Source organism: Lysinibacillus sp. FSL K6-0057 (assembly GCF_038630885.1).
GTDB classification, from domain to species: domain Bacteria; phylum Bacillota; class Bacilli; order Bacillales_A; family Planococcaceae; genus Lysinibacillus; species Lysinibacillus fusiformis_F.
The window spans coordinates 2,133,456-2,191,126 of the sequence record NZ_CP152047.1 but is presented as its reverse complement, the minus strand read 5'-3'; the positions used below and the strand labels follow the sequence as shown (position 1 = coordinate 2,191,126).

Below are 57,671 nucleotides of genomic sequence, written 5' to 3'. Positions count from 1 at the left end.
TTCATGCTTATGAAACAATTCAAAAGGAAGTAGAACGAGGTAGAGTGGGCTTTAAACGTAAATATGTAAGATGTTAATCAGCACACTTAAAAGGCATCGATTCCATAAGGATGGATGTCTTTTTTAGATAAAAAATAAATGATTTATAATATATTTTTATTGATAAACGATAAATATTGTTTTAAAATCAATGTACCATAACCAGTGAGGTGCTTTGAATGAAACATAAAAAAGGGTCAACTCTTTTCCTAAAGAGTGTGATTATTCTACTTGGTATACCTGTATTAGCGTTAGGACTGTTTTGGTTACCTGGGGTGGTCAGCAGAGATGCAGCGGCACATCCTGAATCGTCCTATTTGTCCTATCTTTTTTTAATCTATGTATATACACTATGCATTCCCTATTACGCTGCGTTGTATCAAGCTTATCGTCTATTAACGAATATCGACCAGCATCAAGCGTTCTCCGAATCCTCTATACGCGCTTTGAGAACGATCAAAAATTGTGCTTTCACCATTGTTCTCTTCCTTGTGCTAGGCATTGCAGCGATTATGATGATGTTTACTGGCAAGGAAGATATTACAGGAATTATTACGCTGTCACTGATCAGCATCTTCGCCTCCAGTACGATTGCAACCTTTGCAGCCGTTCTGCATCGGCTGCTACAAAAGGCCATGGATCTTCAGTGTGAAAATGAATTAACGGTATAACCAAAAGGCACTAACCAGTCTGGACTGTTAGTGCCTTCACGTTGTTGAAAAAAGATGATGTCAACGGCAGAAAAAGCAACTTTGCAAGGCGAGGGGTTGATTTCCGTTCCGCCAGCGTCCTTTCCAGGGGGCGTCCGAGGAGCCGCTTCACTCACTGCGTTCGCTCCAGGGTCTCCTCTGTGACGCTAAATCCCCTAGGAGTAACGCTGGCTCCACTCCAATCAACCATGCTGCAAAGTGTCTTTACTTTTTTTCATAGCAGCGATCAAACAGCCCATTATCTGTATTCTTAGAGGAGATAAGCTTTTATTTTCAATGTGGAGAAGTGATGCGTGACAACACCTCCACTTTATTTGAAAACCTTTGCTAAAAAGGTAACACTTTTATGGGTTGGAGTGGAAGGCTACTTGACTCCCGCGGGATAGCGAGACAGGCGAGCCCCCTGCACGGAGCGGTAGCGGAGGAAGCGATTCGGCGCTCGCCCACAGGAAAGCAAGTAGCCTGCAACGGAAATCCATTTCTACCTTTCAATTGACTTTTTTGTTTTTCAACACTAAGAAGGCACTAACCAGCCTTGACTGTTAGTGCTTTCTTAGTGTTGAAAGTATCCGCTAAAACTAATTTCCTATAAAAACATATCAAAATTCACTTTTTAACAGTATAATAATTACATATTTTATAAATAGGAGGATTTATATGAAGAAATTGGTTTTGTTGATGGCGATGCTTACGTTATTTTTCACCACAGCCTCTATTGCAAGCGCACATCCAGGGCGTTTAGATGGCAATGGTGGGCACAACTGTTCTGACAAATCAAAGGCTAAAGGGCTTTGTTCAGGCTATCATTATCATAATGGCAATGGTGGCAATAATGCAGGGTCTTCCTCAGGCGGTCAAAGTCATGCTACGCCGACACCTAAGGCAACGGTAGCACCCGTATTAACGAAGGTTGCTGTCTATTTAAATGACGTGAAGCAAAATTATACGCCTGGCGCTTATATGAAAAATGGCACAACCTTAGTGCCGATGAAGGCGATTTTTGAATCTCTTGGGGCAACGGTTAGCTATGATAGTGCGACGAAAAAAGTGACGGCAACAAAGGACAGTAAAAAAATTGTGATCGGTGTGGGGAATAAGACGGCTTATGTTGATGCAAATGGTGCTTCATCAACGATTACACTCAGCCATCCAGCTGAAATTTATCAAGGAACAACAATGGTGCCTTTACGCTTTGTCAGTCAAGCACTCGGCGCAAATGTAACATTTGATGAGGCAGCACTCGTTGTCTATATCTCGACAAATTAATGGACAGGCTATAAGCAGTATGCTCCTATAAGGTGCTGCTTTTTTTATTGTTACTTAAAGTTAAAATCATACTTCTTGTTGATTTTGCTAGCAATTGTTGCTAAAAATAAAGCCACTGTCATATTTTCGACTTCATTTGTATACCATGCGAGCTTAGCACCATAGTTCTTTTTATTATAATTCACTTCCAATGGCCAGAAATTCTTTGTTTTATACGTATAATCAAATTTTACATAGAGTTGCTTACCATCTGGACATTCCATCACCACCTGGTATAATGGATTTTTTCTTTCTTGTTCAAATTTTACTTTTCTTATTTTTGTTAACATCAAAACCCCTCCTCTCTTCTACTACATTCGACAAAAGTTTGAAAAAACCTTTATTCAAAGAAAAAGGATAAAGCTCATGATGATAGTTGAGCCTTATCCTGTACAATTAGTTGGCTATAAATTTGTCGTAATAGCGCTTCAGCATGGTCGCCATTTGCTCCCGCGTCAAGGCGCCTGCTGGATTCATGTTCTTACTTCCATCGCCTCGGATAATGCCTTCGTTAATAGCCCATTCCCAAGCCTCTTTATGGGCTGCGCCTACTTCTCTGATTGTTTGTAAACTAGCTTTTTCAGCTAGTAAGCTTTTTAACGTCGCGATCTCTTGTTTCAGCTCATTGTATTGCGACACTGTTAATCCCTCCTCAAGCCCATTTTTAATATCTTGCTGGAACTGTGCTTCTGTAATCCCCATACTTTTTAAATAGTCAAAAGGATCTTTGTGCGTAGTGCCTCCTAGATTTTCCGCAATCCATCGATGTGACTTAATGCCATTACCGTTGCCATCTAAAACAGTAGGAACCCCTGCCTCTATGGCAAGCTTACGTAACAGCCAAATATAAGCGGCATAATCCTTCTTAAATTGTTCCTTGTCAGCAGTCCGTGCCAATTCCACCTGGGCATAGCTATACGGATTTCCCTTTGGACCACAGCCATATTGCACGCGATTCACAGGGGCTACTTGTACGATTCGTCCACCACCGCCTACCCAGTGAGAGACGAAGGCATTGGCTTTATTTCGATTCATATAGGCAATTTCGTTTTCCAATGCTTTTGGACCTGTATTGTTGCCATTACCTGATTCATGGGCCACAACGTATTTTACTGCCGTTAGCGCCTGATTCGGTAATCCTGACATCAACTGTTTTTCAATAACATAACTCATGCTGCACCGTCCTTTCCTATTATTTTTTTAGCGACTGACGCTATGTGATGCTTTTCTGCTATTTGCGGTAGTTAGGGAAAATCAACCGTTGGTAAGAGAGTGTTTCTTACGGCATTACTACACTAGCTGTTATCGTTTCACCTCTCTTTCCTCGAAGCTATGAAGTGTGAATGTCACAATGACATCCACTTACTATTAGTAAATGCTCACACAAAAGTGATTTCTAGTTAGTTGTGCTCTTTTACTATTTTTTCAATATGATTTTATAACCTCTTTTCTTGATTCCAAGCATTGACAAAGTATTGTTTTCTGTAGTATTTTTTATCTTCTAAAATATTAAAAGTGAGCAAAGAAAATGTGCAGGCAATAGAGATGATTCGTCAATTACCAAGCTTATACGGCTTTACGGAACTAGTAAAAATTAATAAAGGCTATTCACCTGATCGTAAGTATCTCGTAACAGTTGGTGAAATGCGCTATATAGTGCGTATAGCAGACCTAGTGCATCACGACAAACGCGCAAAAGAGTTTTCCTTGCTCCAAGACTTAGCAAAACAGGGTGTAAGAACGCATAAAGCCGTAGACTATGCCTTGTTTCAGGAAGCCAGACGTATCCGCCTTTTTAGAAGGCACGCCAACAGATGAAATCATGCAGGAACTCTCTGACGCAGAGCAATTTTAGGAATTAAGAAAAATACATCAGGTGAGCCCCCCACAAATAATCCATTGGGAGACAACACAGCTCAAAAAATTCTCTGCTTATCTTAGGGCATATCAGACTCCTATCAACTTCCGCAAGAAGCTAAACTATTGTGCTTTATTGAAACGCACTTGCCACTGTTAAAGCAACGTCCCAATGATTTCCACCTTGTCACATTATTTGTAAGGGCCATACTTACAATGGGGTTATTGATTTTAATGGCTATGATGTAAGTGATCCTTATCATGACTTTTATAATCTTGCCTTGTTTAGTATCCCCTTCTATATCAGACAAATCGATGGCTATTTTTCATCTGCACCAGACGATATGTTTTGCCCTCTATACAGCGATGACTGTCTTTTCAACCATTGTTTGGACCCGCCAATAGGATCCACAATCCTTTGATGATGCGTTGGCAAGAATTCACATCATTTTACAGGATCATGCTAACTTTTCTTCGATTAAACCTTTATGGTATGTGGAGAATTTATTCGCTCCGTAAGAGGGCTAATATTTTTTGCCGTTCCGCTTCAAAATTGATTGTTGGCTGTGATTGTGGTTCTTCTTCATTTCGCTGATGAAACCACTTCGGAATGATCTCCTGCCGTCTGCCCTTATAAGGTGTTGACACTCGTTGCTTGCGTGCTTGAAAACGCTGTTGCTCTATCGCAATATCTGCAAGGCTCTTTATGTTCTGATCGCACCAATTTTGTAAAATTTTTTCTACATACCGCCAGCGTAGAACATTGTGCTCCACTGCTAGCTTCATCGCATGTATGACCATTTCCTCCGAAAACATAGTGAGCCAATGACGTATTTTGCTAGTAATATAGGCTGTTAGTGTGCCAAAGCCCTGTTGCTCGAAAAAATGGTAGGCAGTGGTAGTAGACTGCTTATCATCTCTATCTTTTAGTAATTGCTTATTTAGTAATTCATTATTTAGTAGTGTGGACTTTTCCGTTGATGGTGTAGCCGTTGACGGCATGGCCGCACGTTTGGGAGCTTCATACACGAAAAACTCCACCTTACCGAACTTGCCATCCTTTGCTCTCTTCTGCACTTTTTGAAGATAGCCCGCCTCTATGAGTTCAGCTAGAATGCTGGCTGTCGCCTCCCGTCCACATTTACTACGTGTAGCTAAATCGGCAAGACGAAAGTGCCAATCATCTGGTAAGGACAGCATATAGGCAAGCAGGCCCTTAGCTTTCCAGCTCAATTGACCATCATTTAAAAATGCCTTATCCAGCACAACAAAATTCTGCTTTTTGACTACTCGATAAATCATCATGATCCCTCTTTCCATCTGATATCCTTTCTAACTATATAAAGAAAATTTTGAAAAAAAGGGACATAAAAAAAGGACATGCCATGACAGCATGCCCTTACAAGCAGGTGAAAAGTGAATAATGTTCGAGATTTGAATAGTGATGGGTAGTGGAAGCAGAAGCTAACGTTTGCTGCTGCCCCATTTTATTCATAAAGCTCTTTATAGACGATGACTTTTAATGCGGCAATCTCTTCATCGGATAATTTGCCTTCCACCATTTGCAGGGCTTCTTCCTGTGTCATCGAGCCGTCCTGCAATTTCACACGCATGTCGTTCAAATCCGTAATGCCCACTTTTTGAATTAATACTGTCGTTGCCTCTTCTTTCGTCGTAAACGGTAATGTGCTACTATCGACCGTTTTCGCCTCTTCCATATAGGCTTTTAATTGTGGGTCATTTTCAATGGTATTTTTGATTTCTTCCTTTTGTCCGCTATTTTCTAATTCGGTAGACAAGGTATCTACAATTTTTTCAGAGGCAAATTTTGTGCCGAAATGCAGCACACCATACCCCACTACACCAAGGAAAATAACAATCACCACTAGAAATTTAATGAATCTCAACTACGCTCACTCCTTTATACACGTTCATCATACTATATGGAGCGAGTGTTGAGAAACAATTCTCCCTAGAAATTATGTAAAAAAACCCCATCAATGGCGATGAGGCTTATTTGACGTATTTCAAATACTTCCGCACAAATTCCACAATGTACAGCACTTCCTCTTCCGTCATCGAAAGCAGCTTACAAACACGTTGTAGTCTAGCAGGTAATGCTAATTGCTGGCGTACCTGATGCATATACATATATTTGCATTTTCGTGGATTTACTTTATCTCGTATTTGCTTGTATCGCAGGTAAGCATAGCGAGCAAAGGCATTGAGCATCTCCCGCTCCTGCTCATCACACTCCTTCTTTTTGGCCGCCTCATCAATGATGTCCGTTTCAAATGTCCGTGTACCATCTGTTAATTGCATAGTACCACCTCTCTATTGCAAATGTACTCCTCCCTATTAAATGCAACAAAAAAAGCCACACCTAGGGTAGATGTGACACTTTTTATGAATTTTATATGTAATGAATGGTGGATAGCCTGTAGAATGTGGTGGGTGTGATTCTAAATGTGGTGGTTAGAACGTGATTTCTAATGGATAGAATCGCTCATATTGGATTGTTGATTCTAATTGGTGGATACCATTGCTTAGAATGGATTGTTCTTCTAAACTGGTGGATATAATTCAAAATGTAGCGGTTAGAACGCTGATTTTGATGGATATACTGCTGATTTTGATGGATACAATTGCTTAGAATGGATTGCTCCTCTTAATTGTGGATACAATCCTAAATGTAGCGGTTAGGATGCTTATTCTAGCGGATACACTGCTTACTTTGATGGATAGAATTGCTTGGAATGGATTGCTCCTCTTAATTGGCGGATACCATTCTAAATGTAGAGGTTAGAACGCTTATTCTGACGGATATACTGCTGATTTTGATGGATACAATTACTAAATATCGATTGCTCCTCTTAACTGGTGAATACCATTCTAAATGTAGCGGTTAGGATGCTTATTCTGGCGGATAGAATTGCTAAGTATCGATTGCTCCTCTTAATTGGTGGATACAATCCTCAATGTAGCGGTTAGGATGCTTATTCTGACGGATACATTGCTGATTCTGATGGATACAATTGCTCAGAATGGATTGCTCCTCTTAGTTGCTGGATACAGTTCAAAATGTAGCGGTTAGAACGCTTATTCTGACGGATACACTGCTTATTTTGATGGATACAGTTGCTTAGAATCGATTGCTCCTCTTAATTGCTGGATACCATTCTAAATGTAGCGGTTAGGATGCTTATTCTGGCGGATATACTGCTTATTTTGATGGATACAATTGCTAAGAATCGATTGCTCCTCTTAACTGGTGGATACCATTCTAAATGTAGCGGTTAGGATGCTTATTCTGGCGGAGAATTGCTTAGAATGGATTGCTCCTCTTAATTGGCGGATACCATTCTAAATGTAGCGGTTAGGATGCTTATTCTGATGGATAGAATTATTCAAAATGGTTTGTTCTTCTAAACTGGTGGATATAATTCAAAATATAGCGGTTAGAACGCTTATTCTGGCGGATACACTGCTGATTTTGACGGATAGAATTACTCAGAATGGATTGCTCCTCTTAATTGGTGGATACCATTCAAAATGTAGCGGTTAGAACGCTTATTCTGGCGGATACACTGCTTAGTTTGAAGGATACAATTGCTTAGAATCGATTGCTCCTCTTAATTGGTGGATACCATCCTAAATGTAGCGGTTAGGATGCTTATTCTGACGGATACACTGCTGATTTTGATGGATACAATTGCTAAGAATCGATTGCTCCTCTTAACTGGTGGATACCATTCTAAATATAGCGGTTAGGATGCTTATTTTGACGGATACACTCCTGATTTTGATGGATACAATTACTTAGAATGGATTGCTCCTCTTAATTGGTGGATATAATCCTCAATGTAGCGGTTAGGATGCTTATTCTGGCGGATACACTGCTTACTTTGAAGGATACAATTGCATAGAATGGATTGCTCCTCTTAGTTGCGGGATATAATTCTAGATCTGACGGATACAACGCTGATTTTGATAAATGGCTGCTATTAGCTTCAAAGATAATAAGCAAAGATAGCTACAATAATGTTTGGTATTGCTAAGAGTAAAGCGTTATTCATCAGGTGATTGCGTTCGTTTCTGTCTTCTTTTGTTTCTGTTGCTAAATTGGCACGCATTCTATCTCCGCTTGCTATGGCTCCTGACATTAACATGGCAGAGACAATGAAAATTCCGCCTAGTAAACCTGAAAGCAAATGCGCTTCCTCCTTCCCCCATATGAGAATGGAGCATATAACACCTAGAATGGACAAGATGGTTCCAATGCCTATATACTTCATTTTCAGCCCCCCTTATTTTATTATACGGCTAACGTCTCCTATTTGTTTCACGAATTCCAAAAATTACATATACAGGATTATTACAGTTCAGTAAAATAGTGAGCAAAGGAGGCTGAGTAGATGGTGCATCATTATGTAAATTGGGGTGGACATCCTATTAAGTTGACGTGGCTATCACAACAAACAATGCAAGATATTAGTAAAGTGACAAGTGTCCATGGTATTTGCTTTCATCAAGATCGTGTTTTACTGGTTCATGTGAAAGATCGCGAATTTAATTATCCAGGTGGCCACGTGGAAAACGATGAAACCCCTGAAGAAACACTTCATCGCGAGGCTTTGGAAGAAGGCTATGTGAAAGGTACTATTCAATATATCGGTGCGATTGAAGTTAGTCACGAAGAAAATCCCCTATTTATAGAAGGGGGCAAATATCCAATAGTTGGTTATCAACTATTTTATAAAATGGCGATACAGGAGTGTCTACCGTTTTTGCGAGAGCATGAAACAATTACTCGGATTTGGGTGGAGCCTGAGGAAGTACCTTATATCATCCATGATCATGAACTAGCACATGTAATTTTACAGGAGGCATTAACTATGTAAAGCTATACACATTGAAGATTGGTTAATCGTTTTAACAAAAAATACGTTGAATGATTTAATACATAAACGCTACCGCAAACTTCAACAAGAAAAGATATTAACGAAGTTTTTTTGCAGAAGGTTTTCAATCTGCAAGATACTTTAAAACGGACATCGATGTTTATGAAGCTATTTGCCTAGTATAGTATGCTCGCCAAACGTTCATAGTAAGTATGGTGTGGAGCTCACGCCGAATCATACGACGGAGGGATCAAATTATGAATGGAATTCGTGAAGGTTTAATCCCCACTATACTCGGGTCAGCTGTTACGGCGGCAGGCTATGCAATGAAGCAAAAACATGGCTCTAACAAAATGGTGGCCAATACGATTTTTGGCTTTGGCTTAGCGCACATTGTGTTAGGTGCGATTGACCTGGTAGAGCATCGTCGTTAACGAGAGAAGGGCACGCTATGTGCTCTTCTTTTTTTGTATTTTTTTCTATTAAATGCTAACATTGTCATAAAAGCTGAAGGAGTACAAAAATGGCGACAATAGAAGATTTTACAGCACTTGATATACGAATTGGTACGGTATTAGAGGCAGAGGCACTACCAAAGGCTCGGGTTCCTGCGATTAAAATGAAAATTGATTTCGGTGAAGAGCTGGGCATTAAACAGTCTTCTGCACAAATTACGAAGCGTTATACACCCGAAGTCATTATTGGAAAGCAAGTTGTAGCGATTGTTAATTTCCCACCGCGTCGGGTTGCTGGTTTTAAGTCAGAGGTGCTTGTCATTGGTGGCGTGCCTGTGGAGGGTGATGTGATCCTGTTAACGCCCGATCAGCAGCTGCCAAATGGAACGAAAATACAGTAAAAGCCTCTCGCATTACGCAAGAGGCTCTTTTTTCTGAAGAGGAATCCAGATTTCACTAGTAAAGGTTGGTGAGGAAAAATCGGTGCTTGCATGGTGCACGATTTCTGGACCAGCAATCTGTTCATAGCCAGAAGATGGGAACCATTCGGCATAGATGCGACCCCATGTTTCCTGCAGTGTTTGCGGAAATGGCCCGACCGCTTCAAAGACCGCCCACGTACAAGCGGGTACATCCAACTGTGTGAAATGGTGAGACGTTTCTGTTGTGGCCACGCCGATATAATGATCAAGCTCGCCCTTCTCCTCCATTCTGCCCTCGGAAAAGTTGGCGGAGGCTTGGATGATTCCTTTTGGTTCTACATTAGATAGCTTTTTTAGTTGCGCAATATCCTCCATTGTTAATGAACGTGCCATTTCGGTTATCGCTTGATTTTCTCCTTGAAAAACGATGGGTACTCTTTTCATAAGACCCACGATGTGAAACGCTTCTTTTTGTTCGAGTCGGTAATTCATTTCACAACCTCCTTGTATAGTAAGTTGGAAGGTCATCCGTGGGAAAGCTTTTAAGTGTTGACCACTTTGCCTCGCCTCTGATGGGGTGATGCCATGCATTTGCTGAAAGGCTCTTGTAAATGCATCTGCAGAGCGATAGCCATAGCGAATTGCGATATCGAGAATTCTCATAGATGAATCCGACAGTTCCAGTGCAGCAAGTGTCAAGCGCCTACGACGAATATACTCTGATAGCGAGATGCCTGCTAGAAAAGAAAACATTCGTTTAAAATGATATTCCGAGCAATAAGCTAATCTCGCAGCCTCTTGCACATCAATTTCCTCCGTTAGATTGGCCTCGATATACGCAATCGCCTCATTCAACCTTGTTAAAGAATCCACTTCTATCACCTTCCTTATCACTACTTTAGCAGGAATAGTACCTTTACATCCGACAATTGGTGCACCATTTAGTCGCCTTTCAAAAAATAATCTATCGAACAGGCAAATAACTAACTTTCGAAGCTACTTTCTCATACATATAATAGTGTAAAGCTAATTTTAGCCTTACACCTCCTGACTTGATACTTAGGGTCACTGCTCGCACAGTGGCCCTATGAAGATAAAAGATCGTTGTATCGCACCCTAATTTTTGTTACAATATTTGTAAAAATTATCGATAGAGCTGGAGGCAGCAACATGGATCGCCATTTCCAGTGGTACAAGTATATAAAATACATACTCATACCTATATTCATTTCAAAATTCTTTCATTTTGGTATACCGAATATGCAACCTCTATTCATTATTGAATACGCTCTCCTATTCGGGGTAAGCTTTTTACTCATTATTCTGCAGGATTTTTTCACGATTAGTAAAAAAACAAATATCCTACTGCGTTTCATTATGCTGATTATTTTACTGCTTTTATTCATTACCGCTATTGTCTATCAAGCGATGATGACTATTATTTTTTCAATCCTACTACTCGGCGCGTCAGGTTTTGCCCTTTATTTACATAGAAAAGATGAAGGAGAACAATAAATGGTACATGAAAATAATAGTAAGCGATTACTTTTAATCATCGGTTGGGTCAATGTTTTGCTTGCCCTTCTCCTATTCCAAGCTTTTTGTGGGCTCATGGCTATCTGTATGGGGATCGTACTTAAAAAGGATTATCAAGCACCAACCCATGGGCTGGTTTTGATAGTAGTCGGTATCGTGAGTACGGTTATAGGATGGATGCTCAATCATTTCTATATGTAAAAATGACCAAGAACCTAGATTCTTGGTCTTTTTTATTAGCGATAGCTATTATGTGTAGGTTCAAATAATGCTTCGTCGGCGTTTCGCACCAGTGAGAAATGATCCACGTTGTAATGGCCGTGCAGGATGTCATTATGATGGGCAACCGTATCTTCTGGTGATAAGTATTGGGAACCATTTGTTGAATGGCCATCTCCCACCAGTGTGACATCAAAGCCATGAATAGTTGCCGCTCTTACTGCTGTATCCACGCAATGCTCCGTTTTGCAGCCCATCATCACCAAATGCTCTACCGCATTGGCCTGTAAATAATCGAGTAAGCCCGTCTTATAAAAAGCATTTGTAGCCAGTTTATCAAAATAGACAGCTGTCGGTGGTACATGAATCGCTTGATGTACCTGAAAGCCCTCCCCTTCTCCACCAGCTACATCCTGATCACGCACAAAAATAAGATGTGCGTTTGCCTCGGTAGCTTTCTGAATTACGGTATTGATTGTCTCAAGCAATTCATCCTTGCGATAGACGGCTTGTTCATCCTGATTTCCCTCAATTAATTCTTGCTGTGCATCAATGACTACTAGTGCTTGCTTCAAAAGCATCTCTCCCTTATCGTTTGCTAACAATATTTTACCATTAATAGTTAATTCGTGATATGCATTATTTTTTAACTTTTGAAACTGTCATGCCATCCCCAATCGGCAGAAGGACGGATTCAAGCTGTGGATGATTCGCCACTGTGATATTGAACTTTTTCATAATGGCTGTATAGCGCTTTGATGCTGCCTCAGGGTCTGCTACACTGCCCCCTGCAAGGACATTATCTGCCACAATGAATGCACCAGGGTTGGCCAGCTTAATGCAATAGGCTAAATAATTTTCATAGTTATCCTTATCTGCATCAATGAAGAAGAAATCAAAACGCTGTCCTTCTGCTACAAGATTTTCAAGGTTCTCAAGTGCAGGACCAGTCCTATACGTCACTTGCTCGGCAAAGCCTGCCTTGGCAAGATTTTGAGCAGCTAGCTGTGCATAGTTCTCCTGTAATTCTAGGGAGGTCAATGTGCCTTCTCCTTCGATCCCTCTTGCTAAGCAGATGCCACTATAGCCACCCAGCGCACCAATTTCTAAAATAGCCTTCGCTCCTGTAATTGACACAAGCATTGTTAACAGCTTGCCTGAGGATGGGGACACCGAAATGGCAGGCATGCCGTTTTCCACAATAGAGGATATGACATCCTCTAACATGGCATCGTGCTGATAAAATACCTCATCGATATAATTATTCATTTGTTTCATGCACGTTTTCTTCCTCTTGTAGACTGTCGTTTGTTTCATTTTCTTGAATATCAAACAACTGGCTAAATTCTTGGATAACCAGGTCGATGGCTTTTAATTCCCCTACTAAAATTTGCTGAATGGATTGAAACTCTGGCTGCTCTAATTGCTGTTTAATGGTTGCACGCTTCACATGCAGCATTTCTAGAAACGATATCGCTTTACCTCGTCGGAACGTTTTCGCTCCTCGCTGTGGTGCGCCTTCCATGCCTCTGTGACGACCTCCACGGTGATGTCCCTCTCTCATATGCTCTCTAAATCCTGATCCTCTCATTATTCAAACACTCCTTTTTGTATACATTTGTATACGTTGATTTAAATATATTGTATACAAACGTATACACATTGTCAATTAAACATAATACTTTGTTGCTCCATCATATGTTAGACAAGAGGAAAGACATATTGAAATGGAGGTAAGTTGAGTGAAAAGGGTTATAAAATATGTTTTGGGCATCGGTACTTTATTGATACTGTCAGGCATATTTTTGATTGGTGCACAATCTCACTATAATCAGAAGGAAATTAAAATAGCTAGTAAGCTATGTCTTGAAAATGGCGGACAGCCCACCATCATACGAGATTATTTGGCATTGAATTACTCCTTTTCATGTCAAAAAAACTGAGGTTGTACATAATGCATGCTTTCAGGCAAATGGCTAGCTAATAAGACTACTTTTACATATAAATAGTAGTGTGAAGCAAATCTAGCCTTTCCACAGCGCTCCTGTTTTGGGTCACTTTCTCTTGGAAGGTGGCCTTTTTTGCATGAAAAAAAGACGTCATGTCGACGTCTTTAATGTTTGATCGATATCCTCAATCAACCTATCCACTTGTTCCTTTGTTATCTTGATGACATATAGTTCTGTCGTTTCGATTCCATCATGGCTTGTTAGGTGTTTAGGATATTGATAGTTATTTGATATCTCTTTGTCCATATCATCACCTCTTCAATAGATATATTCGACATAAAGTATAGCAAACCTTCTATAAAAAGGAAAATAACAGTATATTTTTTCACTAAAATGACAACCATATGGACAGTTTAGCATAAAAATAGGTCAAATCGATAAGTTCATTTAGACTATCCTTGTGTAAAAGTGATTATTGCTTACCAAATTTCGCAATTTTTTTGAGGTAGAATGACCCGACGAAAACAATGAAACTTCCATAAACTTTCAGCATCACATTTCTAACAGGCGCCTCCTCAATGGTTGTACTGAGAAAGGCACATCCTACGACAATGATGATTATCCCGATGATGGCATGAATACATTTCACTATAGCTCCTCTTTTCTAGTAGGCAATACCGACGCGCGTTCTCAAAAAATCCTCACGAAAGATTTGTTGATAGGCAAAGTCTGCTGTATCTGCTACGGAAATTTGGCTGCCTCCCTCTGGCAAAAAGTTGCGTTCAACGCGATAGTTTCCTGTCCAAGCTCCATCAGGTAAATAGGTAGGACAAACAATCGTCCAATCCATAGCAGATTGCTGTAATTGTTCAAATACACGTTGGTGCTCCTGGGCAGCAACGGTCGATTTTCGTTTCGATTCAGTCGATTGATAACGAAGAATAGTCGGTGTTACACGACTTTGTAAGATCCCTGCTGTTCCGATCGTAATGATTCTTTTCACCAGCTGCTTTGTCATCGCTTCAAGAATCAACGGTAAACTAGCCGATAATGTATCGCCACCATCTGTATTTAATGCACTGACTACCACATCGATATTGACCATTGCCTGCTCGACATCCTGCTTGTTTAAAACATCGCCTTGGATAACACGCAGCTGTTGTTGATGGTGCGGTATTTTATCGGGATTACGGACCAATAGAGTGACCTCATGCTGATCCTTTAATGCTAGCTCCACCATATGGCTGCCGACACGTCCACTGGCACCTAATATTAAGATTTTCATTCCTCTCACCTCTGTTATCATTATAACGCAATTCCCTTTATATGTAAAAAAGACACCAATAACAGTGCCTCTCCCCTCGATTAGTCACGCTCTAGTAGCTGAACGTTGACCATAAATAGATGAATATTATTCTTTTTGGACAGCTCATCGATGATTGATTGAATCTCACTTTCTGTACTTACATCAATTTCTTCCCCATCGTGTAATTGAATCGTGATGACTTGATGCGCTGGAGAATCTATTAAATAACCGACTGTACTATCAGGCGAGTAGCCTGCCGCTCGTATCGCCTGTATCACCTGTTTGGTAAAATTCGTAGCTTGTAATTTTTCGCCAAGCTCCTCTGCATAGGAAGTCGCACTTTCGGGGTTCGTGGCTATAATTGAAGGCTGTTTTTGTGTCATCCACAATGAAATCACGACCAGTAAGCACATGAATAGAAAGAAGATGTGCAGGATTCTCTTCATACATTCACTCCATTTCTCCATGAAATTTACAGGCGGCAGTCTAGCAATCTTTTGCCCTGAAATCTGTTATTATTCTCACAGCTATGTATGGCTATATCTCCATTTGGTTTTCGAAAAATAATTTTCCACTGTTGCAGAGGGCAAATTACCAACAAGTCATGTTTGCGGCTTCATAGATTAGAAATGTAAAGGTTAGCGCTACCATTACTAAAAAACTAACAAAAAGGGAGATTAAAAGATGCAAGATAGTAGATTTAGTCAATATATGAATTGGAATCAGAAAAAAGAAAAGTGCTGTGAACAATATGTAAAATGCTATTGTCATTTAGAAAAAAAATGTGAGCACAAACAAGAGGGATGCAAATGCAAACAGAAGCCTGGGCATTGTAAATGGGAACATAAACACGAGCGATGTAAATGCAAGCATAAGGATGACCATTGTAAATGGGAAAAGGAAGATTCCTGCTCTTGCAAAAAAGAGGCGGAAGATTATTACGAAGTTGATTATTCGAAGGATCACCACTGTAAAGGCTGTATCTGTCATCTATTAAGATGCTTATCACCTGGCGCTTTTGTAGATGTTATTTTAGCAGGCGGCGGTAGCTTTGCAGGTATTTACTTCATCAGCTTAGATCCTAAAACTTGCTGTGCAACATTTTTTGAGGTAGATGCGGCAGCTGCATCACCGCTTATCATTGATTGTCAGCAAATTATTGCCATTAGAAGCGCGTAAATGTTCCACTACCCTACTTGACACCAATTCATATACCATAAATCCTACCACTACAAGCACATTTGATCTTCTGCCAGGTTCGTGAATCCATACCTGGCAGAATTCATATTTTTCAGCTATTCATTGACAATGACTTTGACAATGGGCTCTAGTTTTCCTCTATTTACATCGCCAAGATAATCAACATCCACTACGACAGCTCGTGGCTCAAAACGTTGGATACATTCAATGAGGCGTTTCGTGTTTATTTTCTTCAGACGTTGGAAGGGTTTACGAATATCAGACCTTGTCACATACTCGCGAAGCGGACAAGGAATCGTAAACGTCGATAAAATAAATGCTACATTTTGTAAAATACCTTCCACGCCAGTAGCATTACCATTAACATTACTTAAAGCCGTTACTTGATGTGTCATTCTATCAACCTTTCTTCTACGTTCATACAATTAGTACTTTGGAAAAAGAGCACTTTGTTATTTATGCTTGCTCATTAAAAATTATGAACGATTTGTTTTTATGTACCCCATGTTATTTTTATTCAAACAACATCTTAGTTGATAGGCTGACCTACAAGCTTAGCGTGTGATGGCGTAGTAAATAACATACAGCCAGCTAAAACAGCCATGGATGATTGCCCAGATGATGGAATGATGCACACTCCATGAAATCGTAATCGCTAAAACCGATCCAAAGCCAATGCCATTTTTGACCACCGTTTTATGCTCCACTTTTTTCACCTTCCTTGTTCTTTTTATCTCTCCATCTTGCCATCGCAATATGTTTCCCTCCTATCGTTTTCTATGTTTATGCATGAGCGAACAAGGGCAATCTGAAAGAAAGGATGTGATGTTATGACAATTTTCATGCTGGTTGCCACGATTGGAATCCCAAGCCTTATGGTGTATCTTCAGCAAAAATGGGCAATCTTTCGCCTTCTTTTCAACATACTAGGTGTCATTGCGGCAATCCTGTTTAGCACGATTGCCGCCACAGCTATAACGAACATTATTCTTGAGGATGCGGTCTTTATGACAACGATTCACGCAGTTTTCTTAAACTCTATTTTTTTGATTACCGGAGCGTATCTCGGCTTATATCTGATTTACCGATTAATCATCATGACCATTCAGGAAAGAGACTAGTAGAAATCACAATAGACGTGCCAAGTCTGAGTTGTTGGATTGTAGAAAAAATAAAAATGGCCATGATCCACAATGTTCAAATGTGCTTTCGCATCCGAGGCAATTTGGAGGACAAATGGTGCATCATCACCAAAATCCATGCCACTTTGACAAAAGCTTGGATAGCCACCAATTTTATGAAGCGGATAAAGGTCTTCTACGATATCCTCAAAATATTCGAGCTGCTCCTCATGCTCCAACGTCAAAATCTCTTCCTCCAATTGAGCAGGAATACCGCCCCCATCCCAGGTTGGATAGTCATTCGTGATATGCTGGGGTATGAGGGGAAACGCGCGAATCTGTTCATGCTGCCATTCACGCTTTACTAAGCCTTCCAAAGTGGTGTACGTTCTAATGTCAAAATAAGACCCAAGATCATCCTCCACGAGATGATCCAATAGGCGTTCATCGACAAACAGCGTGATTAATTGAAACGGCTGTAAGGCTACTGGTACATAGGAAAGGTCTTTTAGAAAGAATGTAGCAAGCGGCTGATAGCCAGATGGTGGTTGCTCCTCTGGTAAGGACCAGCCGACATAGCCAATCCAGCTTTCCAATAAATCATGTGTGGGGCGAATACCACCTGTTTGAAAAATCGTTGCCTGCTTAGCTAGTTGAGCCCGAATATGTTCAATTGTCATCCGCTAGCTCCTTTTGTCGACAGCAGCAATCTGTTGTATGGTCATTCACCATGCCCACTGCCTGCATAAAGGAATAACAAATCGTACTCCCGATAAATTTAAAGCCATCCTTCTTCAATTGCTTGCTCATACGATCACTAATGTCTGTCGTCACAGGCACTTCTTTGATGGAAGCCCATTCATTAATAAGTGGCTTATGATCTACAAATCCCCAAATATAGTGTGAGAATGAGCCATGCTTTTCTTGTATTTGGAGATACGCTTTAGCATTTGTCACCACGCTAGCTATTTTTAATTTATTGCGTACAATCCTTGTGTCTTGCTGTAATTCCTCTAGCTTGTCCTGTGTATAAAGAATAATTTTTTCCACATCGAATTGATCAAATGCCTCACGATAGCCTTCACGCTTTTGGAGAATCGTCCACCAGCTCAAGCCAGCCTGTGCCCCCTCTAAGCAAAGCATCTCAAATAAATGCTGATCGTCATAGACCGGCACACCCCACTCCTTGTCATGGTATTCCACATACAAAGGCTCATCTAGCTTGACCCAATCACATCTTTTCATTTTTATACCCTCCATTTTATGTATTCCTTACTTAATAGCTGTAATGCAAAGCCATCCTTTACTTGATTTTTCCGTGACATAAACGGTTTGAAAACCGATACGTTCTAATAATTGCTTCGTCGCCTCAGGTGTTTGATAGGCTTGCATATGATAATTCATTTTGTAGAGCTCTGCTATCATAATAAATTTCCCACCGTTTTTCAGTACCCGCCATACTTCCTCCACATCCTGCTCTAAGGATGGCCAAAAATAATGCGTTTGAAAGGCTGTAATGGCATCAAAAAACTGATTATCGTACGGTATGTTGGAAACGCTCGCCTCTTTCACAATGACGCTACCACTAGCAACACGTGCTTCATTCAATTTGATCGATTCCTTCACGGCCTGTGCAGAAAAATCGATCCCATAGATTATACCATTTGGATTCAATTTGGATAAAATTTGGAGCGTTTTCCCACCACCACAACCTATGTCTAACACACGATCACCATCATTGATGGCTCCTTGCCTAATGAACCATGCATTCATACCGCGATGAGCGATATTCATGATTCGTAGCATCGATGAGCCCATCCATCCATTTGGTTTTTTCGCTTGTTCAATTAACGTTTGTAAGAGTGACATTATTGGATTCCCCCTCTTGAAGTGCGGATGTTAAAATAGAAAATAGTTCTTTACTAGTTTGTACGTGCTTCAAAACGTTTTGTTTCATTTTTTACCAAGGAGGAGATTTGATGATACAGCAAGCAAAGCAACAAGACGCAAAAGCTGCAGCCACATTAGCCTTACTGCTCTGGCCCAATCATACACTAGAGGAATTTACAGCAGATATGACACAGCTACTAAAGGGTGAAAACGCAGCCATATTCCTTGCCTATGATGAGGACAAAGCAGTTGGATTTGCCCAATGCCAATTGCGAGCGGATTATGTAGAAGGCACCGACTCGAGTCCAGTCGGCTATTTAGAAGGCCTTTTCGTGATGGAGGAATACCGCCAGCAAGGCTATGCAAGACGGCTTGTGGAGCATTGTGAGCAATGGGCAAAGCATAGGGGCTGTCTAGAGTTTGCCAGTGACTGTGAATGGCACAATGAAGAAAGCCTACAAGTTCATCTTCAGCTCGGTTTTACAGAAGCCAATCGCATCATTTGCTTCACAAAAAAATTATAAAAATAGCAGACAAAAAAATCACAGGTGCTTAAAACAAAACACCTGTGATTTTTCGACATTTTTTTAATTTAGATATGTATTGTTGGAAATATTTCGTTCGCGCTCATCTATGATTAAATGGATCATTAATGCGAGTTGTTGTTCGATTCGCATATTGTTTAGATGAAAGATATCAGCAATCACATTCTTTTGCTTTTCTGCTAATTCCATTCCCTCAAGCAGTAACATAATTTCTTCTTTTGTCAGCCCAAACATCCTCATATCACCCCAATACTCTCTCTATTTATTATTTTAAAATCATTACACACATTTCATAATTAACGAATATTTATCTTATTTCATGTACCATTTTTACTAATTATAGGCTAAAACATGGAAAATAATCAATGTATTATCCACAATTATTTAATATTTTTTTTACATTAAGTAAAAACTTTATTATGTTTATTATAACTTATACAGGCATTGTATAACTTTTCCTGTGGAATATTTCAAAATATTGCAGTAATTGCAACGAGACATCTATACCATTATAAAAATATTCATGCATTTTGTCGAATTATAGAGTTTTTTTGCACAAACTAAAGAAAATTAACAGCACAAACATTTTCCTTTACCCATTTTTCACAAGAAAGAAACCTAGATATTCGCATCCATAAAAAAAGTAATTTCAAAATTGAAACTACTTGTCTTATTTGTATAATCGGCTTTTATATTATTTTTTTAATATCATGTTTCACTATTTCTATTTTCTTGTCCCCCATCACCTGCATGCCCTCAATTTGAGAAATCTTGGATGCTGTATCCTTTTGCCATGTCGCGGACTGCACATGCCCTTGCACAAATAATTGGCTGTTTTCCTGTACCACCGCTGGAGCCTTTACTGCAGCTATATCTGTATGGCGCATTTCCAATAGAGATTTATTGGACAGCGCTAAAAATGGTCTAGCTGCCTCATCCACCTTGCAATTTTCAATACGTCCCATTGATTGATCTGACCAGATCATGGCATAAGAGCTTTCTTGACCATCTTTAAAATAGCTATTAGCTACTTCAAAAATCGCATCAATGCAAGTAATCCCGTTTCCTTCCATTTGTTCAAACGTGCAATACTGTGTAAATAGACGAGCATTGTTGATATAGACATGATGGCTTTGCAGCTCTCGAATCGTTGTATGCTGCATCATGATTTTGGCATGCTCATTACCATAAATACCACCCGATTGTCCAAATTGAATAGTCGATTGATGCAGCTTTAGTCCACTAGCATCGACAATGATATGAAATTGCTGATGGTTTTGAATTTTACATTGGTTCAGCGAAACATCTGCTTCATCCACAATGGTAAGCCCTACTGCCATGCCATTTCGGACATGACATTGGTGAAGCTCCACCTTGCTATTTTCTATCAACACCTGCGCCTTGACATGACGAGAAATTTGACAATCATAGAACTTGGCGTCCGTTTTTTCTCCAAGATAAAGCCCATGACTTTGACCATCTGAAAAAATACAATCCGATATCATTAAATCACAGCGATGAACCACCATATTCGTATCGAGATGCTCTTTTATTTCACAGCCATCCATCCTAAAAGTCGTGCTATCAAATAATTGAATGCCTACCCCTTGCCCTTGATGAACCAGACAATTGGTCATCGCAATCTCACTCGACGCAGCCATCACTTGTGCCTTGTCATGCCCATGAATCTCACAATCCTCCATTGTCATCTTGACATGGCGAATCGCAAAAATACCATGCTTCTTCCCTTCCAGCAGCATACAATTCGTCAGGCTCAGCTCACAGTTTTGAGCGATAATCTGTGCCTTTACATGATGCTCAAATGTCGTGTCGACTAGAATAACACTGGAGCCATTCGCCACACGCAAACCAAAATGATTCAGCGGCGTCGCAAGCACTGCACAATTATTCATCAGCAAACTACCATAGCTCACCATGATCTGCGTCCGTATCAATTGCTCCTCAATCACACAATTCTCTAACTGTAAATCGCCTTTCACATACAGCCCCTGACCTTGCCGAAACCGTAAATTACGCATCGCGACATGTGTTTGATAGCGAATAAAAACGCCACCCTTGATCGTCACATTGCCAACCCCATACAACGTCAGCCGCTTGGCAATATCCAAGCTTTCCTCATAAATCCCATCCCGAATTTCAATCATATCCCCTGGCGCCGCCTCTTCAATCGCCTGCCCGATACTTTGATAACGATGCATAATACTCCTCTTCACCACAAGTACAGCCATTTACACACTCCTAACCAAAAAATGTTCGTACCCTATTTATATACCGAACATGCTTGTGCTTATTCAATTTTGTGTAAAATTACTGGAATATGCAGGGGTTTATTTGGAATGTTTGACGGTTTAATGAAAAAGGGATGGTTTTGGGCAATAAAAAATGAACAGCGGTTGAGGATGCTGTTCGTTTTTTCGGTGGTTGGTATGGGGGTTTTAGATTTTAATGAACTACCTTTTTAAGCATAATTTCTATGCAGATAGTGACTTGAAGTTGCTACCGTAATGTCAGCTATAAGTCCATTTCAATCCACTCTCTATACAGTGGTGAGGTTGTAGCAAGCGTTGCTATTTCAATCCATTCTCTCTATACAGAAAGAGACTTATCCAGCCGAGAAACACAGATACAGTTACTTTTATTTCAATCCACTTCTTCAATGTAGAGATTAAACTTTTCACCAAGAGAAAATCTAGACCCCATTAATTTCAATCCATACTCTCCATGTAGAGAGTGACAAGGTGTCGATATTGTAGAGGACATCAAAAAGGCATTTCAATCCACACTCTCTACATGGAGAGTGACAGTGATTTAACAGTAACCACCGCTGGAAATGATATTTCAATCCACACTCTCCATGTAGAGAGTGACTTATTCGGCAGGAACCTATAGAGTGATGGCATACATTTCAATCCACACTCTCCATGTAGAGAGTGACTTTGAGAATTTAACGGACAGTGAAGAAAATTATATTTCAATCCACACTCTCCATGTAGAGAGTGACGGAATCATTCTACACTGTGGAAGTTAAAAATGAATTTCAATCCACACTCTCCATGTAGAGAGTGACTGCTACGCAAGGTGGATATATAAAGTGCCCTGTTATTTCAATCCACACTCTCCATGTAGAGAGTGACGTATACATTTACCACGCAATCTAAAGACGACCTAATTTCAATCCACACTCTCCATGTAGAGAGTGACTAACAAATGGGGGTTTTGGATATGAAGGGAAAAAATTTCAATCCACACTCTCCATGTAGAGAGTGACGAAAATGATTGGCAAGGACAGTCTATCTTTGCTATTTCAATCCACACTCTCCATGTAGAGAGTGACGGTATTGAGACAGAGTTTCAAGCGTCATTCGAGATTTCAATCCACACTCTCCATGTAGAGAGTGACTTTAAAGGTGTTCCACCAATATTACCGAACATTGATTTCAATCCACACTCTCCATGTAGAGAGTGACAGCCATGCGATAGCGGATTGTATTTGGATGACAGTACATTTCAATCCACACTCTCCATGTAGAGAGTGACACTACTGCATTCGATGTGCCTCGACCTGTTTCGTATTTCAATCCACACTCTCCATGTAGAGAGTGACCTCGGTTTTGTGGTGTTGGGCGTTCTTTTGTTGAATTTCAATCCACACTCTCCATGTAGAGAGTGACCAGTGGGTAAAAATCACTGTCTTTATGTTTACCTATTTCAATCCACACTCTCCATGTAGAGAGTGACAACAGATACACCCTTATCCTGCCAAAACTTAAATATTTCAATCCACACTCTCCATGTAGAGAGTGACACGTACATCTAGCAAGTGAAGCAGCCCTGTCTGATTTCAATCCACACTCTCCATGTAGAGAGTGACGCCAGTTGTTTTTGCACCAAGTGGTAAACAAGTATTTCAATCCACACTCTCCATGTAGAGAGTGACCCAAAAAGTCCAAGTTAACGTTGAGATACCTCGAATTTCAATCCACACTCTCCATGTAGAGAGTGACAGCTTGAATCGGCTCATATGGTCCCTCATCATCTATTTCAATCCACACTCTCCATGTAGAGAGTGACAAGAATCCCACTTGCTTGTAATTCCTTTACGATATTTCAATCCACACTCTCCATGTAGAGAGTGACTGGTGTTGAAGGTGCACAATACGATTACAATTATATTTCAATCCACACTCTCCATGTAGAGAGTGACTTCATGCTGTAGGTAGCTCTCTTTTTTTGTATATTTCAATCCACACTCTCCATGTAGAGAGTGACCATAATCCCATTATAACACCATATCGCTATTTGAATTTCAATCCACACTCTCCATGTAGAGAGTGACTGCATGGCAGATTTATGGGGGGGTCTAAGTAATATTTCAATCCACACTCTCCATGTAGAGAGTGACCTTGAGTCTGTAGGCGTTAAATTTGCCAATAAAATTTCAATCCACACTCTCCATGTAGAGAGTGACACAAACGAATCTATTACAGGAGGAATTATTTATGATTTCAATCCACACTCTCCATGTAGAGAGTGACATGGCCGATTATTCGAGCAATTGAAACGGCATTATTTCAATCCACACTCTCCATGTAGAGAGTGACAGTCTTCCACATTTACATACGCTTCACCACTATTAATTTCAATCCACACTCTCCATGTAGAGAGTGACTATTAAAATCATTGTGGGCAGGATCGTCTTATATTTCAATCCACACTCTCCATGTAGAGAGTGACTTTGCTCCAGGCGTGCTAATCGCTCAACCTCATATTTCAATCCACACTCTCCATGTAGAGAGTGACGTTATCGATTATTTAAGCGATATGTTTTTACAGTATTTCAATCCACACTCTCCATGTAGAGAGTGACTACTGGTTGGGCAAACAGTTCGCAAGCCATGCCTATTTCAATCCACACTCTCCATGTAGAGAGTGACAAAGAGTTGCTATGACGCGCATGGCCAAGCCAAATTTCAATCCACACTCTCCATGTAGAGAGTGACTTCCGCAAAAAATACAGACAGACCAAAATATCAAATTTCAATCCACACTCTCCATGTAGAGAGTGACCACTTGCTTCATTTCTTTTATCTTTTGTTTATCACATTTCAATCCACACTCTCCATGTAGAGAGTGACAATTTTCGTATCGCACTTTTGTTTCAGATACCTATTTCAATCCACACTCTCCATGTAGAGAGTGACTGATTATCGCAATTTAACAGACGTTGTTGGCCGAATTTCAATCCACACTCTCCATGTAGAGAGTGACAACAACGTGAATTTGACCAATTACAAACGGAACTTATTTCAATCCACACTCTCCATGTAGAGAGTGACCGTTTTGGCAACAATTTCTAACGCTTGCTGTTCTGTATTTCAATCCACACTCTCCATGTAGAGAGTGACAGGTAAGAGATGTCAATTACATTGGAAATGGCATTTCAATCCACACTCTCCATGTAGAGAGTGACAGCCAACAAACCACCTTATCTACTCTAAATATCCATTTCAATCCACACTCTCCATGTAGAGAGTGACAGCCAACAAACCACCTTATCTACTCTAAATATCCATTTCAATCCACACTCTCCATGTAGAGAGTGACAGCATGAGTGCCTCGTTCTTCCAAACAAGCGAAAATTTCAATCCACACTCTCCATGTAGAGAGTGACCGAATTTCGCAATTTGAGACAGTTTAGACTTCAAATTTCAATCCACACTCTCCATGTAGAGAGTGACTATACCCGTAAGCGTTAACGCCCTGTTTTAACGGATTTCAATCCACACTCTCCATGTAGAGAGTGACCAATCGGCCTATCAATATATCGTCGAGGACTTATTTCAATCCACACTCTCCATGTAGAGAGTGACCCGATTTCGGGAAATTAACCACAATCGGATAAACATTTCAATCCACACTCTCCATGTAGAGAGTGACATTCCTGAATACCACTGGGCGTGCTGAATGTAAAATTTCAATCCACACTCTCCATGTAGAGAGTGACGAGTAGACACATAAGTTAAAGGCTTTAGATAACCTATTTCAATCCACACTCTCCATGTAGAGAGTGACGCCGCCCACGTTGTGATTTAGTTTGTAGTAGCTTTATTTCAATCCACACTCTCCATGTAGAGAGTGACTATTACGAAATCACCGTCACCTTTGAGGATTTTTATTTCAATCCACACTCTCCATGTAGAGAGTGACATGTGTACACAAAAACCCCTTGGTATATATTACATTTCAATCCACACTCTCCATGTAGAGAGTGACAAAAATCTGCTATCAACAAGTGACAACAGACCATATTTCAATCCACACTCTCCATGTAGAGAGTGACTGCGGCGCTAGTGTAAAGTCTATAATCCGCGAGGATTTCAATCCACACTCTCCATGTAGAGAGTGACCAGTAATCTTAGATCCCATGTCATAATCCTGAATTTCAATCCACACTCTCCATGTAGAGAGTGACGGCACTTGTCCAGTCAACAGGTGCCGCACTAGCATTTCAATCCACACTCTCCATGTAGAGAGTGACGGCACTTGTCCAGTCAACAGGTGCCGCACTAGCATTTCAATCCACACTCTCCATGTAGAGAGTGACGGACTGCGATAAATGCGGTGCTAGTGTTAAGTCCATTTCAATCCACACTCTCCATGTAGAGAGTGACACTTCACCTGCAAGCTCACGATCCAAACAAATAATTTCAATCCACACTCTCCATGTAGAGAGTGACTGCAAAATTATACTAATAGAGATCAATTTCAATATAATTTTACCAATTCATTTATTTTTATCTTTACTTTTTACCCAATTCCTTAAATTTTCCCATTGAAATCTTAGCAAAATTCGGTGCGGATCTCTTAGGGATTTTATGTTTGCTTTGCATCCGCACCGAATGTTGTTTATAAAATTATCGTATCTTCTACATTGAATGTTTCTTTAGCACCAACGTGGATGACTTTGGATTTATAGTTGTTGCCTAGTTGGTAAAACCTCAAACTATCCTCTTTTTCATCAATACTATCGTGAAGAGCAAGTTGAAGTTGTTTAAATTGCGTAGCGTCGACTACACATTCAAAAACAGAATTTTGGACACGTATCCCATAATTTTCACAGATTTTCGCTACTTTTCGTAGTCGCTTTTGACCAGCAGCCGTTTTCGTGACTACATCATATGTGACTAATACTAGCATATTAAAACCTCACTTCCATAAAAATGGTGGGTATTCTTCTAAATCACCTCGTAGATGTCGAGCAAGTAGGATTGCTTGAGCATGTGGTACAAGGCCCCAATTTATTTTTTCATTTAAGTAGGGGTGTGTTAAACTTTCTTGCTTTCGTTCTTGCCAAGCTTTAATGAATTTTTTGCGACCTTCATCGGTTAACAAGACAGCACCATTTTCTTTTTCCACAAAATCGATCGGCTGCATAATTTTCTTATTGATAAGTTTTAGCACAAAGCGATCTGCCATAACACCGCGTAATTCCTCCATCGCATCAAGGGCAAGTGAAGCACGCCCTGGACGATCACGATGTAAATACCCTACATATGCATCTAATCCTACCGCTTCTAAAGCTGCAGCTACATCTGAAGCAAGTAATGTATAGGCTAGTGATAACAAAGCATTAACATGGTCAGTTGGAGGGCGTCGGTTACGATTTTTAAAGACAAACGTCTCTTTTTGTTGTAATATCATTTGATCAAAAAGCTTAAAGTAAGCTGTCGCGGCTTGTCCTTCCAGTCCACGTAATCTCTCTAAATCCTCTGTCTGCAATACTACCTTCATCGTGGCAGTTAAATCAGTAGAAACCTGTTTAAAAACAGGAACATCTAAACGTAGTGGATAATCACGCGCCATACGCTCTAATATCCATTTTTGATTAGATATTTTAGCAAAAATAAAATTACGAGCAATTTTAGCACTTTCCAGTTCACTTTCTGACAAACGATATTGTGTTTTACGTAGGATTACATTCCCTTTGCTTTCTCCAACAATTCGAGCTAAAAATTTTCCAGACCGCGATAAAAAAGTTAAATTAATATTCCGTTCTGCACACGCATGCATTAATTTCGGACTTGCTCCTGCATATCCAAATGTACAGATAGCTTCAAAATTGTGTAAAGGAAATCTCCCTAATTGCTGTTCTTCCTGGGTAATGACCACATTTTCTCCTTTTAAAGATAGATAAATATCAGGGGTTGTAATAAATAGCGTATTTAATAATTTCCGCATTATAAATACCTCTCCATATAACGACGAACTGTCGTTGACTTCATTAGCTCTGGTAGACATAAATCCTGTAGCGAGCAACTTAAACAATGTTTACCTGTTTTAACTTTTGGTGTATGTTTTCTCTCAAAATAGCGATGCATGTCTTTAAACATCGACCTTACATCTTCCTTCATCTCATTCGTAATTTCTACTTTTACACGACGCTTTATTTCATCGTAAAATAAATAGGCAAAGGGTATCTCACAAATTAACATTTCCTCTAGACAAATAACTTGTGCCACCAGTTGGACAATATCTTCCTGTCCTTTCTTTTGTTTGCCACGCTTATATTCAATAGGTATTGGCAAGTAACAGCCATCCTCACCCTGGATAGGTACCCCATTTGGATGTTCAAGAAATTCCACCACATCACATATGCCATTTGTTTTTAAAGAATGCGAGCGAATAGGCATCGCTCGCACAATTAATTTATTTCCACGTTTCTCACGCAAAAAGGGTTGATCTGCTTTTTCATGTACATGTTGACCCTCAATTGTCAAAACATTTTCAGCCCACTGCTGTTCAATGTGAATCAGCGCCCATTGTCTTGGACAAAATTGAAAATGTTGAATACCTGACAGCATCAAATAGTCAACATCATCATTTGCCATCCAGCTCATTCACTTCTAACCCTTCTAAAGTTTCTACAGAAATTGTTAAATCATTTAATGAATGCCCTTCTACATGTAATGAGCGATGAACTTTGGCAGATGAGTATTGGCCAAGCTTAGAATTATGCTCCCACCAAATCACCTTATGTACTTCCAATGACCCCTCTGGTCGAGCGGAAGAGGCATCATTTTCAAATAATGTAATCAGAACTTCTTTTAATTTTTCAGCATCTGTATTCGAAAAGCCTGTTTTTTCTGCTAATTGTGGATTAATGCTACCAAAAAATTTATAAATGCCAAAGTCTACACGGTGCTTCATTCCCATAGTATCAGAGCCTTTTTTATCACCAGTCACCGAGTTAACACTTTTCGTAATCTGAATACTGGTAATATCAATTGGTGCAAGACTTATTGCTGGATGGATGGAGACAGGTCCACGCACACCAACAGAGAGAGAATCACCTTTAAAAGCGAAAACTTGTCCAAATGCCCTTACGTCAAACCATGTTTGACTTGCAATCGTAGCATACACATCAGCATTTCCTTTTTTGTCTGCCTTAATTTTTTTCAACTCTGGAATGGCATCTGCACGATCATTTAAACTTTTAAAACCATCGTTATTACGATCATCGGATTGGACAAATATAGACTCTCCTAAATCTTGAAGCCGATTGCGCAATTTTCTCTTTATACATACATCTGATACTTCACCGTAGCCATCATAATTTTGACGTGGTCGATTCCCATTTAGTGGATCTCCGTTAGGGTTAGCATTTTGTACTGAAAACACTACTGCAAAATCAATTTTATGATCTAATGTTGTCATAGATTATTCCTCCTCATTCTTCTCTTTTTTCGAATACAATGCCTGTCGTTGACTATAGTAACCAAGTAAATATTTACCAGTAAGTGGTGTATCAGTGAAGTCTTGAATCTCCATTTGAGCGCCAATTTCATCAATAAGCTTTGTATAATAAATGCCTTTTTCTCTTAGTTTCATTTGGTAGGGCTGTAGGTTGCGCTGAATTGTAGCCCATGTTCTTGCGGGGTGTCGAGAGAATGCATTCATGTAACGTAAAGCATTTGTTGGTCGATTTTCTTCTTTACCTAATGCATTACGCTCTAACACATCTGCAACTGCAAGTAAGCGACCAAATAAATAATCACGATCCGAATTTGTCGTATTAAGTACCACTGTGTAAACCTCCTTATCTTTGTCATAGTAATGTTTTTTCACAACGGAACAGGCGACACCAAGTGCTTGCTCCCACTCCCATGATTGATCATAAAACTGTGGATTTGAAGCTCTAACTATGGCACTCCGTACAATATCCATCGGAATTTTCCGCCCATCCAACACACATGGCAACATCCGCTCCATAACTCCTTTGACGACCTTATCACTTGGTCTTGGTCCATATGCAGCATGTGCAATCGTATAAAAAGAAGGTGCTCCAAAGTATCGTACCCACTCTTCATTCTTTTTCCTTGTATGTTGCCAACTACAATCCTCATGCCATTTTAATAGCCTAGTAAAATAGTCTTTGATATCTAAATCTCGATAATAAAGGACTGCTAAACGTCCAGGCGTTGCTGCATCTAGCGTTAAAATATAGACTTTTTCATCCTCATATTCTTGGATATTCATGTTCTTTTTTATACCACTAATGATTTGACTATGCTGGTCTGCCAGTATTTTTTTAGAATCTTCACTTTGGATAAGCATTGTATCACGTTGCTCTAACAAAAAATTTAGACCTTGAAAAACGTCACTCGATAAATCATTCGAGACCTCTGGCATATCTGGATTTTTTGATCCCCAAACAAGGAAGATACGACCGTCTACTTGCTTACCTTGTCGTTCAATCAACCATTTCAAGGCATTATGTGCTTTCTGCGAGACTTCATAGCTAATATTAGCCGCTTCAAAGCTATTCTTAAATCGTCCACGATAAGTAAAACCTGTGCTATCATTTGCTGAAATTAACTTTGCTTTATCCCCTGAATTTCTCAATTTGTTAGGATGGCGAACAGTAAAAGGCTTGTATTCACCTGTCACATAGCATAGGTCGTTATCTTGTAGTTTCGTTTGATAAAAACGGCTATATGCATCATGAACTTCCTTATTTCGCCAAACAGCTTCTGTGAATTTCCCAGGCACATGTACTGTAAAACGAACAAAAGCACTTTCTTGAGCACCTGCTAACATTTGAAATATCGGCGGTTTATCTCCATCTTGCTTTGTATCCCATTTTGAACGCAATAACCCAGATTCTGTGATATGTAGTATCGAGCGTTCCACAAGATCTTGAATAATTGTCCCTTTTTTTACATATTCATAAATGGCTTGTACATGCGGATGACTATAAGGGGATGTACACCATTCACCAAGCTGCTCTAAATAGAATAAATGGGCATCACGCTTATCCTCTTCTTGAGTGTACGTGACATAATCACCTGCAACATACATCAACTTATCTTGCAACATATGCGATACATAGTTTTTCCCCGAACGACTACCAGAACTCTCCGTAAACGGTAAGATTGTATTAATTTTTTCAATGACCTGAGCATCGTATAATGTCCCATCTAAGGTAATCACCATTTCAATATGTGCCGTTTGCGTTGTGTGAGAAATGGGCAGTAATGTATATTCTATTTCTTTCTTGTCTTTCGTTTCTTTTGTAAAAACCTCTCCCGCCTGTGCTTCATGTTCCTCATATGTTTTATACAAAGCACGTAAATAACTCATTCATTCACCTCCAGTTCCGCGTATTCTTCCCCCACCGCTGTCATTGTTTCACCTAATTTAAATGGTTTTGCTTGCATTTCTTTGATTGGACGAACAAGCGAACACTCTTCTGGGCGAATGAACGTAATATAGCCCTTTATCATTCGAGGTTGCCAAAGTCTTGTTTCTAGCAAATTACGTCCTGTTTCATCAGGATAATTTAAACCATGCACCATCATACCGAAATGTACTTCATCATAGTCATCATAATACCCTTCTCCAGTTCCGTATTCACATGGCTCGACATATGCCTGACATTCCCTTGTTCCTAAAAAGACATCACGGCGACCACCCTTATCGACACAGCGTTTGGCAATGTTATGATGTTTATATTCATTGAAATCCTGTTGTAAATCTGAACGATTAGTATTGAATTCAAAATGTGCCCTTACTTGATAACGTACATCACGCAAATAGCTGTAATTCGCCAGTGTATTACCTCCAGCCATATCAATAGGACGTACACCCTTTGATTCCATACGTATCGCATTCATGACACGGATTTCATCGATATACCAAATAATGGACGGCTTCCAGTAAACAGATTCAACGATTCCCTTTAGCGATTGATAGCTAGGAATTTGTGTCGTCATTTTCTCACCACCAAGCTTCATGAGTGGATCTGTAAACAATGCATAAGCTCCATAAACCTCAAACTCTATTTGATTACGTATTTTTGTCATGTTATCACCTCCTTAAAATCATTAAAAAATATTAGAAGAATTATCTTAAAGATTTTAAGTGAGGTCTACTATAGGGAGAAAGAAGGAATAGTAGATCTCTCACCCAAAATTTTAGATAATTCAGAATTATATAACTACATTATCTCTATTTCACCAATTATTGTCAATAAAATTATTTGTGAGTTACATTATATAACTTTAAATAAATATAATATATGAACAAAATTAATTTAAAACCAATATGCTATTATTATAATGTCACTTCAGCGTGGAGTGTGGATTGAAAAATATATTATATGATTTATGTTTGAATGCAGCTCACTACCTGAAAAGCAATGAGCTGCTTTTCACTTTCTACACAATAAAATCCGTTAGATGTGCTTCTCCCTGCGTACTAATGCCATACTGTTCATCATAAGCCGCATCTTTTGCCGCATAAATCGTCAATGAACCAAAATGAACAACAATCAACTGATTATTTTGTTTTAGAGCTTCAAACTCATGCTTAAAAACATTCACACTGTACTGCTGGGCTTTCTTTAAAAATAGTGGATAATCTGTAATGGGTTCACGACTTGTAAGCTGGGTTATAAGTTCTTCCCCCTCTCCATACGGTACAAGTATCCCTTGTGTCTTTGCGTCAATCACCTCGAAATGTGAAAAAGCGGTTCTAAAGCTCGCCAGTATTGCTAATGGATTTTGTCTACCTTGTCCCTTCAGATAATCTTTATTCCAGTCCGTATCTACACGAAATAAAAGCTCGTAAATGGTGGTTTGCAATGCTGGGATTGGATAATTTAACTTAGATTCAAACAATTGATAGAAGTTTTTAAAATAATGTGTCATGGACGCAGTCGACAATAGATTTCCACCAAATAATGTTGGATTATGTTGTAAATCCTTCATGATGTAGCTGGCACATTCGCCACCCTTTTTAATAGTCGGTAGCTTGTTTAATGATTCTTCTGCATGATTAATCACATAGACATCTCGTAACGGCACTTCTCCATGACGATTACAACGTCCTGCAGCCTGCGCAATGGAATCCAACCCAGACAATGAGCGAATCACACAATCAAAACTAATATCAACCCCTGCTTCAATCAATTGCGTACTTATACATAAGAATTTTTCCTTTTTTCGTAGTTTTTCTCGCATATCCTTTAATTTTTGCTTTCGATGTGCAGGACACATACCTGTGCTCAAATGTACGACCTCAATATCACCATTATGGAACTGCTCAAATAAATCTTTCACTGCCCTTTTTGTATTTAAAATCACTAATATATTATTACTTGTTTTGAGCCTTTCCTCAATAAAGCCATACAACTCTTCTGTACTCCAGCCTTTATCTTTCATCAAGGGCTTAATGGTTGTACGTTGAAAGGCTTCTACAATTGATGGTAGATTCTCCATTAACTCACCATCTAGCTTTATGTTATGGCGTACATATTGGAGCGATGGCTGGGTGGCTGTACAAAGTATAGATGTAGTTTGACAGGTGTTTTTCAAAAAATTTAAGGCCTCATTAAATAAAGATACACAATGAATTGGCACAGCTTGTATCTCATCAAATATTAATATACTGTTCGCTAAGTTATGTAATCTTCTAATGCTGCGTGACCTTCCACTATAAAAGGTTTCTAAAAACTGCACCATTGTTGTAAAAACAATAGGAATATCCCAATCATCTTTAGCAGCATTTAATTTTCTTGCAGTTTGATATTCTTCAAAAGACAAATCTTCACGAGGTTCGGATTCTTCAATGACATTACTATGATGCTCTAAGACAAAATCTTCTGCTTGTAATACATCACGTACCTCTTGTGCATTTTGTTCGATAATTGTTGTAAATGGCACAATAAAGATGATACGTTTTTTTTGGTGAAGCTGTGCGTGCCTTAATGCAAAGCGAAGGCTTGCTAATGTTTTTCCACCACCTGTTGGCATTGAGAGTGTATAAATACCTGTTGAAAGGGTAGCTTTCTCTAAACAAGTTTTTGACATTTGTTCACGGAGCCGAGTAATCGCATTGGGTAAAGCGCTGCGTTGTTTTTCAGCAAGTTCAATATTTAGACGCTGTTCGAATGCTGACCAAAGAACTTGTGAATCATAATGTAAGTTTTCCTCATTTTTTTCAAAATCACACGAATTCCGCCGATCCGCATCAATTAATGCACTAAATACATACATCGTAAGATAACTAGTTAATTTTTGCATAATACTAGTCGCTTCGCTCGCAGTTTTCACATTTTTCAATCTATTCTCAAAAAAGATTTGCAACTCAGAAACCGCTTTTTGAACATACGCATGCATATAATCTAAGTCATACATATATTGTAAAAAATGTTGTTCTACTTGCAAAAACGATATATCTTTCTCAACTTCCCACCTCTTCACAAAAGGTGATTGCCCCTCTATGTCAACCATATCTATTAATTGCCCATGATGTGTGAAAATAGCATTAGCAACAGATTCCGTTAAAATAAATGCAACGGGACCTCCTAGGTGAAAATGTTTCAGTAAAAATTTGCCCCCTGCCGTAGAATGATCCACACTACCCCGTTTTGGTGGATTAGCGGGATTGGCAGCCGCTTCACGAATATATCCCTGAAACGCCTGGCTAAATTTCCCCATATCATGTAACATTCCTGCAAGGCCAGTGACATGTGGAAGGCCAATTTTCTGCCCAATTTCTTCTGCCAAAGCTTGAACCTCTTTTAAATGATCCACTAACCGTTGCTCTGCCCCATCGCTCGTTCGAATATGCGCAATAAAATTTTCAGAAGACATCTATTCCCTTCTTCCCTGTACACAAAATTGTAATATTTAAACAATTATACCAAACCTTCGACCAGATGTCTAAGGACCTACACAAAAAGTATTTATCGTTTTTCTCCCATTCAAAAAGAGGCGGTGATTATCTTAATCTTCCGCCTCTTGATAATACATTCAGTTCATATTCTTTATACAGAGGGTGACTTCATTACAAGTTCGTTAATTGACTATCCGCCATATTTCAATTCACACTCTCCATACAGAGAGTGACGATACACCATAAAAGGAGAGGTAGTCAACGTGGAATTTCAATCCACACTCTCCATATAGAGAGTGACGATTGCGATTTTACAGCTGGCTTACGTATTCTTCCTATTTCAATCCACACTCTCCATATAGAGAGTGACGAATCTGCCAGAAAGTACGGACTATGTAAATATAATTTCAATCCACACTCTCCATATAGAGAGTGACTCCGTGCCATGGATTACAGTATCAGAAATCTTTACTCATTTCAATCCACACTCTCCATATAGAGAGTGACAGGGACACGATTTAAACCAGCAGCATGTGATCCTATTTCAATCCACACTCTCCATATAGAGAGTGACATCCCTCCATCATTCTGTTTGCTGATGCAGTGTATTTCAATCCACACTCTCCATATAGAGAGTGACGTCATCATTTTGACAATCCTCATAGTCTTTTAAATTTCAATCCACACTCTCCATATAGAGAGTGACACCATTTATTAGCCCTTGAAAATATTCGCTGGATTTCAATCCACACTCTCCATATAGAGAGTGACGCAACATCAGCTACGCTTGCTTCTCCTCTATTATTTCAATCCACACTCTCCATATAGAGAGTGACCGGATGCGTACGGGCAATATTGGTCCCAGGATATTTCAATCCACACTCTCCATATAGAGAGTGACAAAGCAAGCTGTACTAGAAAGCTTGAAAGATTTAATTTCAATCCACACTCTCCATATAGAGAGTGACGGAGCATTTTCTTTTTATATTAATAGTAATACAATTTCAATCCACACTCTCCATATAGAGAGTGACCAGCTTGATTTTCAATGCCTTTGATAAGGTTTTTATTTCAATCCACACTCTCCATATAGAGAGTGACGGAAAACTTTCCGACAAAATTCGCTAAAAGGCATATTTCAATCCACACTCTCCATATAGAGAGTGACTTGCAAATTTTGTATTTTTTTTTTAATATTGAGAAATTTCAATCCACACTCTCCATATAGAGAGTGACCCATCAAACTCTCGCTATCAGAATCTAATGCAATTTCAATCCACACTCTCCATATAGAGAGTGACGTTGACGTAAATACGCTAATTCACGGTAATCTTATTTCAATCCACACTCTCCATATAGAGAGTGACTGTTGTAGTTGCTGATGATAATGTTTCAGTTGATATTTCAATCCACACTCTCCATATAGAGAGTGACCACACGCAAGAATATTTAGCAGACAATATAACTATTTCAATCCACACTCTCCATATAGAGAGTGACTGCAAAAATGAATAAATCTTTAATATAAAATCCTTAACTTTAATATTTTTTTCAAAAAACATAAGTATTTCAAACTAACATAGTTCTATCCAACTGGTATTTTCATCAATATTTCTGGTGCGAATCGTGCTATAAAATCATGTTCGCTTACCATCCGCACTTTCCTTCATTATAGCAATCATTTCCTTTTTAAAAAACCAACAACAACCGAATCCCCTCGGTCATTGCTGGTTCTTTTAATTTACATTATTTCTTGCGTTTCACAAAAACAATAACAAAAATAGCTGCTAGTACTGCAAGGATGGCGATCATCCATACTGTGTTTGAGTTGGATGTTGTGTCATCAGATGCGGCTGCTTGTTGTTCTTCTCTTGGTGTGGCGTTCGAAGACTGCATTTCTTTGGCATCGTCTTTCACCACTTGTGTAGTGCTAATTTGCACATATTGTAGAGTTGCTTCATCTGTGGCGGATGCTTCGTGTTCGTGGCTGTCGCCGTGACCTTCTGCATGGTCTCCGTGACTTTCTTCTTGCCCACCGTCATGACCATGGTGGTGATCTGCTGCTGTTGTGAAAATAGAGCGTTCTAGCTGTTGCCCTACCCAGCTTTTGGCATCTGTTGAATCGGCAAAGATGCGAGGGTGTCCTGACAGCATGTATGTTTTACCGTCAATGATGATCCCTGTTTGGTCACCTGTTACCACGTCTTCAATCGTACCCGTTGGTCCTTCTGCAAAGCCGCCCATTTGCATAAGCGTATGTCCGCCCATATCAAATGTAAGGTGCTCTATTAAGAATGCAATGTACTCTTGTTTCGTCATGGTTGCGTCAGGATTGGCTAACTCTAGTTTATGATGAAAAAGTGCTGTATTTATTTCCTTGTACGTAATATCTCCCTCTAGCGAAGACACGTAATCTTCTTTTTGTGCTGCTTGTGCTAGCTCATCCACTGTCGCTCCTTCAAGACCAAAGAAGCCACCTACCCAGCCTGCAAAGTCCTTGCGGGAGAGGTTGTCTGTTGGGTTTAAGGCCATATCTTTGCCATTGTACCCAAGAAGCCCAATACTGTGTAATACCATAATGTCCTGAATATTGGCGTCTGTTTCAGGGACATCAGTGAATAGTGTGCTTTTATCCATCGTATGGGCGTAGGCAACAGGTGCCATGAATAAAGTACTCATCAATAATAAAAGTAAATATTTTCTCAAAATGATTCCACCTTCCAATGCCTTAGTATACAGATGAAATGTGATGGAAGTTTGAAATCTACAGGTAATTTCTAGAGCTTAAATTGACGAATCAGGGCGTTTAGTTGTTCAGCCATTTCTGCTAAATGCTCGGCACTATGTTTAATTTCCACCATGGAGCTTGCGGTCTGCTCAATGGTAGCTGATGTTTCCTGAATGCCTGCTGCTGACTGTTCGGAGACAGCAGCTATTTCATCGACTGCTTTATGAATCGTGACAGTATTGTGAACAACCTCTGCTAGCTCCACTGACATACCGTAAATGCCTGTGGCAATGGCCTCAATAGCATCCGCAATTCGGTAGAATGTCGTATTGGTTGCTGCCATTTGTGAGGTGCCCTTTTCTACTTCCCCATAGCCTTGCTCTAGCGAGGAGGTCACTGCATGGGAATCATCCTGAATTTTTCTCACAATCGCTGTAATATCATCGACGGAGAAGGCAACCTGCTCGGCTAAAGTCCGAACCTCGTCTGCCACCACAGCAAAGCCTTTCCCCTGTTCGCCAGCTCTGGCCGCTTCAATCGCTGCGTTCAATGCGAGTAAATTCGTTTGGGCTGCAATCGTTTGAATGACCGCCACAAGCTTAGAAATTTCCTGTGTTTGCTTACTTAGGCCATTTACCTGTTCCACAGCATCCTTCACCGTATGCTGGATTGCTTCCATTTGTTTTGAGGAAGTGGTCATTAAGTTCCTACCTTCTTGCGTTAAAGCTTTCACATCCTGCGAATACTGTTGAACATCTTTACTGCCGTGATGAACCGTAGTGACTTTGCCAGCAAAAACATTCATGGAGGAAGCGACATCTGATGCATGATCTGCCTGTAGTTCTGTCCCACTCGCCATTTCTGTTACGGTATGAACAATTTGCTCTGTCCCTGTTTTGACCTCTGAAGTCGACTGAAGAAGCTCCTCACTATGTGCTGCCACATCGTTGGACACTGTTTGAATGTGCTTTAATAGACGATTTAAAATATCTGACATCGTATTGGTCGCTTCCATCAGTTGCCCCACTTCGTCCTTCGATTGAATCTTCAATGGCGGCTCACTTAAATCGCCATTGGTCATTTGCTGCATACGCTTGGTTAACGTCACAATCGGTCTTGAAATACCACGAGCACTTAATAGCTCAATTATCACTGCTAGAAGAACAATCCCAACACCTACGATAATGGCGATTCGCTGTTTCTGCTCCCCAGCGGCAATGATGTCCGTCCCTACCTCATTAATGGCTAGCTTTCGTTGCGCCGCTAAGCCTTCGTAGCCTTCACGAATGGTCGTCGCTATGTCATCCATTTTCGTAAGGTTTTGGGTAGCCAGTTCGGTGTTTCCTTCGTCATATACCGCAAATACCTCCTGCTCAATATAACGGTTCCATTCCTTGGACATCTCCGCAAATTTACCGAATTCGCCCGAGGAAGATAATGCTGATCGTTTTTCTTCGTTGCTTACTTCCTTTGTAACATTATCCTGAAATATCTCTTTATACTTTTCTCTCCCAGACAACACATAGCCTCTAGCTGCCGCTATCCTTAAATCAATAGACTGTGCCTGCTCGTAATCGATGATTAATAGTTGTAATTCTTGCTGTACAATTTGTTCTGTCGCATCATTGCTTTGCTTGATAGCAAAGTAATTGTAAACAATGTACCCCATCACAATTGCGATCACAATGCTAAAGGAAAAAACAATGCGTCTACTGATTGTTTTGAACTTCATCTGCAAAAACCCCTTATTTTCCTAATCTATTCCATCATTAAAAATCTACCATTTAATAAGGACGATTAGCGGTTTTAGGAATTTTTGCTATATTTCCAGAAATAACTTGGTCAATATAATGTTTTTTATAGCATCTTTCATCTTGCGTCTTTGGTACTACCCTTAATCCCAGGCATTGAACATCACGTCGCCAATGGTTTTGCTATTAAAATAAGAGACGTATTTCCATTCCGTAGCAGATAGGCTATGCAATGCTTGATCCTTTGCTAGTGATGTGGCAAGAGTCTCCGCTTCCAAGCATTTACGCATGGGAAAATATTTGTGCAGCAGCGGCTTGGATAAAAAGGTAAAGCTACTCTCCTCCTGCTTGGCAAAGGCGATGTACGGCATCAAACGATGATGAAGAATCATCAATGTCTCTCCATTAATTTCGACCACTGCCTGCATATAGACAAAAGGCGCTTTATCGATAAATTGCCTTACTTTCGCTCGTTGTTCGCTTGTCACTAAATGGTATACCATCGACTGAAACATGCGCATGTCCTGCTCAATTAAATGCGCTGCATCGAAACCAGAAATTCCTTTTGTTAAACGCAAGCCATCACTCCTTGTTATTTGTCTCTATATAGGACCTTCTCGTTCGAACGAGGGATTTCCTGCCAATCTACACATTTCTTTCAATATAATAATCAATTTGTAAAAAAGGAATACCCCATACCGTCATCTGGTGGCGTGCTGTCAATGTCTTGTCATCTACTGCAGCAATTTGAAAATGCTCCTGTAAAGGTAGCCTCATCACATTCTTTCCTATTGCCAAATAAATTCCTGCATCTCCATCGTGGCCACTTGTTAGGTGTAGCTGACCATTTTCTTCATAGGCATACAAAATACCAACCATTGTTGAAAACGGGAGTGGCAAGGCAATATTCATATAGGTCGTTTCGTTGCTTGTGTGCTTCGAATAAATGGCGACAAAAACGGTTTGCTGATGAATTGTCCGAATCCATGCACGTGGAGACGGACGGCTATCTTGTACAGAATCGACCTGAACAATGCTGCCCGTCATCTCGATTTGCTTACTGGAAAAGGGTAAATTGAGCTGTTGGAGAAAACGGCTCAATCCTTGATATAAAAAGGCAAAAGGTAAAAACCAAGTCTTCCATTGCACCGTCGCCAACAGACGATAGGACGTCGTGTGCTCATAAAAATGTGGAATGACAGGCGGTAGCTTTGCTGTATCGACAAAATTCTGTAAGGCATCGACCAAGCCAGGGTGTGGTTTATTCTCATGACGCAGCTTCCCGCGAATTTGGCTTATGGGGAACTCAAACGGACGCTGTGTTGTTGGGGGTACAGCCATTAGCCATGCGATAACCCCTACCCCACCAAAGAAAACACCATTGATTACACCATGGAATTGGAGCATTTCTGGAATGCCAATGGAAAAGTTGCCACTGACACGACTGTAAACATACAGACAAGATCCAAGAATCGTCAGACAGAGCGCTCCATAGGAAATCCTCAGCAATAGCCCCTGCCCAAACGGAAGCTTTGTTTTGAGTGCAACGAAAAACAAGCCATAGATAGCGAAAATATAAAGAGCAACCGCGATGATTTCGATGAGTATGGAAAAGGCAATACCCATCGCAACAAGGAGTGGTCCTGCCAGCAAAATCATCACCATGACACGATATCCGCTACTATCATGTAAGCGACCCAAAAGTCCGACTGAAATGGGTAATAAACAAGCGGAATAATGAAAGTGAATCGCTGTTAACCACGTTATTAATGGTGAAAAGCCTGTATCAATGTTGGCGACATAGGCGAAAAACCACAAACCACCCAGAGCTAGATAGAAAAGCCCCATGTCAATTGCAAACTCCGCACTATTCGTAAATCCTCGCTGTAAAAACCTTTTCACGCCTTGTATGGCTATATAGAAGGTATACAGTAAATACATACCTGCCAGCACATTAGCCAATAAGCCATTCGACCATTCATGCAGCAGTGTAACAGCTAGCATCATCCCAACAATGATGGCTTTGCCCACTTTCTGAACATCCACAACCATGGAGACCATGGTGGGGACGAAAATCAGTTGAGCAACTGTGAGTAACCAAAAGTAACTGGGTTGTCCACTAAGCACAAAGCAAATTACCGTGAACATAATCCCCAGTAAAAAAATGAAATTACTTCGATTGTTGCGTAAATTCTCCAGCATACATCATGAGCCTCCCTATGAATGGATTATGGATGGAGACATGAATGGTGAAGACATTTTTCGATTCATCAAAGCCCTCCTCCACAATGACCCGCCCCTCTATCAATCTAGGCATGGGGCATTCGAAACGAGAGAGGACAAAGCGCTGCTTACCTGAACGAATGACTAACGTTCCCTCTCGTGTCACCGTAAAGTGCAAATCGGAATAAAAAAGAGAAGGTGTGCCTAAATAATCTTTCACAATTTTTCGGATTGGATCAATGGTCATCCTTGCATCAAAATGCCTTGTCTTCTGTGGGAAATAAAAGGTGCGCTCCCATAGCACCTCCAGTACCCCACTCGGCAGAGCTCGGCATGTATTCGAAATGGTAAAGGGAACATTCTCCCCTGACTCAGGGAACAGAAATCGCGTTTTCGCTGCCAGCGTATAAAAGGGACGCATCCATTTAGCACCAGATTTTATTTGATGCATCACACCCTGAGCAAAAAATGGTTCATCAATCGGTAACGCATAACGCTTTTGTAGCATCGGATGAAGTCTTGCAAAATCATCCCCTAATAATGTCTGATAGATCGTCATGCTTGTTATCCTCGCTTTCTTTTACAGCTTTTGGCACTTGGGACATCCTTACTTAAGCTAAATCCGATGATTGACAACACCCATAAAGCGCTATTAAATGTGAGTGGATTAAAGGGCGCTTGAATACTTGTCGGGTCCGCAACAATAGCAGCGATCGTCAAGAGTGGAAAAACGATGATTTGTATGCCAAAGAGCCAGCGTTTTCCTCGCGGGTAAAGCCAGCACAAGGCAAAAAGGATTTCAGCAACCCCTATCCACATCACTAGCTGATCTGCATGGTTTAGTAATGAAGCGGTCATCTTTAATTCCTGCGGATGCAGATGGATGATCTTCGGTACAAGACCATGATAGAACCAGACAAAGCAAAAGAATATACGCAGGAGCATGGTTAAAAAGAATCGTCTATACTGGGCAGCAGGATTTTCTCCTTTTTCTAGCCATCTTTTTAATACATCAAAGCTGAGTGCCGTCGCCCACCCCATTATTGGGCGAAAAAATAGATCAAAGAATGTGCCAAGCTTGCCATAGCGTGTGTCATAATCATATTGAGTTAAAAATGTCAGCCCCTGTTGATGCGGGATATATTGCCAATAGCCCTTTCCCTCCGCTATAGGTGAGCGCTTTTGAGGCGTACCAAAATGCAGAGAGGATGTTCGCGTGCCATTTTCTTTATGATGCTCCCCCTTGCTTTCTCCCCAGCCGCTTACCTGTAAGCCTGGCATGACCTTCGTTTCATAGGTAAAACGCTGTGGCTCCTCAGGTGATTTTTTCGGACTATAGGTAATGGATGTAAAACGTAAATCCCATTGCTCATGCAGCTGAGGATTTTGTGTATAATCCCATGCTTTTTCTATAGGCGCCTGGATGTCTATCTCGACATAAATAGGCTTTCTGCTCATAAACTCACTCCTTTTTTTCGATTAAGCCACTATCATTATAGCAATAAATTGATAACCTACTATTAAATGGGTATGCTTATTAAGTTTCTCAATAAAAATAAAAAACTTGAATCGAAATGACGACTTGCTGAGTCTAATGGTCGAAATGGAGGCGATTTTCATTACGAGCACCCAACAATCTCTTGTAGCCTTAGCCCAACAAGGTGATGAGCAAGCATTTTATCAGCTAATTGAGCAGGAGCAACATAAGCTTTATCGCATGGCCTATGTCTACGTACAAAATGAAAACGACGCCGTAGAAGTTTTTCAGCAAACCATTATTCGAGCCTATGAGGGCTTGCCACAATTAAAGGAGCCACACTATTTTGCCACTTGGCTCACCCGCATTATGATTAATTGCTGTAAAACCTATATAGCGAAGAAAAATACAGTTATGCCTGTTGAACCACAAACTTTCGAGGATTTAACAAGCTCATCCCCTACATATATCGAAGAAGAGCTGGATTTATGGCAGGCTCTTTGCCAGCTTGAGGAAAAGTACAAAACAGTGCTATTGCTACGATTTTATCAAGACTACTCGGTCAAGGATATTGCGGCGATTTTGCAATGTCCTGAAGGCACCGTGAAAACACATATTCGGCGTGGTTTGCAAGCATTACGACAACAATTAAAGGGGGCATATCTCGATGAGTGGGTTCAATCCGTTGAAAGAAGTCATTAATGCAATACCCATCCCTGAAGGACGGTTAACAGAAGTGCTACGTGTTGAAGGGATGTCCAAAATTTATCAGCAAAAGCATCATACTGTGAATGCCTTAAAAAATATCCATTGCACCATTTATCAAGGAGAAATGGTAGCGATTATGGGGACAAGCGGCTCTGGTAAAAGCACCCTTCTGAATCTGATCAGTGCCATTGATGAACCAACAGACGGGGCATTATTTTTATTTGGCAAGGAAGCTCACGCAATTTATCAAGAGCCAAAAGCATCGCAATTCCGAAAAGAAAATATCGGCTTTATCTTTCAATCCTTTCATCTGCTAAAGGATTTATCTGTGGAGGATAATATCGCGCTTCCCCTTATTTTAAATGATGTTCCTAGCAAGGAGATTAAGGTGCGTGTGCAGCACATGATGGAAACCTTAAATATCGCCGCTTGGGCAAAGCATCGACCCCATGAGCTGTCTGGTGGACAAAAGCAACGTGTCGCCATTGCGCGTGCGATTATTGCTAACCCTCCTATTTTACTGGCAGATGAGCCAACAGGGGCTTTGGATGTTCATACAACAGATGAAATTTTAGCGCTGCTCGTTGCTCTGCAAAAAACGAACCAGCAAACGATTTTACTCGTCACACATGACCCCTATGTGGCTACCTATGCCAATCGGGTACTGTTCTTCCATGATGGGGCAATTGTGGATTCCTATCAAAACCAGCAGAATGAAGAGGATTTGGATTGTATTTTAATGAAATTCAAACAAGTTACGAGGGGGGATCGCTAATGTTTACGATGCGCAATATTGCCCTCAAGCTATTTCGTGCCGCTTGGGCAAATGTCCTAACAAGTATTAGTATTATTGCAATCTCGATTTGCCTGGTGATGACAATGACCGTCTACATTTGGAATGCCAATAGCCAGATGAAGGCCGACATCCAAGCATTGTATGGAGAAATGGACTTAATGGTCGGTTATAATCCCGATCAGCAAAAATTGTTGACAGCATCACAAATAGAGGAGTTTTCTACCCTAGCAGGTGTCACACAAGTGTCCAGTTTATCGCTAGCTCATACAATGGTTGAACAAGAAAAGCACACTGCTTTTTATACCGTTGGCGTGGAAAATGATGACCTTGTGAAAAGCCGCTACCATTTTGAGGTCAATCTTGGACCGAATGATGCCATTCTTTCAGAAAATGTTGCCCGTCTTTTCAATAAACGCGTTGGGGATTCCATTCATATTCAATCAAAGGATTTTATCGTGCAAGAAATTTTACCGACTATGAAAGGCACTGACAGTCCTAATATCATCCTCTTAGCTAATGATGTTGTCAAAGCATGGATGAACAATAGTCAGCCACAAACGGCAGGCATATTTGCGCTCATGAAAACAGATGAGGGTCGTGCCAAGGCAGTAGGTGCAGAAATCAAACAACTCGATGCAACATTACGTGTAGATGTTATGAGTGATTACGATGTATTTAAAAGAAATTTACAGAGCTTAATGGTTTTTATGATTGTACTATCTGTTTTTATTTTACTCATTTCAAGCGTCCTATTGCTGTCCACATTCCAGCTATTATTCTATAAAATCAAAGAGCAACTAATGATTTTACGGGCTCTTGGGGCATCAGTAAAACAGGTTGGACGTATTGTTAAGCTCCAACTTTCACTGATCATTAGCTTTGGTGTTATGCTTGGAACAACGCTGAGTCTTGTGGTGATTAAAATCTGGCTGCCACAATTAATTAGCTTGTTGCATTTACCTAATGCTAAAACAGAGCTTCCTATTGGATTTATACTATTGATTGCCCTTTCCAGCTTCTTGATTCTGCAGATGATGACAAAATGGCAAGTAGCCAAAAGTTCCCGACTATTGCCATTACAAATCGCGACAGAAAATGAACATTTACATCTTCGTTGGACAAAATGGAAAACAATCATAGTTAGTATTGTAGGTGTGATCGCTTTACTATTCTTTTTACAAGCTGGGACAGGAAGCGATCAAGGTGCCTTATTTATTTTACTTGGGACACTACTCGTATGTGGGATTTTACTGTTACTAATCCCCTATCTGTTTACAGTCATCCTTCATCTGGCTTTAAAGCCGATTCGAAAGGTACTTGGCAAAGAAGCTTATTTAGCGTGCCAGCAGCTCATGCCACAAGTACGCAAAAATATGCCCGTAGTGCTCAGCATTATAGGATTAATGGTCATTTTAACCTTTGGCAGCTCATTATTGAAAACCTTACAGCTCAACGACCTGGCCTACACAGAATCACAATACGAAACAGCCGTAAAGATTAATAATGAATTAAATGATCCAACCATCACGCCTGCAGTTATAGAGGAAATTGAAGCATTGCCGAGCGTGCAATATGCGTATGCACAAAGCAATAATGCTTATATTGCCCTACAGCTCGGCGAGGAATGGCTACCAGAGAACTATACAACCATTGATATCGAGAAATTTATACAATTAAAGAAATTACCTGAAATTGAGGGTGGAAATTTGCGGGATGGCCTCGTAGTGACAAAGCACTTTGCCGAACGTCATCATTTAACAGTGGGTGATCGTCTAACGATAGGTTCCTATGATTTTGCTGCCCAGCAGGATATGCCAACCGGTGAATTACAAATTATAGGAATTACCGATACACCTATTCAACGTGCTGATATAATCGTTGATTGGTCATCGTTCCTCACGGCGCAGGATCACCCAATCATCGAAGACATTATGGTCGAAACATCTCACCCTGAGCAGGCATTGGCGGAGCTATCATTCTTGGAAGAGCGCTGGCCAGCCCTGAAGTTTACAGATAAAGCGACCATACTAGCGCAATCCAATGAAATGTTCTTCCAGCGCTGGAGCCTATTTGTCGGTGTCTTTGTTATTTTAATAGCTGCCACTGCCCTAGGTGTCCTACAAACATTACTGCATACCATTTATACAAAACGTAGCGACTATGCCATCCAACGATTGATTGGGCTGTCACCAAATGGCTTAATGAAGCTCATACTGACACAAGTCCTATCCTTTGTCCTCTATGGTCTCACAGTCGGCACATTGCTAGGATTAGTTTTAACGAGAATGCTAGGCTTCATTGATGAGGGCTCCCCGATGTCCTATGACTTCTTAACATTAGGCATCACAAGCATCACCCTCCTAGGAGCAACACTCATTGTCTTTACCCTCCAAGGCTACTGGATTAGCCGACAGAAGCTGGCGAATGAAATCGTGGAAATCTAAGTAAAAACAGCCCCTCTCTGGATGGAGGTGGCTGTTTTTTTAGGAGCGGGGGTGATCTCGCAGGCGAGCGCTTTTACTCCTTTTTGGAGCGGAGTTCTCTCTTGAATGAGCGCTTTCACTCCTTTTTGGAGCAGAGTTCCTTCTTGAATGAGCGCTTCTACTTCTTTTTGGAGCGGGGTTCTCTCTTGAATGAGCGCCTCTACTTCTTTTTGGAGCGGGGTTCTCTCTTGAATGAGCGCCTTTACTCCTTTTTGGAGCGGAGTCTTCTCTTCGATGAGCGCTTTTGGTTCTTCTTTGAGCGGAGTTCTCTCTTGAATGAGTGCTTCTACTTCTTGTTTGAGCGGAGTTCACTCTTGAATGAGCGCTTTCACTCCTCTTTGGAGCGGAGTTCTCTCTTGAATGAGCGCCTTTACTCCTTTTTAGAGCGGAGTTCACTCTTGAATGAGCGCTTCTACACCTCTTTGGAGCGAATCTCTCTCTTCAGTGAGCACCCCCACTCCTTTTATAAATGAAACTCTCCCTAAATTTGAAGAAAATCCATCATTTCCTTTATGAGAGCCTCTTGATCCCGTCCTAATGTCATAAGATGCTTAGAATTTTCAAAGCCTTTCTTCCGCTTTTTAGATGATTGAACATGCTGATAAATCATTTCTGCGCTTTCTGTATACAATGCATCGTCGCGTTCACCATAGTAGATAGCAATAGGAATGGTGATTTTATCAAGCTGCTGCATCGTTTCTTGGATAAATGTTTGGAATGCGTTCATCGCATCTAATGGCATGCTCTTAAATGGCTCCATTTCCTGTGTGATTTGAAGCGGTGATTTGCCCTCTATCGTTTTATAATTGTAGGCATAGTCTACAATTCTTTGTTTTAATTGCTCTGGCTCCTTATCAAACGGTACCGATAAGACAATGATTTGCACCAGCTTCTCTAATTGGGCAAGCTTCAATGTGAAAATACCACCGATGGAGAGACCGATGACTGAAATCTTTTGATAGCCTTCATCCAATAAAAATTGATGGGCCTGCACTACATCCTGCCACCAGTCGTCTACCTGATCGTGTAATAACTGTTCGGGGTGAGTGCCATGTCCACGATATAATGGCGCATAGCATGTATAGCCTTGGCTATGTAGTGCAGTGGCTACTTTCTTCATATCTCTTGTATGACTTGTAAAGGAATGTAAAAGCAATAGGGCATGCTCATTTCCCTGTAAATAAATTTCTTTTGCTGGTAGTATATTTAGCACATCATCAAGCCCCCTTCTAACTTAAGCCCCAACAAACAGCACAGCCTGTCCGATTGCAATAAAAAAGGCTTCCTGCTGAATGGGGCTGCTATCTTCAATTTGCAGTGTAATGTCAAAATGCGTCTCACAGAAAGTCGCTTGCCAACGGGCGATGGGCTGCTCATTCACAGTAAAAACAGACCAGTCCTCCATTTCTTTGTTGAGCTTGATTTGCTGTTCGCCATCGGTAATGACTAAATCAGGAATCATGATTTGCCAGCCATCGTAGGCAATCATATAGTCTTTCCCTGTCACCAAATCCTTACCACGAAAATGCACGCGTCCACGACGGGATACTTTTTTACACGTAAAAAGAGGCTGACCATTGCGATCATTCGCATCAAATCGAACGAAATAACGATAATCCATCGTCTTATCGAATGCTTTTTTTAGTGCATTGGAATACACGCGTTGAACGGTGGACGATACCTCCCCCGCTTCATTTAAAATAGTAACGGTCTCTGTTGACTCGATGGCTGCTGGTTGCTTGTATGTATAGGTCTTCAATCTATTCGCTCCTTTAAAACAATTGCTTTCTTAAAGCTACCATAAAATAAGCGCCAAATACAAAGGATGTATTTGACACCCTATTATGATTATTGTGTCGGCTGACGGTTTGAATGGTAGGTGTGTTTCATTTTCACCCTTTCCCCACTTAGAGTCATTGACCCAAGTAAAAGGTTGCACTTGTATTAATTTTTTTGAACGCAAAAAAAGAGACTACTTCAATGAAAGTAGCCTACTCCATTTTCTATCGATCTAACTTAAAGGTAATTTCTCCGATGCCCAATTCCGAATTGACCTCTAGCACGACATCCGCCTTGTCATAGGCTTCGTTGACATAGACACCGTTGCCTTTAGACACAAGACCTTCGACATTAGACGAGCCAATGCCTTTTTCCGTCGTTAATTTGACCCCAACCTTTGAGGGTAAAATGACCGTTGTTTGACCGACGCCTGTTTCAATATTCGTTGTGAAGCTCTTTTTCCAATCGCCGCCTAGATTGACCGTTAAATCACCAACACCTGCTTCAATATCGAGTTTTTCCAGCTGAAGTCCTTGTAAATCGAGGTTGGCAAGAGAGGCACCCGTTTCTACAGTCAGATCCATTGGGATGCTGTCATTCAGTTGAATCGCCCACGTGTTTTTAATATTGGAGAGCCCTAGCTTTGTGGAGCCTTTATGCTTGATTTCCACTTCTCCTGTATCGCCATGTACAGCATAGTCTACCTGTGGGGCTAGCTTTTTTAAATTATATTCTGCATTGCCCTCAACCCATTCCTTTGCACCGCTCGATACATTCATTTCCCCGACACCTAAATCAATGTCTACCTCTAATGCTTTCGCTTTATCCTTTTCCACCAAGATGGCTTCCTCTCGCATCTTGCTTGGCATAACGGAAAAGCATCCCGATAACACCAATGCTGACGTCCCCATCACGACACCTAAACCAACTAATTTTTTCAACATTATTTCCTCCCGCCATTTAATCTACCAATAATTACATTATATAGAAGTAAGGAAATTAAAATACGACCCTACGCTTGAAATTCATCTAAGACCTGAGACGTAGAGATGGCTAGTCATGCCCCTCCAGCAAAGCCTTTAAATTAGCGAGAGAGGCATCATAGCCTGGCGAATTAAAGCTCACCGTTGTGCCATTGCCCTGCTCGGCTAGCGTAATAGCGATCAATGTTTCAGGAACTTCTAAATAAAAGGAAAATTCCTCATTTTTCTTCACTTGCTGAATCGTTAGCTGCATCGGCAGTTTTTCAGATAGCTGATTATGCGCATTCGGCATTAAGGTAGATGTCATCTTTTCCCCAACAGCTAGTATGGGAATGTCCCATGTGGAGCCTGGTGCGTACCATTGGGAGAGGGATTGCTCCTCCGTAATCGCTTGCCATACTTTATCAATTTCTGTATCAATCCAAATCGAACTGGTCATTCGCAGCAACCTCCATTTCCTCTTTTCCCTTATTTTACCGAACTTTCAGGAGTTAGACTACTTTGGGCTGTTCGATATAAGTGAAAAGCCCCGAGTAATACCATGACAGCGATGAGATCCAAAGCGAGCTGATAACTGGAAAAAACAGCAACCAATAAGCCATAAACTGTTGGTGCCAAGACAATAAAGAACTGATTAATCGTTAACGCTGCACTAACAGTCAGCCCAACAGCTTGAGAATCCGATTGCTCGGTGACACAAGTGATATATAAGGAGTACCAGCCAAGTGCTAAAAAACCAAACACACCGCAAAAAATAATCATCAAGCCCTGGCTATGTATGACAAAGGGCAGACAGCCAATCATCAGAAATGTAGCGACCATGACGAACACTAATAATGGCTCTCGCCTTTGAGCAAAATAGTGATCACTCATCCAAGCAAGCACAATCCTCCCAAGCATCCCACCAAGTAAAATCAGACTTAAATAGCGCCCCGCCTCCGTTAATGAATAACCACCCTCTTGATGTAAATAGCTCATAAAGTGAGCAATGATAATCATTTGTAGGGACATCATGACCATGCCAACAAAAAATAAAGGATAGAGCGCTCGATTGTGCCGAATTGCACGCAGCTTCTCTTTAAAAGGAATGGGAGCTACCGCAGCGCTTACATGCTGTTTTGGTTCTTTGTACAGCAATAAAAATAATAGTCCCCCACCAATCGCCATCAAGCCCTGTGTTAAATGGACAGAGGAAAGATGATGATGTTGATACAAATAAGTCAGCACAGTTGAAGCCAATGCACCGCCAATTGGAATCCCTGTCTGGCGAATCCCAATAGCAAGTCCTCGATGCTTGTCAGGAAACCATTTCACTATAGCTGTACTGCCACCCGTTTGCGCACTGCCATACCATATCCCCACAACTATTAATACGAGTAGCAATGTCGTATAATGATTCACAGGAATGAGCAATAAAGCTGACATGCCCAGAATAATTGAACCCCATCCAATAATCTGCTTCTCTCCCTTTTTATCCATGAGATAGCCGAATAGCAGCATGGAGAAAATCGGTCCAATATTGACGGCTGAAACAATCAGTCCTGTTTGGAAGGACGTTAAGTGCCATTCCATTTGATAAAAAGAGGCAACTGGCCCCATCCCGTAGGTCACAAAGGTTGCGGCTGTCTGCGAAAGTGTAGCCACAAGTAAAATGACCCATCGATAATATGTATGCATAATAACCCTCCATCAGGTTTATACCGCTTTGCAGTATACCTTTTCGTTACCTAGAGTTTACGTGGACAGCTAGCGTACGTAAAATGGAGGAAAATGATAGCCGCTATCAAAAAATTCTATAGGTGTGTGAGGAACAACATGAACATTGAAGAAATTGCCTTAAAAATGGAGCTTCTTGAAAGGCAAAACTTGAGTAAATCGGCTGAAATCACCAATTACACACAATCTGCCTTAACAGCAAAGGTGAAAAAAATGGAGCGTGAAATTGGGCAGGAGGTCTTTAAACGAACGCCTCAAGGCTTAAAGCTGACAGAGGTAGGTGATCATTATTTACAATTTTTAAAGAAAGTTGCTCAAAATTATGAGGATTTTTTACATAACATCGGCCCGACGCAAACGCACATTCATGTTGGTACATCTCATACAACCATTAAAATCTATGGTCCATCCATCATGAACGCGCTACAAGCCAGTCAAAGTCCGATTGATGTAGATTTCACTGTAGAATCGAGTACGTCCTTAAATCATAAAGTCCATCTGGCGGAAATAGATTGTGCATTAACCAGTAATCCAATCAAGCATTATAGCGATTTACACTATGATGTCATCGCCACTGAAACATTCGAAGTCATCTCAAGCTCTGCTCATATCATTGACTTTGAACAACGGACACCAGTCACATTGCTTGTGTTAAGTAAGGGCTGCATGTATACCCATGCATTAGCACAATGGCTTACTCAGAAGCAGGTTCCTTTTACGATGAAAGAAATTAAATCGGTTAGTAGTATTCTCGATTTTCTTGAAATTGAGCATACATTGGCTGTATTAAATACGAAATTACTAGCACTCTATCCTTGCCCTGACCTTTATTTTTATGAATTAGACAACCTCCATCATATTATTGAAACGGTTTTTATTCATAAAAAAGATGATAGCAAGCAGCCCTTCATCCTGCAATTAAGGCAGGTCATTGAATCCTTGCTTGAACAGAATTAGTTGCAGGATGATGTTTTGTGCTAATATTCTAAAAACCCTATATTATTCATGTCGACTGCTCTATAATAGGTTTGTCATTATTAATCTTGTAAAAGTATAGGAGTACATCATGTTTTATTACATCTCGTTATTTTTTGCAGTATTTGCGTTATCCACCTCAGCTATTTTTGTTAAGCTCGCTGATGCACCACCAGCGATTACAGCCTTTTATCGACTATTTTTTGCGATGCTGGTGCTCCTACCGTTTTTATTAGCACAGAAGGGCTTGCGTCAGGAGCTTGCTAGCCTCTCGAAAAAGCAGTGGGGACTTGGCATTTTATCAGGCTTATTTTTGTCCTGTCATTATGTTTTATGGTTTGAATCATTAAACTACACATCCGTGGCTAGTTCAACCGTCATTGTGACACTACAGCCACTATTCTCTTTAGTAGGCAGCTATTTCTTATTTAAAGAACGGTTTTCAAAAGGTGCAATTTTGGGCTGTTTCGTAGCGATTATCGGCTGCTTCATCATTGGCTGGCAAGATTTCCAGATCAGTGGACAAGCCCTTTATGGTGATATTCTTGCCTTTATTGCGGCAGGGATTATTACAGCCTACTTTTTTATCGGGCAATCTGTACGCAAGGATTTATCACTCATTCCCTATTCCATTATCGGCTATGGCAGTAGCTCGATCTTTTTAGCCGTTTATGCCCTCTTGATGAAAGAATCATTTTTCGATTATTCAGCCTCCACATGGTGGTCCCTTGTAGGGCTGGCTGTCATTGCGACGATTTTCGGGCAAACCATTTTTAATTGGCTATTGAAATGGTTAAGTACTACCGTGATTTCCATGAGTATTTTAGGCGAAACGATCGGCACCTGTATATTAGCTTATTTTATTTTAGATGAGATGATTTCCGTTCAACAGGGGATCGGTATTGTGGTCATTTTACTAGGACTGGCCCTGTTCTTACTACAGCAAAGAAAATCAGTGTAAAATAAAAAACAACGGCAAAGGCTGCCGTTGTTTTTTATTGGCGTGTAAAGTAGAAGATCGTGCCATTTTTGTTTGATTGTAAGGAAGCTTCGATATTCAATGTTTTAGCAATATCCTGAATGATTTTAAGCCCAAGTCCGCCATGCTCATCTTCAGTCGTAAAGCCAATACCATCATCACACATGACAACTTGCCCGTCCTTAATCGTCACCTCTAGCTTGGATGCTTGGGCATGCTTTAATGTATTTTGAAAGACATTATCGAATAAACGCTGTAGCCACAATTCATTGCTAAGCCAAGTTGCTTGTAAATCATCGTGCTGAAAATGCAGCGTAATATTCTGCATGCGATATAGATACTGCCACTTCTTTATCATCATTTGTAACAATGGGACAAGTTGAACCTCCTCCTGCATGACATAGGACTGTTCACCCGTATCAAAGGACTGTAACTGAAATGCATTAGTTAAATTCGTGATATATTGAATTTGTGCATGTAAGGATTCCACCAATTTGGGCTGCCCCTGTAGCTGATCCTCTAGATAAAACAGCTGCAAACGGATAGCCGTTAACGGCGTATGAATGTCATGTCGCAACTTTTGTAGCAGCTCTTTTTGAAGCTCCTGCTGCTGGGCAAGCTCTAATTCTCGGTAAGTTGTACGCTCAATTAAAAGATTGACAGATTGGCTAAGCTGTCCAATTTCATCCTCACTTTTTATCGTTAACGTGTCAGGTATTCGCTCATTACTTGCTAGTTCTCGTATTGTTTTATTAAGTAGTGTAATTTTGGATAGTAACGAATGAATCGATGTGGAAAATAGCCATGCGAGCATTCCTAACGCTAGCACAAACGCAATCAGCATCACAGGATAGGCATAGGACTCATGAAACGGAATGCCGTCATTTTTCATTTTAAAGGCCTTGTCATACAAAATTGACATGGCCACACTAATGCCTAATAGCACAATGGGCACACTCACAATCGCTACAAATAATAAAGTGCGGTATTTGGTTTTTAAGGTCATTTTCTAGTATAGGTATTCAAACGATACCCTTCTCCATAAATATTTTGCACAATATTGCCTGCTGGGTCCTGTAGCTTTGTTCGAATTTTTTTAATATGGACATTCAAAATATTATGATTGCGTTCATCGAGCGGCCAAAGATAATCGAAGAAATGATCCTTTGTTAACACTCTGTCTCGATTGTCGAATAAATAAAAGAAAATTTTTCGCTCGATCGCTGTCAGGGCAATTTCATTATGGATACTTTGATGAAACACTTGACGGCGCTCCCCATCAATAAATAAATGCTGAATTTGCGTAAATGTACCATATTGTTGTGCCAGCATTTTTTGCATCCTTAGCAACAGCTCTCGCGGATCAAATGGCTTTGTCAGATAATCCTCTCCGACCATCAACCCTTCTAGCTTACTGTCAATATCATTACGTGCCGATAAAAAAATAATCGGAATATTTAAGCCTAATCGTTTAATGTTTTTGCTTAATTGATAGCCATCCTCTCCTGGCAGCATAATATCCATAATGACTAAATCCACCTGCTGAATCAGTGCCATCATATCTTTGCCATCCGTTTTCCAGATCGCTTCATAACCCTCTCGCTGCACTATTTTTTGGAGCAAATCACCAATCATGTGATCGTCTTCTACAATTAAAATCCTAAATCCCTTCATCTGATCGACCTTTCTGTTTTCATAAATGCCAGCGCTAGTTGATAGATTTCCTCGGGCTGATAAAGATATATACTATGTGTGCCGCTGACCTCTTTCACCTGTGCATAGGTGAATTGCTTCGCAAAATCTGCATAATCCTGCCGATTTTGCCTCGTATATTTCGAATGTTTATTGTCTTCCGCAATGGCATCAATCAGTAAGATAGGGGTGGCTTGCGGCTTTGGAAGCTGTTCTGATTGTAAACTATTTTCATAGACCTGTAACAGCTCATTTTGCATAGCCTCATTAAAAAATTGCTTAAAGGACAACGCCTGATAGATTGCCTTCTCCTGTGCCGTTAAAAAAGACATGTTCAATACTTGTGGATTATAGACCTGAGATGGCATAAGTCGATGTACGCCCAGCTTCGTAGCGAGATGCATTCCCCTCACCATCCAACGATCGACCGTCCCCATTTTATGCTTTACATATTGACTAGGTAAGCCAATGTCCAGCGCAATGATGCCCTTTACTTCATCGGGGTATTTTTGTGCCCAGTAAATCGCCTCTAGCCCTGAAATGGAATGTGGCACGAGGACATAGGGTGGCTCAAGCCCACTTTGCAGAAGTGCCTGTCGTGTTTGCGCTAAAATGGTATCGATACCTCTATCATCATGGGCTACGTCGCTATAGCCATAGCCAGCTCGATCGACTACTGCAATTTGATGATGCTGTGAAAACTTACGATACAGCCCTTTTAACTCATATACAGGTGCTGCAATGCCTGAGCCTGCCATAAAGACATATGTATCATCGCCAGTCCCCTCCTGATAAACATGGATGTTATGACCATCTACATTGTTTAATGTGCCGTTAGGTTGTAAAATAGCTGACTCCTTCTGTACTAAACTATAGTGGTAGATACAAACTATCACCATTCCAAGCACGATGAATGCCCCCATGTAGACAACCATTTTCTTCAATTGCTTTTTCATACGTATCTCCTTTTCTATTAATACTTGCAAGGATACACGGTAAAAATAAATTTCTACTAAATTTTTGGAGAAAATAGATAAATTTCATACAAAAAAGCTACCTACTAATAGGCAGCTTTCTTGAATTTAAGCATCTGGATAGGTTTTTTGTACAAAATCGATCGTTTGTTGTATAAGGGCTTTTAAGATGTCTTCATCCACATCATCCAGCTTGTTAATATAAACGCAGGCTTTCCCTGTTGTGTGCTTGCCAAATTGCTGTAATAGCTGTTCCCGCTCATCACCTGGGGCAAAATATAAGCTAATTTTCGCTTTGCGAGGGGAGTAGCCAACAAGTGGTGCATCACCTTCATGGCCTGTTTGATATTTGTAATGATATTTACCAAAGCCGATAATGCTTGGTCCCCACATTTTGGCTTCATGGCCTGAGACCTCTGTAAAAATGTCCAATAATCGGTAGGCGTCTTCTCGCTTTTTTGGATGGTCTACACTTTCAATAAATTCAATGACACTTACATCGGTTTCTTTGGTCTTTAATTCATACATGTCAATCCCTCGCCTTCTGGAAGATGTACCTTTATTATTCCCTATTCGACCTGCTCTAACAATAGTTTTTGTTGAAGATGACGATAAATGCCCTGTTGCTGCATCAGCTCTTGATGATTACCCTGCTCAACAATTTCTCCCTGCTGAATCACGAGAATTTGATCGGCATTCTCGATTGTTTTCAGACGATGGGCAATAACAAAGCTTGTGCGTCCCTGCATTAAATGCTGTAAGCCCTTTTGAATATCGACCTCTGTTTGCGTATCCACACTCGATGTCGCTTCATCCAAAATTAAAATATCAGCATTCTCTAAAATGGCACGGGCAATCGCAATAAGCTGTCGCTGTCCCTGACTTAAATTGGCTCCTCCTGCCTGCACAAGAGAATCGTATTGAGCTGGTAAATATTTAATAAAATGATGCGCATTCGCAATTTTTGCCGCTTCCACGACCTCTTCATCTGTCGCATCTAGCTTCCCAAAGCGAATATTTTCACGAATCGTACCAGAGAACAAATACGTGTCCTGTAATACCACGCCAACTCTTTGACGAATCGTCGCCATTTGATAATGTTCGATATGATGCCCATCAATCAAAATTTCACCTTGATCGACGTCATAAAAACGTGTTAGTAAATTGATAATCGTCGTTTTGCCTGAGCCTGTTGGGCCAACAAGAGCAATGGTCTCTCCTGCCTTGGCATGGAAGTCAATGTTCTTTAACACAGGCTTGTTTGGCTCATAGCTAAATGATACTTGCTTGAAAACAACATCCCCTTTGAGCGTTGCCACCTTGATGGCATCCGGTTGATCTGCCACCTCTGAAGGCTCATCTAGTATTTCAAAAACACGCTCTGCCCCAGCAATAGCAGATTGGAAGGTGTTTAATAGATTGGATAGCTGATTAAGCGGACGGAAAAATTGCCGTGTATAGGTCACAAAGGCGGCAATAATCCCAACCGTAACAATACTCTTTACTGCTAAAAGAGCACCCGTTCCGATGACGACAGCAAGGCCTAAGTTATTCATAAAGTTATTAATCGGTCCTAGTAAGCCAGAGGTAATTTCTGCTCGTTGGGCGGAGTTTCGTAGATTTTCGTTTTGCTGATGGAACGTATCAATCGTTTGCTGCTCCTTGCCAAAAAGCGTAAGTACCTCCGCTCCTGTAATCATTTCCTCAATATAGCCGTTCAGCTTCCCAAGATCTCGTTGTCGTGCTGCATAATT

Annotated in this window: 62 protein-coding genes and 2 CRISPR repeat arrays (2 of these 64 cut by a window edge); of the genes, 18 read left to right on the top strand and 44 right to left on the bottom strand. The window is 40.5% G+C overall.

From position 1 onward, the window contains the following. The 3 genes from MHB40_RS10470 to MHB40_RS10460 all read left to right on the top strand — a co-directional run. On the top strand, window positions 1–77 hold the 3' portion of the coding sequence (locus tag MHB40_RS10470) for a DNA alkylation repair protein (RefSeq protein ID WP_342534524.1). Its footprint begins 631 nt before the window's first position; 77 of the gene's 708 nt are visible here — the last part of the coding sequence; its start codon lies beyond the left edge, outside the window; it ends in the stop codon at window positions 75–77. 141 nt (window positions 78–218) lie between these two features. Further along, window positions 219–710 (top strand): DUF2975 domain-containing protein, encoded by a 492-nt coding sequence (locus tag MHB40_RS10465; protein WP_342534523.1) that lies wholly within the window; start codon window positions 219–221, stop codon window positions 708–710. Window positions 711–1,406: 696 nt separating this feature from the next. After that, on the top strand, window positions 1,407–2,015 hold the full coding sequence (locus MHB40_RS10460; protein ID WP_342534522.1) for a copper amine oxidase N-terminal domain-containing protein: 609 nt from the start codon (window positions 1,407–1,409) through the stop codon (window positions 2,013–2,015). 50 nt (window positions 2,016–2,065) lie between these two features. On the opposite strand, the gene MHB40_RS10455 is transcribed toward MHB40_RS10460, so the two are convergent. Both MHB40_RS10455 and MHB40_RS10450 read right to left on the bottom strand, forming a co-directional pair. Continuing rightward, entirely contained in the window at window positions 2,066–2,344 is a 279-nt protein-coding gene (locus MHB40_RS10455; RefSeq protein WP_205443114.1) for a hypothetical protein, read from the bottom strand. A gap of 106 nt (window positions 2,345–2,450) precedes the next feature. After that, entirely contained in the window at window positions 2,451–3,227 is a 777-nt protein-coding gene (locus MHB40_RS10450; RefSeq protein WP_342534521.1) for an N-acetylmuramoyl-L-alanine amidase, read from the bottom strand. A gap of 342 nt (window positions 3,228–3,569) precedes the next feature. Here MHB40_RS10450 and MHB40_RS10445 point away from each other — a divergent pair, with 342 nt between their 5' ends. Then, window positions 3,570–3,872 carry a phosphotransferase gene (locus tag MHB40_RS10445; RefSeq protein WP_342534520.1) on the top strand — a complete coding sequence of 101 codons (303 nt, stop codon included), beginning with the start codon at window positions 3,570–3,572 and terminating at the stop codon, window positions 3,870–3,872. Between the two features lie 543 nt (window positions 3,873–4,415). On the opposite strand, the gene MHB40_RS10440 is transcribed toward MHB40_RS10445, so the two are convergent. The 4 genes from MHB40_RS10440 to MHB40_RS10425 form a co-directional block, all read right to left on the bottom strand. After that, entirely contained in the window at window positions 4,416–5,216 is an 801-nt protein-coding gene (locus MHB40_RS10440; RefSeq protein ID WP_342534519.1) for a DnaD domain protein, read from the bottom strand. A 182-nt stretch (window positions 5,217–5,398) separates the two neighbouring features. Then, window positions 5,399–5,818: a hypothetical protein gene (locus tag MHB40_RS10435; RefSeq protein WP_342443422.1), complete on the bottom strand. Its 420-nt coding sequence runs from the start codon at window positions 5,816–5,818 to the stop codon at window positions 5,399–5,401. A 106-nt stretch (window positions 5,819–5,924) separates the two neighbouring features. Then, window positions 5,925–6,233 carry a hypothetical protein gene (locus MHB40_RS10430; RefSeq protein WP_342534518.1) on the bottom strand — a complete coding sequence of 103 codons (309 nt, stop codon included), beginning with the start codon at window positions 6,231–6,233 and terminating at the stop codon, window positions 5,925–5,927. A 1,688-nt stretch (window positions 6,234–7,921) separates the two neighbouring features. Next, on the bottom strand, window positions 7,922–8,206 hold the full coding sequence (locus MHB40_RS10425; protein WP_205443107.1) for a DUF5316 domain-containing protein: 285 nt from the start codon (window positions 8,204–8,206) through the stop codon (window positions 7,922–7,924). Window positions 8,207–8,326: 120 nt separating this feature from the next. On the opposite strand from MHB40_RS10425, the gene MHB40_RS10420 reads away from it, so the two are divergent. The 3 genes from MHB40_RS10420 (at window position 8,327) to csaA (ending at window position 9,668) form a co-directional block, all read left to right on the top strand. After that, window positions 8,327–8,812, top strand: a complete 486-nt coding sequence (locus MHB40_RS10420) for an NUDIX domain-containing protein (protein ID WP_342443420.1) — start codon at window positions 8,327–8,329, stop codon at window positions 8,810–8,812. Between the two features lie 257 nt (window positions 8,813–9,069). Continuing rightward, window positions 9,070–9,246, top strand: coding sequence for a hypothetical protein (locus tag MHB40_RS10415; RefSeq protein WP_004228639.1), 177 nt, complete (start codon window positions 9,070–9,072; stop codon window positions 9,244–9,246). Window positions 9,247–9,335: 89 nt separating this feature from the next. Continuing rightward, on the top strand, window positions 9,336–9,668 hold the full coding sequence (gene csaA, locus MHB40_RS10410) for a chaperone CsaA (RefSeq protein WP_342443418.1): 333 nt from the start codon (window positions 9,336–9,338) through the stop codon (window positions 9,666–9,668). Window positions 9,669–9,680: 12 nt separating this feature from the next. Here the strand turns inward: csaA and MHB40_RS10405 are convergent, their stop codons facing one another. Further along, a complete protein-coding gene (locus tag MHB40_RS10405) occupies window positions 9,681–10,562 on the bottom strand; it encodes an AraC family transcriptional regulator (RefSeq protein ID WP_342534517.1) in 882 nt (293 codons plus the stop codon). Window positions 10,563–10,859: 297 nt separating this feature from the next. Here MHB40_RS10405 and MHB40_RS10400 point away from each other — a divergent pair, with 297 nt between their 5' ends. Together MHB40_RS10400 and MHB40_RS10395 are read left to right on the top strand one after the other, a co-directional pair. Further along, window positions 10,860–11,204: a hypothetical protein gene (locus MHB40_RS10400; protein ID WP_342534516.1), complete on the top strand. Its 345-nt coding sequence runs from the start codon at window positions 10,860–10,862 to the stop codon at window positions 11,202–11,204. Continuing rightward, window positions 11,205–11,426 carry a hypothetical protein gene (locus MHB40_RS10395; protein WP_205443100.1) on the top strand — a complete coding sequence of 74 codons (222 nt, stop codon included), beginning with the start codon at window positions 11,205–11,207 and terminating at the stop codon, window positions 11,424–11,426. A 35-nt stretch (window positions 11,427–11,461) separates the two neighbouring features. Here MHB40_RS10395 and MHB40_RS10390 read toward each other — a convergent pair whose 3' ends face one another. The 7 genes from MHB40_RS10390 to MHB40_RS10360 all read right to left on the bottom strand — a co-directional run bounded on the left by MHB40_RS10390 (window position 11,462) and on the right by MHB40_RS10360 (window position 15,145). Beyond that, on the bottom strand, window positions 11,462–12,019 hold the full coding sequence (locus MHB40_RS10390; RefSeq protein ID WP_342534515.1) for an isochorismatase family protein: 558 nt from the start codon (window positions 12,017–12,019) through the stop codon (window positions 11,462–11,464). Between the two features lie 64 nt (window positions 12,020–12,083). Further along, window positions 12,084–12,722, bottom strand: coding sequence for an O-methyltransferase (locus MHB40_RS10385; RefSeq protein ID WP_342534514.1), 639 nt, complete (start codon window positions 12,720–12,722; stop codon window positions 12,084–12,086). Further along, on the bottom strand, window positions 12,706–13,035 hold the full coding sequence (locus MHB40_RS10380) for a hypothetical protein (protein ID WP_342534513.1): 330 nt from the start codon (window positions 13,033–13,035) through the stop codon (window positions 12,706–12,708). Before MHB40_RS10380 ends, MHB40_RS10385 begins: the two co-directional genes overlap by 17 nt. Window positions 13,036–13,543: 508 nt before the next feature. Next, complete coding sequence (locus MHB40_RS10375) at window positions 13,544–13,699, bottom strand: hypothetical protein (protein WP_205443096.1); 156 nt, start codon at window positions 13,697–13,699, stop codon at window positions 13,544–13,546. 166 nt (window positions 13,700–13,865) lie between these two features. Next, on the bottom strand, window positions 13,866–14,042 hold the full coding sequence (locus tag MHB40_RS10370) for a hypothetical protein (RefSeq protein ID WP_205443095.1): 177 nt from the start codon (window positions 14,040–14,042) through the stop codon (window positions 13,866–13,868). 15 nt (window positions 14,043–14,057) lie between these two features. Then, entirely contained in the window at window positions 14,058–14,678 is a 621-nt protein-coding gene (locus tag MHB40_RS10365) for an SDR family oxidoreductase (protein WP_342534512.1), read from the bottom strand. 80 nt (window positions 14,679–14,758) lie between these two features. Beyond that, complete coding sequence (locus MHB40_RS10360; RefSeq protein WP_342534511.1) at window positions 14,759–15,145, bottom strand: hypothetical protein; 387 nt, start codon at window positions 15,143–15,145, stop codon at window positions 14,759–14,761. Window positions 15,146–15,383: 238 nt separating this feature from the next. On the opposite strand from MHB40_RS10360, the gene MHB40_RS10355 reads away from it, so the two are divergent. Then, the gene (locus MHB40_RS10355) at window positions 15,384–15,878 is read left to right on the top strand and encodes a hypothetical protein (protein WP_342534510.1); all 495 of its coding nucleotides are present in this window, start codon (window positions 15,384–15,386) and stop codon (window positions 15,876–15,878) included. A gap of 116 nt (window positions 15,879–15,994) precedes the next feature. Here the strand turns inward: MHB40_RS10355 and MHB40_RS10350 are convergent, their stop codons facing one another. Both MHB40_RS10350 and MHB40_RS10345 read right to left on the bottom strand, forming a co-directional pair. Next, window positions 15,995–16,294, bottom strand: coding sequence for a hypothetical protein (locus MHB40_RS10350; RefSeq protein WP_205443089.1), 300 nt, complete (start codon window positions 16,292–16,294; stop codon window positions 15,995–15,997). Between the two features lie 159 nt (window positions 16,295–16,453). Next, the gene (locus MHB40_RS10345) at window positions 16,454–16,654 is read right to left on the bottom strand and encodes a hypothetical protein (RefSeq protein WP_205443088.1); all 201 of its coding nucleotides are present in this window, start codon (window positions 16,652–16,654) and stop codon (window positions 16,454–16,456) included. Between the two features lie 75 nt (window positions 16,655–16,729). Between MHB40_RS10345 and MHB40_RS10340 the strand changes: the two genes are divergently transcribed. Further along, the gene (locus MHB40_RS10340) at window positions 16,730–17,020 is read left to right on the top strand and encodes a transposase (RefSeq protein ID WP_342534509.1); all 291 of its coding nucleotides are present in this window, start codon (window positions 16,730–16,732) and stop codon (window positions 17,018–17,020) included. Here MHB40_RS10340 and MHB40_RS10335 read toward each other — a convergent pair. From MHB40_RS10335 to MHB40_RS10325, 3 genes are read right to left on the bottom strand one after another with little or no spacing between them, the layout of a single operon-like run. Then, complete coding sequence (locus MHB40_RS10335; RefSeq protein WP_342534508.1) at window positions 17,017–17,700, bottom strand: DUF1963 domain-containing protein; 684 nt, start codon at window positions 17,698–17,700, stop codon at window positions 17,017–17,019. The two genes, MHB40_RS10340 and MHB40_RS10335, sit on opposite strands and share 4 nt — an antisense overlap. After that, the gene (locus MHB40_RS10330) at window positions 17,690–18,265 is read right to left on the bottom strand and encodes a DNA-3-methyladenine glycosylase I (protein WP_205443084.1); all 576 of its coding nucleotides are present in this window, start codon (window positions 18,263–18,265) and stop codon (window positions 17,690–17,692) included. Before MHB40_RS10330 ends, MHB40_RS10335 begins: the two co-directional genes overlap by 11 nt. A gap of 27 nt (window positions 18,266–18,292) precedes the next feature. Next, a complete protein-coding gene (locus MHB40_RS10325; RefSeq protein WP_342534507.1) occupies window positions 18,293–18,889 on the bottom strand; it encodes a class I SAM-dependent methyltransferase in 597 nt (198 codons plus the stop codon). A gap of 110 nt (window positions 18,890–18,999) precedes the next feature. Here MHB40_RS10325 and aac(6') point away from each other — a divergent pair, with 110 nt between their 5' ends. Continuing rightward, the gene (gene aac(6'), locus MHB40_RS10320) at window positions 19,000–19,434 is read left to right on the top strand and encodes an aminoglycoside 6'-N-acetyltransferase (protein WP_342534506.1); all 435 of its coding nucleotides are present in this window, start codon (window positions 19,000–19,002) and stop codon (window positions 19,432–19,434) included. 63 nt (window positions 19,435–19,497) lie between these two features. Here aac(6') and MHB40_RS10315 read toward each other — a convergent pair whose 3' ends face one another. Together MHB40_RS10315 and MHB40_RS10310 are read right to left on the bottom strand one after the other, a co-directional pair. Continuing rightward, window positions 19,498–19,689, bottom strand: coding sequence for a hypothetical protein (locus tag MHB40_RS10315; RefSeq protein WP_205443079.1), 192 nt, complete (start codon window positions 19,687–19,689; stop codon window positions 19,498–19,500). A gap of 455 nt (window positions 19,690–20,144) precedes the next feature. Further along, window positions 20,145–21,704 carry a right-handed parallel beta-helix repeat-containing protein gene (locus MHB40_RS10310; RefSeq protein WP_342534505.1) on the bottom strand — a complete coding sequence of 520 codons (1,560 nt, stop codon included), beginning with the start codon at window positions 21,702–21,704 and terminating at the stop codon, window positions 20,145–20,147. A gap of 108 nt (window positions 21,705–21,812) precedes the next feature. Between MHB40_RS10310 and MHB40_RS10305 the strand changes: the two genes are divergently transcribed. Further along, a complete protein-coding gene (locus tag MHB40_RS10305) occupies window positions 21,813–21,938 on the top strand; it encodes a hypothetical protein (protein ID WP_342534503.1) in 126 nt (41 codons plus the stop codon). Window positions 21,939–22,113: 175 nt separating this feature from the next. Then, a CRISPR array of direct repeats spans window positions 22,114–26,213; the repeat unit is 33 nt; unit sequence ATTTCAATCCACACTCTCCATGTAGAGAGTGAC. A 169-nt stretch (window positions 26,214–26,382) separates the two neighbouring features. Here the strand turns inward: MHB40_RS10305 and cas2 are convergent. The 13 genes from cas2 to MHB40_RS10240 all read right to left on the bottom strand — a co-directional run bounded on the left by cas2 (window position 26,383) and on the right by MHB40_RS10240 (window position 42,813). Beyond that, window positions 26,383–26,673, bottom strand: a complete 291-nt coding sequence (gene cas2 / locus MHB40_RS10300; protein ID WP_342534502.1) for a CRISPR-associated endonuclease Cas2 — start codon at window positions 26,671–26,673, stop codon at window positions 26,383–26,385. 9 nt (window positions 26,674–26,682) lie between these two features. Then, window positions 26,683–27,714: a type I-C CRISPR-associated endonuclease Cas1c gene (gene cas1c / locus MHB40_RS10295; protein WP_342534501.1), complete on the bottom strand. Its 1,032-nt coding sequence runs from the start codon at window positions 27,712–27,714 to the stop codon at window positions 26,683–26,685. Continuing rightward, the gene (gene cas4, locus MHB40_RS10290; protein WP_342443723.1) at window positions 27,714–28,364 is read right to left on the bottom strand and encodes a CRISPR-associated protein Cas4; all 651 of its coding nucleotides are present in this window, start codon (window positions 28,362–28,364) and stop codon (window positions 27,714–27,716) included. Before cas4 ends, cas1c begins: the two co-directional genes overlap by 1 nt. Then, on the bottom strand, window positions 28,354–29,190 hold the full coding sequence (gene cas7c / locus MHB40_RS10285; protein ID WP_342443404.1) for a type I-C CRISPR-associated protein Cas7/Csd2: 837 nt from the start codon (window positions 29,188–29,190) through the stop codon (window positions 28,354–28,356). The genes cas4 and cas7c overlap by 11 nt, the downstream gene beginning before the upstream one ends. A 3-nt stretch (window positions 29,191–29,193) precedes the next feature. Beyond that, window positions 29,194–31,116: a type I-C CRISPR-associated protein Cas8c/Csd1 gene (gene cas8c, locus MHB40_RS10280; RefSeq protein WP_342534500.1), complete on the bottom strand. Its 1,923-nt coding sequence runs from the start codon at window positions 31,114–31,116 to the stop codon at window positions 29,194–29,196. Continuing rightward, a complete protein-coding gene (gene cas5c / locus MHB40_RS10275; RefSeq protein ID WP_342443402.1) occupies window positions 31,113–31,838 on the bottom strand; it encodes a type I-C CRISPR-associated protein Cas5c in 726 nt (241 codons plus the stop codon). Before cas5c ends, cas8c begins: the two co-directional genes overlap by 4 nt. Window positions 31,839–32,192: 354 nt before the next feature. Beyond that, the gene (gene cas3, locus MHB40_RS10270; protein WP_342534499.1) at window positions 32,193–34,631 is read right to left on the bottom strand and encodes a CRISPR-associated helicase Cas3'; all 2,439 of its coding nucleotides are present in this window, start codon (window positions 34,629–34,631) and stop codon (window positions 32,193–32,195) included. Window positions 34,632–34,787: 156 nt separating this feature from the next. Beyond that, window positions 34,788–36,153: direct repeats of the CRISPR family, unit length 33 nt; unit sequence ATTTCAATCCACACTCTCCATATAGAGAGTGAC. Between the two features lie 246 nt (window positions 36,154–36,399). Then, on the bottom strand, window positions 36,400–37,359 hold the full coding sequence (locus MHB40_RS10265; RefSeq protein ID WP_342534498.1) for a hypothetical protein: 960 nt from the start codon (window positions 37,357–37,359) through the stop codon (window positions 36,400–36,402). A 71-nt stretch (window positions 37,360–37,430) separates the two neighbouring features. Beyond that, on the bottom strand, window positions 37,431–39,113 hold the full coding sequence (locus tag MHB40_RS10260; RefSeq protein WP_342534497.1) for a methyl-accepting chemotaxis protein: 1,683 nt from the start codon (window positions 39,111–39,113) through the stop codon (window positions 37,431–37,433). A 162-nt stretch (window positions 39,114–39,275) separates the two neighbouring features. Next, window positions 39,276–39,710, bottom strand: a complete 435-nt coding sequence (locus MHB40_RS10255; RefSeq protein WP_342534496.1) for a hypothetical protein — start codon at window positions 39,708–39,710, stop codon at window positions 39,276–39,278. Between the two features lie 67 nt (window positions 39,711–39,777). After that, window positions 39,778–41,334: a YndJ family protein gene (locus MHB40_RS10250; protein ID WP_342534495.1), complete on the bottom strand. Its 1,557-nt coding sequence runs from the start codon at window positions 41,332–41,334 to the stop codon at window positions 39,778–39,780. Further along, the gene (locus tag MHB40_RS10245; RefSeq protein WP_342534494.1) at window positions 41,303–41,914 is read right to left on the bottom strand and encodes a DUF4166 domain-containing protein; all 612 of its coding nucleotides are present in this window, start codon (window positions 41,912–41,914) and stop codon (window positions 41,303–41,305) included. Before MHB40_RS10245 ends, MHB40_RS10250 begins: the two co-directional genes overlap by 32 nt. Before the next feature lie 5 nt (window positions 41,915–41,919). Further along, complete coding sequence (locus MHB40_RS10240) at window positions 41,920–42,813, bottom strand: DoxX-like family protein (RefSeq protein WP_342534493.1); 894 nt, start codon at window positions 42,811–42,813, stop codon at window positions 41,920–41,922. A gap of 136 nt (window positions 42,814–42,949) precedes the next feature. Between MHB40_RS10240 and MHB40_RS10235 the strand changes: the two genes are divergently transcribed. The 3 genes from MHB40_RS10235 to MHB40_RS10225 are packed head-to-tail and all read left to right on the top strand — an operon-like array spanning window position 42,950 to window position 46,780. Next, window positions 42,950–43,534 (top strand): sigma-70 family RNA polymerase sigma factor, encoded by a 585-nt coding sequence (locus MHB40_RS10235; RefSeq protein ID WP_342534492.1) that lies wholly within the window; start codon window positions 42,950–42,952, stop codon window positions 43,532–43,534. Then, window positions 43,500–44,315 (top strand): ABC transporter ATP-binding protein, encoded by an 816-nt coding sequence (locus tag MHB40_RS10230; RefSeq protein ID WP_342534491.1) that lies wholly within the window; start codon window positions 43,500–43,502, stop codon window positions 44,313–44,315. The genes MHB40_RS10235 and MHB40_RS10230 overlap by 35 nt, the downstream gene beginning before the upstream one ends. Beyond that, window positions 44,315–46,780: an ABC transporter permease gene (locus tag MHB40_RS10225; protein ID WP_342534490.1), complete on the top strand. Its 2,466-nt coding sequence runs from the start codon at window positions 44,315–44,317 to the stop codon at window positions 46,778–46,780. Before MHB40_RS10230 ends, MHB40_RS10225 begins: the two co-directional genes overlap by 1 nt. A 520-nt stretch (window positions 46,781–47,300) precedes the next feature. Here MHB40_RS10225 and MHB40_RS10220 read toward each other — a convergent pair. From MHB40_RS10220 to MHB40_RS10200, 5 genes are all read right to left on the bottom strand, one after another. Further along, a complete protein-coding gene (locus MHB40_RS10220; RefSeq protein WP_342534489.1) occupies window positions 47,301–48,032 on the bottom strand; it encodes an alpha/beta fold hydrolase in 732 nt (243 codons plus the stop codon). 21 nt (window positions 48,033–48,053) lie between these two features. Further along, window positions 48,054–48,578: a hypothetical protein gene (locus tag MHB40_RS10215; protein ID WP_205443043.1), complete on the bottom strand. Its 525-nt coding sequence runs from the start codon at window positions 48,576–48,578 to the stop codon at window positions 48,054–48,056. 244 nt (window positions 48,579–48,822) lie between these two features. After that, entirely contained in the window at window positions 48,823–49,542 is a 720-nt protein-coding gene (locus MHB40_RS10210) for a toast rack family protein (RefSeq protein ID WP_342534488.1), read from the bottom strand. A gap of 109 nt (window positions 49,543–49,651) precedes the next feature. Next, window positions 49,652–50,020, bottom strand: coding sequence for an SRPBCC domain-containing protein (locus MHB40_RS10205; protein WP_342534487.1), 369 nt, complete (start codon window positions 50,018–50,020; stop codon window positions 49,652–49,654). Between the two features lie 29 nt (window positions 50,021–50,049). Then, window positions 50,050–51,258: an MFS transporter gene (locus tag MHB40_RS10200; protein WP_342534486.1), complete on the bottom strand. Its 1,209-nt coding sequence runs from the start codon at window positions 51,256–51,258 to the stop codon at window positions 50,050–50,052. A gap of 138 nt (window positions 51,259–51,396) precedes the next feature. Here MHB40_RS10200 and MHB40_RS10195 point away from each other — a divergent pair, with 138 nt between their 5' ends. Together MHB40_RS10195 and MHB40_RS10190 are read left to right on the top strand one after the other, a co-directional pair. Continuing rightward, window positions 51,397–52,254, top strand: a complete 858-nt coding sequence (locus MHB40_RS10195; protein ID WP_342534485.1) for a LysR family transcriptional regulator — start codon at window positions 51,397–51,399, stop codon at window positions 52,252–52,254. 109 nt (window positions 52,255–52,363) lie between these two features. Beyond that, window positions 52,364–53,233 (top strand): DMT family transporter, encoded by an 870-nt coding sequence (locus tag MHB40_RS10190; protein WP_342534484.1) that lies wholly within the window; start codon window positions 52,364–52,366, stop codon window positions 53,231–53,233. Window positions 53,234–53,267: 34 nt separating this feature from the next. On the opposite strand, the gene MHB40_RS10185 is transcribed toward MHB40_RS10190, so the two are convergent. The 5 genes from MHB40_RS10185 to MHB40_RS10165 all read right to left on the bottom strand — a co-directional run. Further along, complete coding sequence (locus MHB40_RS10185; protein WP_342534483.1) at window positions 53,268–54,257, bottom strand: HAMP domain-containing sensor histidine kinase; 990 nt, start codon at window positions 54,255–54,257, stop codon at window positions 53,268–53,270. Continuing rightward, entirely contained in the window at window positions 54,254–54,925 is a 672-nt protein-coding gene (locus MHB40_RS10180; protein ID WP_205443034.1) for a response regulator transcription factor, read from the bottom strand. Before MHB40_RS10180 ends, MHB40_RS10185 begins: the two co-directional genes overlap by 4 nt. Then, window positions 54,922–55,899 carry an alpha/beta hydrolase gene (locus tag MHB40_RS10175; RefSeq protein WP_342534482.1) on the bottom strand — a complete coding sequence of 326 codons (978 nt, stop codon included), beginning with the start codon at window positions 55,897–55,899 and terminating at the stop codon, window positions 54,922–54,924. The genes MHB40_RS10180 and MHB40_RS10175 overlap by 4 nt, the downstream gene beginning before the upstream one ends. A 126-nt stretch (window positions 55,900–56,025) precedes the next feature. Further along, complete coding sequence (locus MHB40_RS10170) at window positions 56,026–56,445, bottom strand: DUF1801 domain-containing protein (protein ID WP_205443032.1); 420 nt, start codon at window positions 56,443–56,445, stop codon at window positions 56,026–56,028. 41 nt (window positions 56,446–56,486) lie between these two features. After that, on the bottom strand, window positions 56,487–57,671 hold the 3' portion of the coding sequence (locus MHB40_RS10165) for an ABC transporter ATP-binding protein (protein ID WP_342534481.1). It continues 627 nt past the right edge of the window; the window shows 1,185 of its 1,812 coding nt (coding positions 628–1,812); the start codon falls outside the window, past its right edge; it ends in the stop codon at window positions 56,487–56,489.

Excerpts from the sequence above, each read along its gene's own strand:
- MHB40_RS10465 (WP_342534523.1), top strand. The coding sequence starts at position 219 with ATGAAACATAAAAAAGGGTCAACTCTTTTCCTAAAGAGTGTGATTATT.
- MHB40_RS10460 (WP_342534522.1), top strand. The coding sequence starts at position 1,407 with ATGAAGAAATTGGTTTTGTTGATGGCGATGCTTACGTTATTTTTCACC.
- MHB40_RS10455 (WP_205443114.1), bottom strand. The coding sequence starts at position 2,344 with ATGTTAACAAAAATAAGAAAAGTAAAATTTGAACAAGAAAGAAAAAAT.
- MHB40_RS10450 (WP_342534521.1), bottom strand. The coding sequence starts at position 3,227 with ATGAGTTATGTTATTGAAAAACAGTTGATGTCAGGATTACCGAATCAG.
- MHB40_RS10440 (WP_342534519.1), bottom strand. The coding sequence starts at position 5,216 with ATGATGATTTATCGAGTAGTCAAAAAGCAGAATTTTGTTGTGCTGGAT.
- MHB40_RS10430 (WP_342534518.1), bottom strand. The coding sequence starts at position 6,233 with ATGCAATTAACAGATGGTACACGGACATTTGAAACGGACATCATTGAT.
- MHB40_RS10425 (WP_205443107.1), bottom strand. The coding sequence starts at position 8,206 with ATGAAGTATATAGGCATTGGAACCATCTTGTCCATTCTAGGTGTTATA.
- MHB40_RS10420 (WP_342443420.1), top strand. The coding sequence starts at position 8,327 with ATGGTGCATCATTATGTAAATTGGGGTGGACATCCTATTAAGTTGACG.
- MHB40_RS10415 (WP_004228639.1), top strand. The coding sequence starts at position 9,070 with ATGAATGGAATTCGTGAAGGTTTAATCCCCACTATACTCGGGTCAGCT.
- csaA (WP_342443418.1), top strand. The coding sequence starts at position 9,336 with ATGGCGACAATAGAAGATTTTACAGCACTTGATATACGAATTGGTACG.
- MHB40_RS10400 (WP_342534516.1), top strand. The coding sequence starts at position 10,860 with ATGGATCGCCATTTCCAGTGGTACAAGTATATAAAATACATACTCATA.
- MHB40_RS10395 (WP_205443100.1), top strand. The coding sequence starts at position 11,205 with ATGGTACATGAAAATAATAGTAAGCGATTACTTTTAATCATCGGTTGG.
- MHB40_RS10385 (WP_342534514.1), bottom strand. The coding sequence starts at position 12,722 with ATGAAACAAATGAATAATTATATCGATGAGGTATTTTATCAGCACGAT.
- MHB40_RS10380 (WP_342534513.1), bottom strand. The coding sequence starts at position 13,035 with ATGAGAGGATCAGGATTTAGAGAGCATATGAGAGAGGGACATCACCGT.
- MHB40_RS10375 (WP_205443096.1), bottom strand. The coding sequence starts at position 13,699 with ATGGACAAAGAGATATCAAATAACTATCAATATCCTAAACACCTAACA.
- MHB40_RS10365 (WP_342534512.1), bottom strand. The coding sequence starts at position 14,678 with ATGAAAATCTTAATATTAGGTGCCAGTGGACGTGTCGGCAGCCATATG.
- MHB40_RS10360 (WP_342534511.1), bottom strand. The coding sequence starts at position 15,145 with ATGAAGAGAATCCTGCACATCTTCTTTCTATTCATGTGCTTACTGGTC.
- MHB40_RS10355 (WP_342534510.1), top strand. The coding sequence starts at position 15,384 with ATGCAAGATAGTAGATTTAGTCAATATATGAATTGGAATCAGAAAAAA.
- MHB40_RS10350 (WP_205443089.1), bottom strand. The coding sequence starts at position 16,294 with ATGACACATCAAGTAACGGCTTTAAGTAATGTTAATGGTAATGCTACT.
- MHB40_RS10340 (WP_342534509.1), top strand. The coding sequence starts at position 16,730 with ATGACAATTTTCATGCTGGTTGCCACGATTGGAATCCCAAGCCTTATG.
- MHB40_RS10335 (WP_342534508.1), bottom strand. The coding sequence starts at position 17,700 with ATGACAATTGAACATATTCGGGCTCAACTAGCTAAGCAGGCAACGATT.
- MHB40_RS10330 (WP_205443084.1), bottom strand. The coding sequence starts at position 18,265 with ATGAAAAGATGTGATTGGGTCAAGCTAGATGAGCCTTTGTATGTGGAA.
- MHB40_RS10325 (WP_342534507.1), bottom strand. The coding sequence starts at position 18,889 with ATGTCACTCTTACAAACGTTAATTGAACAAGCGAAAAAACCAAATGGA.
- MHB40_RS10315 (WP_205443079.1), bottom strand. The coding sequence starts at position 19,689 with ATGTTTGGGCTGACAAAAGAAGAAATTATGTTACTGCTTGAGGGAATG.
- MHB40_RS10310 (WP_342534505.1), bottom strand. The coding sequence starts at position 21,704 with ATGGCTGTACTTGTGGTGAAGAGGAGTATTATGCATCGTTATCAAAGT.
- MHB40_RS10305 (WP_342534503.1), top strand. The coding sequence starts at position 21,813 with ATGTTTGACGGTTTAATGAAAAAGGGATGGTTTTGGGCAATAAAAAAT.
- cas2 (WP_342534502.1), bottom strand. The coding sequence starts at position 26,673 with ATGCTAGTATTAGTCACATATGATGTAGTCACGAAAACGGCTGCTGGT.
- cas1c (WP_342534501.1), bottom strand. The coding sequence starts at position 27,714 with ATGCGGAAATTATTAAATACGCTATTTATTACAACCCCTGATATTTAT.
- cas4 (WP_342443723.1), bottom strand. The coding sequence starts at position 28,364 with ATGGCAAATGATGATGTTGACTATTTGATGCTGTCAGGTATTCAACAT.
- cas7c (WP_342443404.1), bottom strand. The coding sequence starts at position 29,190 with ATGACAACATTAGATCATAAAATTGATTTTGCAGTAGTGTTTTCAGTA.
- cas8c (WP_342534500.1), bottom strand. The coding sequence starts at position 31,116 with ATGAGTTATTTACGTGCTTTGTATAAAACATATGAGGAACATGAAGCA.
- cas5c (WP_342443402.1), bottom strand. The coding sequence starts at position 31,838 with ATGACAAAAATACGTAATCAAATAGAGTTTGAGGTTTATGGAGCTTAT.
- cas3 (WP_342534499.1), bottom strand. The coding sequence starts at position 34,631 with ATGTCTTCTGAAAATTTTATTGCGCATATTCGAACGAGCGATGGGGCA.
- MHB40_RS10260 (WP_342534497.1), bottom strand. The coding sequence starts at position 39,113 with ATGAAGTTCAAAACAATCAGTAGACGCATTGTTTTTTCCTTTAGCATT.
- MHB40_RS10250 (WP_342534495.1), bottom strand. The coding sequence starts at position 41,334 with ATGCTGGAGAATTTACGCAACAATCGAAGTAATTTCATTTTTTTACTG.
- MHB40_RS10245 (WP_342534494.1), bottom strand. The coding sequence starts at position 41,914 with ATGACGATCTATCAGACATTATTAGGGGATGATTTTGCAAGACTTCAT.
- MHB40_RS10240 (WP_342534493.1), bottom strand. The coding sequence starts at position 42,813 with ATGAGCAGAAAGCCTATTTATGTCGAGATAGACATCCAGGCGCCTATA.
- MHB40_RS10235 (WP_342534492.1), top strand. The coding sequence starts at position 42,950 with ATGGTCGAAATGGAGGCGATTTTCATTACGAGCACCCAACAATCTCTT.
- MHB40_RS10230 (WP_342534491.1), top strand. The coding sequence starts at position 43,500 with ATGAGTGGGTTCAATCCGTTGAAAGAAGTCATTAATGCAATACCCATC.
- MHB40_RS10225 (WP_342534490.1), top strand. The coding sequence starts at position 44,315 with ATGTTTACGATGCGCAATATTGCCCTCAAGCTATTTCGTGCCGCTTGG.
- MHB40_RS10210 (WP_342534488.1), bottom strand. The coding sequence starts at position 49,542 with ATGTTGAAAAAATTAGTTGGTTTAGGTGTCGTGATGGGGACGTCAGCA.
- MHB40_RS10205 (WP_342534487.1), bottom strand. The coding sequence starts at position 50,020 with ATGACCAGTTCGATTTGGATTGATACAGAAATTGATAAAGTATGGCAA.
- MHB40_RS10200 (WP_342534486.1), bottom strand. The coding sequence starts at position 51,258 with ATGCATACATATTATCGATGGGTCATTTTACTTGTGGCTACACTTTCG.
- MHB40_RS10195 (WP_342534485.1), top strand. The coding sequence starts at position 51,397 with ATGAACATTGAAGAAATTGCCTTAAAAATGGAGCTTCTTGAAAGGCAA.
- MHB40_RS10190 (WP_342534484.1), top strand. The coding sequence starts at position 52,364 with ATGTTTTATTACATCTCGTTATTTTTTGCAGTATTTGCGTTATCCACC.
- MHB40_RS10185 (WP_342534483.1), bottom strand. The coding sequence starts at position 54,257 with ATGACCTTAAAAACCAAATACCGCACTTTATTATTTGTAGCGATTGTG.
- MHB40_RS10180 (WP_205443034.1), bottom strand. The coding sequence starts at position 54,925 with ATGAAGGGATTTAGGATTTTAATTGTAGAAGACGATCACATGATTGGT.
- MHB40_RS10175 (WP_342534482.1), bottom strand. The coding sequence starts at position 55,899 with ATGAAAAAGCAATTGAAGAAAATGGTTGTCTACATGGGGGCATTCATC.
- MHB40_RS10170 (WP_205443032.1), bottom strand. The coding sequence starts at position 56,445 with ATGTATGAATTAAAGACCAAAGAAACCGATGTAAGTGTCATTGAATTT.